At 65.0% G+C, this 57,671-nt stretch carries 49 protein-coding genes and 4 pseudogenes; 34 read left to right on the top strand and 19 right to left on the bottom strand.

Translation table 11 applies throughout. From position 1 onward, the window contains the following. Positions 1–686: 686 nt before the first annotated feature. The 3 genes and pseudogenes from DB708_RS04450 to DB708_RS04440 all read right to left on the bottom strand — a co-directional run. Positions 687–1,338, bottom strand: a pseudogene (locus tag DB708_RS04450) (Hsp70 family protein); the annotation flags it as partial. A 39-nt stretch (positions 1,339–1,377) separates the two neighbouring features. After that, positions 1,378–3,645, bottom strand: coding sequence for a carbon starvation CstA family protein (locus DB708_RS04445; protein ID WP_108920746.1), 2,268 nt, complete (start codon positions 3,643–3,645; stop codon positions 1,378–1,380). Between the two features lie 36 nt (positions 3,646–3,681). Next, positions 3,682–5,211: an ATP-dependent DNA ligase gene (locus tag DB708_RS04440; protein WP_108920745.1), complete on the bottom strand. Its 1,530-nt coding sequence runs from the start codon at positions 5,209–5,211 to the stop codon at positions 3,682–3,684. Positions 5,212–5,323: 112 nt separating this feature from the next. On the opposite strand from DB708_RS04440, the gene DB708_RS04435 reads away from it, so the two are divergent. Together DB708_RS04435 and DB708_RS04430 are read left to right on the top strand one after the other, a co-directional pair. Further along, entirely contained in the window at positions 5,324–6,082 is a 759-nt protein-coding gene (locus DB708_RS04435) for an SDR family NAD(P)-dependent oxidoreductase (protein ID WP_108920744.1), read from the top strand. A 126-nt stretch (positions 6,083–6,208) separates the two neighbouring features. Next, positions 6,209–8,374: an acyl-CoA dehydrogenase gene (locus DB708_RS04430; RefSeq protein WP_108920743.1), complete on the top strand. Its 2,166-nt coding sequence runs from the start codon at positions 6,209–6,211 to the stop codon at positions 8,372–8,374. Positions 8,375–8,376: 2 nt separating this feature from the next. On the opposite strand, the gene DB708_RS04425 is transcribed toward DB708_RS04430, so the two are convergent. Further along, entirely contained in the window at positions 8,377–8,721 is a 345-nt protein-coding gene (locus DB708_RS04425) for a Zn-ribbon domain-containing OB-fold protein (RefSeq protein ID WP_108920742.1), read from the bottom strand. A gap of 66 nt (positions 8,722–8,787) precedes the next feature. Here DB708_RS04425 and DB708_RS04420 point away from each other — a divergent pair, with 66 nt between their 5' ends. The 4 genes from DB708_RS04420 (at position 8,788) to DB708_RS04400 (ending at position 14,491) form a co-directional block, all read left to right on the top strand. Continuing rightward, the gene (locus DB708_RS04420; RefSeq protein WP_108920741.1) at positions 8,788–9,981 is read left to right on the top strand and encodes a thiolase family protein; all 1,194 of its coding nucleotides are present in this window, start codon (positions 8,788–8,790) and stop codon (positions 9,979–9,981) included. Between the two features lie 27 nt (positions 9,982–10,008). Beyond that, complete coding sequence (locus DB708_RS04415; protein WP_108920984.1) at positions 10,009–11,481, top strand: FadR/GntR family transcriptional regulator; 1,473 nt, start codon at positions 10,009–10,011, stop codon at positions 11,479–11,481. A gap of 135 nt (positions 11,482–11,616) precedes the next feature. Then, positions 11,617–12,606, top strand: coding sequence for a sensor histidine kinase (locus DB708_RS04410; protein ID WP_108920740.1), 990 nt, complete (start codon positions 11,617–11,619; stop codon positions 12,604–12,606). A gap of 1,405 nt (positions 12,607–14,011) precedes the next feature. Continuing rightward, positions 14,012–14,491, top strand: coding sequence for a 2-isopropylmalate synthase (locus DB708_RS04400; RefSeq protein ID WP_409347554.1), 480 nt, complete (start codon positions 14,012–14,014; stop codon positions 14,489–14,491). Positions 14,492–14,509: 18 nt separating this feature from the next. Here DB708_RS04400 and DB708_RS04395 read toward each other — a convergent pair whose 3' ends face one another. Then, entirely contained in the window at positions 14,510–15,991 is a 1,482-nt protein-coding gene (locus tag DB708_RS04395) for a cytochrome P450 (RefSeq protein WP_108920738.1), read from the bottom strand. Between the two features lie 115 nt (positions 15,992–16,106). Here DB708_RS04395 and DB708_RS04390 point away from each other — a divergent pair, with 115 nt between their 5' ends. Then, complete coding sequence (locus DB708_RS04390; protein WP_108920737.1) at positions 16,107–16,748, top strand: TetR/AcrR family transcriptional regulator; 642 nt, start codon at positions 16,107–16,109, stop codon at positions 16,746–16,748. Between the two features lie 36 nt (positions 16,749–16,784). Continuing rightward, the gene (locus DB708_RS04385) at positions 16,785–17,690 is read left to right on the top strand and encodes an SDR family oxidoreductase (RefSeq protein WP_108920736.1); all 906 of its coding nucleotides are present in this window, start codon (positions 16,785–16,787) and stop codon (positions 17,688–17,690) included. Here DB708_RS04385 and DB708_RS04380 read toward each other — a convergent pair. After that, positions 17,652–18,704 (bottom strand): DNA polymerase IV, encoded by a 1,053-nt coding sequence (locus DB708_RS04380; RefSeq protein ID WP_108920735.1) that lies wholly within the window; start codon positions 18,702–18,704, stop codon positions 17,652–17,654. The genes DB708_RS04385 and DB708_RS04380 overlap by 39 nt on opposite strands. Positions 18,705–18,714: 10 nt before the next feature. Continuing rightward, a complete protein-coding gene (locus DB708_RS04375; protein ID WP_108920734.1) occupies positions 18,715–19,329 on the bottom strand; it encodes a TetR/AcrR family transcriptional regulator in 615 nt (204 codons plus the stop codon). A 91-nt stretch (positions 19,330–19,420) separates the two neighbouring features. Here DB708_RS04375 and DB708_RS04370 point away from each other — a divergent pair, with 91 nt between their 5' ends. The 11 genes and pseudogenes from DB708_RS04370 to DB708_RS04320 all read left to right on the top strand — a co-directional run bounded on the left by DB708_RS04370 (position 19,421) and on the right by DB708_RS04320 (position 32,089). After that, positions 19,421–19,978, top strand: a complete 558-nt coding sequence (locus DB708_RS04370) for an NAD(P)H-dependent oxidoreductase (protein ID WP_201263417.1) — start codon at positions 19,421–19,423, stop codon at positions 19,976–19,978. Positions 19,979–20,499: 521 nt separating this feature from the next. Beyond that, positions 20,500–20,739: a redoxin NrdH gene (locus tag DB708_RS04365; protein WP_108920733.1), complete on the top strand. Its 240-nt coding sequence runs from the start codon at positions 20,500–20,502 to the stop codon at positions 20,737–20,739. 35 nt (positions 20,740–20,774) lie between these two features. Then, a complete protein-coding gene (nrdI, locus tag DB708_RS04360; protein ID WP_108920732.1) occupies positions 20,775–21,227 on the top strand; it encodes a class Ib ribonucleoside-diphosphate reductase assembly flavoprotein NrdI in 453 nt (150 codons plus the stop codon). Further along, positions 21,197–23,362 (top strand): class 1b ribonucleoside-diphosphate reductase subunit alpha, encoded by a 2,166-nt coding sequence (gene nrdE, locus DB708_RS04355; RefSeq protein WP_108920731.1) that lies wholly within the window; start codon positions 21,197–21,199, stop codon positions 23,360–23,362. Before nrdI ends, nrdE begins: the two co-directional genes overlap by 31 nt. A 209-nt stretch (positions 23,363–23,571) precedes the next feature. Further along, positions 23,572–24,474 (top strand): SAM-dependent methyltransferase, encoded by a 903-nt coding sequence (locus DB708_RS04350; RefSeq protein ID WP_108920730.1) that lies wholly within the window; start codon positions 23,572–23,574, stop codon positions 24,472–24,474. Positions 24,475–24,583: 109 nt separating this feature from the next. Further along, positions 24,584–25,027 (top strand): MmpS family transport accessory protein, encoded by a 444-nt coding sequence (locus tag DB708_RS04345; RefSeq protein WP_108920729.1) that lies wholly within the window; start codon positions 24,584–24,586, stop codon positions 25,025–25,027. After that, positions 25,024–27,875 (top strand): annotated as a pseudogene (locus DB708_RS04340) (MMPL/RND family transporter). The gene DB708_RS04345 and the pseudogene DB708_RS04340 overlap by 4 nt, the downstream one beginning before the upstream one ends. A 180-nt stretch (positions 27,876–28,055) precedes the next feature. Beyond that, positions 28,056–29,033 carry an AraC family transcriptional regulator gene (locus tag DB708_RS04335; protein WP_108920728.1) on the top strand — a complete coding sequence of 326 codons (978 nt, stop codon included), beginning with the start codon at positions 28,056–28,058 and terminating at the stop codon, positions 29,031–29,033. 123 nt (positions 29,034–29,156) lie between these two features. Then, positions 29,157–29,894, top strand: a complete 738-nt coding sequence (locus DB708_RS04330; protein WP_108920981.1) for a TetR/AcrR family transcriptional regulator — start codon at positions 29,157–29,159, stop codon at positions 29,892–29,894. 169 nt (positions 29,895–30,063) lie between these two features. Continuing rightward, entirely contained in the window at positions 30,064–31,635 is a 1,572-nt protein-coding gene (locus DB708_RS04325) for a flavin-containing monooxygenase (RefSeq protein WP_235616641.1), read from the top strand. Then, positions 31,632–32,089 (top strand): annotated as a pseudogene (locus tag DB708_RS04320) (universal stress protein). The gene DB708_RS04325 and the pseudogene DB708_RS04320 overlap by 4 nt, the downstream one beginning before the upstream one ends. A 24-nt stretch (positions 32,090–32,113) precedes the next feature. On the opposite strand, the gene DB708_RS04315 reads toward DB708_RS04320, so the two are convergent. Genes DB708_RS04315 through DB708_RS04300 form a run of 4 tightly spaced genes read right to left on the bottom strand, consistent with a single transcriptional unit; the run spans position 32,114 to position 34,724 of the window. Then, complete coding sequence (locus tag DB708_RS04315) at positions 32,114–32,680, bottom strand: TetR/AcrR family transcriptional regulator (protein WP_108920726.1); 567 nt, start codon at positions 32,678–32,680, stop codon at positions 32,114–32,116. Next, on the bottom strand, positions 32,664–33,110 hold the full coding sequence (locus DB708_RS04310; protein ID WP_108920725.1) for an SRPBCC family protein: 447 nt from the start codon (positions 33,108–33,110) through the stop codon (positions 32,664–32,666). Before DB708_RS04310 ends, DB708_RS04315 begins: the two co-directional genes overlap by 17 nt. Positions 33,111–33,143: 33 nt before the next feature. Next, positions 33,144–33,575, bottom strand: a complete 432-nt coding sequence (locus DB708_RS04305) for a phytoene desaturase family protein (RefSeq protein ID WP_108920724.1) — start codon at positions 33,573–33,575, stop codon at positions 33,144–33,146. 39 nt (positions 33,576–33,614) lie between these two features. Further along, positions 33,615–34,724: a phytoene desaturase family protein gene (locus tag DB708_RS04300; RefSeq protein ID WP_108920723.1), complete on the bottom strand. Its 1,110-nt coding sequence runs from the start codon at positions 34,722–34,724 to the stop codon at positions 33,615–33,617. A 93-nt stretch (positions 34,725–34,817) separates the two neighbouring features. Between DB708_RS04300 and DB708_RS04295 the strand changes: the two genes are divergently transcribed. The 4 genes from DB708_RS04295 (at position 34,818) to DB708_RS04275 (ending at position 37,920) form a co-directional block, all read left to right on the top strand. Next, positions 34,818–35,420: a TetR/AcrR family transcriptional regulator gene (locus DB708_RS04295; RefSeq protein WP_133250975.1), complete on the top strand. Its 603-nt coding sequence runs from the start codon at positions 34,818–34,820 to the stop codon at positions 35,418–35,420. 186 nt (positions 35,421–35,606) lie between these two features. Further along, positions 35,607–36,581 carry a class 1b ribonucleoside-diphosphate reductase subunit beta gene (gene nrdF, locus DB708_RS04290; RefSeq protein WP_201263416.1) on the top strand — a complete coding sequence of 325 codons (975 nt, stop codon included), beginning with the start codon at positions 35,607–35,609 and terminating at the stop codon, positions 36,579–36,581. An 81-nt stretch (positions 36,582–36,662) separates the two neighbouring features. Next, on the top strand, positions 36,663–37,151 hold the full coding sequence (locus DB708_RS04285) for a hypothetical protein (RefSeq protein ID WP_133250974.1): 489 nt from the start codon (positions 36,663–36,665) through the stop codon (positions 37,149–37,151). Positions 37,152–37,500: 349 nt separating this feature from the next. After that, positions 37,501–37,920, top strand: a complete 420-nt coding sequence (locus DB708_RS04275; protein WP_108920718.1) for a DUF3349 domain-containing protein — start codon at positions 37,501–37,503, stop codon at positions 37,918–37,920. Here DB708_RS04275 and DB708_RS04270 read toward each other — a convergent pair. Further along, the gene (locus tag DB708_RS04270; RefSeq protein WP_108920717.1) at positions 37,909–38,949 is read right to left on the bottom strand and encodes an NAD(P)-dependent alcohol dehydrogenase; all 1,041 of its coding nucleotides are present in this window, start codon (positions 38,947–38,949) and stop codon (positions 37,909–37,911) included. The two genes, DB708_RS04275 and DB708_RS04270, sit on opposite strands and share 12 nt — an antisense overlap. A 121-nt stretch (positions 38,950–39,070) precedes the next feature. Then, complete coding sequence (locus DB708_RS04265) at positions 39,071–40,159, bottom strand: iron-siderophore ABC transporter substrate-binding protein (RefSeq protein ID WP_201263425.1); 1,089 nt, start codon at positions 40,157–40,159, stop codon at positions 39,071–39,073. 212 nt (positions 40,160–40,371) lie between these two features. Between DB708_RS04265 and ctaD the strand changes: the two genes are divergently transcribed. From ctaD to DB708_RS04220, 8 genes and pseudogenes are all read left to right on the top strand, one after another. Then, positions 40,372–42,117: an aa3-type cytochrome oxidase subunit I gene (ctaD, locus tag DB708_RS04255; protein WP_108920979.1), complete on the top strand. Its 1,746-nt coding sequence runs from the start codon at positions 40,372–40,374 to the stop codon at positions 42,115–42,117. Between the two features lie 25 nt (positions 42,118–42,142). Continuing rightward, complete coding sequence (gene serB, locus DB708_RS04250; protein WP_108920716.1) at positions 42,143–43,378, top strand: phosphoserine phosphatase SerB; 1,236 nt, start codon at positions 42,143–42,145, stop codon at positions 43,376–43,378. A 58-nt stretch (positions 43,379–43,436) separates the two neighbouring features. Beyond that, entirely contained in the window at positions 43,437–44,306 is an 870-nt protein-coding gene (locus DB708_RS04245) for an ABC transporter ATP-binding protein (RefSeq protein WP_409347553.1), read from the top strand. Next, positions 44,303–45,121, top strand: a complete 819-nt coding sequence (locus DB708_RS04240; protein ID WP_108920715.1) for an NUDIX hydrolase — start codon at positions 44,303–44,305, stop codon at positions 45,119–45,121. The genes DB708_RS04245 and DB708_RS04240 overlap by 4 nt, the downstream gene beginning before the upstream one ends. Next, positions 45,118–45,780: pseudogene (locus tag DB708_RS04235) on the top strand (enoyl-CoA hydratase); the annotation flags it as partial. The gene DB708_RS04240 and the pseudogene DB708_RS04235, both read left to right, overlap by 4 nt. 31 nt (positions 45,781–45,811) lie before the next feature. Then, complete coding sequence (locus tag DB708_RS04230; RefSeq protein WP_108920714.1) at positions 45,812–46,774, top strand: class I SAM-dependent methyltransferase; 963 nt, start codon at positions 45,812–45,814, stop codon at positions 46,772–46,774. Next, positions 46,768–47,955, top strand: a complete 1,188-nt coding sequence (locus DB708_RS04225; protein WP_108920713.1) for a THUMP-like domain-containing protein — start codon at positions 46,768–46,770, stop codon at positions 47,953–47,955. The genes DB708_RS04230 and DB708_RS04225 overlap by 7 nt, the downstream gene beginning before the upstream one ends. A gap of 72 nt (positions 47,956–48,027) precedes the next feature. Further along, positions 48,028–48,711, top strand: coding sequence for an esterase (locus DB708_RS04220; protein WP_108920712.1), 684 nt, complete (start codon positions 48,028–48,030; stop codon positions 48,709–48,711). A gap of 5 nt (positions 48,712–48,716) precedes the next feature. Here the strand turns inward: DB708_RS04220 and DB708_RS04215 are convergent, their stop codons facing one another. Next, the gene (locus DB708_RS04215; RefSeq protein WP_108920711.1) at positions 48,717–49,994 is read right to left on the bottom strand and encodes an outer membrane protein assembly factor BamB family protein; all 1,278 of its coding nucleotides are present in this window, start codon (positions 49,992–49,994) and stop codon (positions 48,717–48,719) included. Between the two features lie 181 nt (positions 49,995–50,175). Here DB708_RS04215 and DB708_RS04210 point away from each other — a divergent pair, with 181 nt between their 5' ends. Further along, positions 50,176–50,913, top strand: a complete 738-nt coding sequence (locus DB708_RS04210) for an acyltransferase (protein WP_108920710.1) — start codon at positions 50,176–50,178, stop codon at positions 50,911–50,913. 44 nt (positions 50,914–50,957) lie between these two features. Continuing rightward, complete coding sequence (locus DB708_RS04205; protein ID WP_108920709.1) at positions 50,958–51,266, top strand: hypothetical protein; 309 nt, start codon at positions 50,958–50,960, stop codon at positions 51,264–51,266. A 16-nt stretch (positions 51,267–51,282) separates the two neighbouring features. On the opposite strand, the gene DB708_RS04200 is transcribed toward DB708_RS04205, so the two are convergent. From DB708_RS04200 to DB708_RS04185, 4 genes are all read right to left on the bottom strand, one after another. Then, on the bottom strand, positions 51,283–51,834 hold the full coding sequence (locus tag DB708_RS04200) for an anti-apoptotic protein (RefSeq protein WP_108920708.1): 552 nt from the start codon (positions 51,832–51,834) through the stop codon (positions 51,283–51,285). A 130-nt stretch (positions 51,835–51,964) separates the two neighbouring features. Next, on the bottom strand, positions 51,965–53,296 hold the full coding sequence (locus DB708_RS04195; protein WP_108920707.1) for a cryptochrome/photolyase family protein: 1,332 nt from the start codon (positions 53,294–53,296) through the stop codon (positions 51,965–51,967). Then, entirely contained in the window at positions 53,296–53,784 is a 489-nt protein-coding gene (locus tag DB708_RS04190) for a TspO/MBR family protein (protein ID WP_108920706.1), read from the bottom strand. The genes DB708_RS04195 and DB708_RS04190 overlap by 1 nt, the downstream gene beginning before the upstream one ends. Then, a complete protein-coding gene (locus DB708_RS04185; RefSeq protein ID WP_108920705.1) occupies positions 53,781–55,886 on the bottom strand; it encodes an MMPL family transporter in 2,106 nt (701 codons plus the stop codon). The genes DB708_RS04190 and DB708_RS04185 overlap by 4 nt, the downstream gene beginning before the upstream one ends. 72 nt (positions 55,887–55,958) lie before the next feature. Here DB708_RS04185 and DB708_RS04180 point away from each other — a divergent pair, with 72 nt between their 5' ends. Next, positions 55,959–56,468 carry a MarR family winged helix-turn-helix transcriptional regulator gene (locus DB708_RS04180; protein ID WP_108920704.1) on the top strand — a complete coding sequence of 170 codons (510 nt, stop codon included), beginning with the start codon at positions 55,959–55,961 and terminating at the stop codon, positions 56,466–56,468. A 24-nt stretch (positions 56,469–56,492) separates the two neighbouring features. On the opposite strand, the gene DB708_RS04175 is transcribed toward DB708_RS04180, so the two are convergent. Then, the coding region (locus DB708_RS04175) for a TIGR01777 family oxidoreductase (RefSeq protein ID WP_108920703.1) at positions 56,493–57,671 on the bottom strand (1,179 nt) is incomplete at its 5' end.

Genomic DNA, 57,671 nt, shown 5'->3' with positions numbered 1-57,671 from the left:
GCGCCCCCGGTAGCCGCCATCATGACTACCAGGGACTAGCAACGCGGCGGCTCCGGATTCGCCCCGCCACCTAGCACCATGCTCTACCCATCAGCACACCCGTCAAACGCAGGAGCTCGCAGCTCACGAATTGCCTTGAGACCCTTAACTGTTGGTGGGCCCAGGATCAGGTTCGCAGGGACCGGCCACAAATTTCACACCCTGGTACGTCCTCCACGGATCGGTCACGCTTTCGCCGACACCCGTCACGCGCTCACTGAGCAGTAACACCAACCGCTCACCTGTCTTGGCGAGTTCCGCATCGACCGCTTTAGCCACACTCGCCAGGAGCGCAGCACCGCGGACGCCCTGCTCGTACAAGACACGGACGTCCATCCTCCCCTCGCGTAGCACCATCCCCCGCAGCGTACACACGCCACGAGCATCATCTGGTGGCGCTCAGCCGAACTCCGGTGGATTTCGCGATCGACTCGGCGACGTTCTGCTGCCCCGCAGACCGGGCACCGATACGACTGCGAAACGAACGTGGGACGCGCTGGCGATGATGAGTTACCGAATATTCGCCGACAATGAATAGGAATCGATGGAAATGCTTGAGTTCCCGATGGAGCCGACTGCCAGCGAATCATATTGTGGCACAGGAATATATCGTAAACATCTGGTTCGGTCGCGAAGTCGGTTTTGCGAATCGCGTCGTCGAAATCATCACCACCCAGGCGCTGGATGCCCTCGCTGATCACCACCTCGTTCGAGTGTCCGGCCATCTTGAGCAGCGACGCGTCGAGGGTGCCGCCGCCGAGGTCGTAAATGAGGACGTACTCACGTTTGGCGGTGATAGTGGGGCGGTACCGATGGGCGTATTCGAGGCTGGCGGCGGACCGCTCGTTTGAGCAGCGCGACGACGTGAAAACCGGCCGCCACGAAGGCATCCAGTGTCAGCAGGCGCTGCGCGCTGGAGGCGTTGGCGGGCACGCTGATGGCTGCCTCGATGGTTTCGCCCGGCGTCAGACAACCATTCGAGCGCAGCAGAAGATCGTTTTTCAGCTGCGCCAGAAAGCCGGCGAGAAGTTCGCTCAACCGATAGCTGCGGCCGGCCAGGGTTACCTCGGTTTGCGGTCCGGCGTCGTTGAGCAGACGTTTGATCGATCGCAGCACCGACCAGTGGCGATCGTGGCGGACGGCGGCGGCGTCCACTCCGAACCGCAGCTCCCCGGCCGCATTGGCGGCGATCAGCGACGGCCAGGCATCGACGCCGTCGAACGATACGACCGGGTAGTTACCCCGGTCGACGAGTGCGACGACAGTGTGGGTGGTGCCGAAGTCGATACCGACTCTCATTCCGCACAATCTTAGGGCGGTGCAGCCAAATTCGGGACTCTAGACTTGTCCGGCGTGGTGCTCGCCGGACAGTGCCGCCTGCGGCTCGTCCCATTGCCGTTGCACTTCGCGCTCCGCGGCGGTGGCCAGCAGGCCAGAGGGCGCGAACATCTTCGACGGTATCGGGTCATCCTCGGTCAGTGGCCTCCCGCCACCACGAATTGCCTTGAATGCGACCGCAATTCCGGCAGCCAACACGATGATCACCACGAGCGCGAAAAGAATCGACAGGGCGCCCTGAATGAAAGTGTTCCGGATGACCTCATCGAGCTGGTGTGCATTCTTGGCCGAGCCGAAGGTGGTCTTGCCCGCCTGTTTAGCGGCCGAATACTGGAAATGTTGTGACCAGTAGCCGATGGCCGGATCCGCCGAGAAGATTTTCTGCCACGACGCGGTCAGCGTGACCGTCAGATCCCATAGCAGCGGGACGCCCGGAATCCACACCCACCTCAGCAGCCCCTTCTTGACGACGATCACGGTGATCACGGTCAGCGCGATCGCCGCGAGCAGCTGGTTGGCGATACCGAACAGCGGGAACAGCGTGTTGATGCCGCCGAGCGGATCGGTCACGCCCATCAGCAGGATGCCGCCCCACGCCGCGACCACGGCAAGGCTGCAGCCCCAGACGCCTGGACGCCAGCTCGGATTTTGCAGCTTGGCCAGCGGACCGCCCAGGTTGCCCAGGGCGTCGGAGAGCATGAAGCGCGCGACCCGGGTGCCCGCGTCGACGGCGGTCAAGATGAACAGCGCCTCGAACATGATCGCGAAGTGGTACCAGAACGCCTTGAGGCCCGCGCCGCCGAAGGCCCGGTTCAACACCTCGGACATGCCTACCGCGAGCGTCGGGGCTCCGCCGGTGCGCGACACGATCGACTTCTCGCCGACGCTCGCGGCGGCCTGGTTGAGCTGGTCGGTCGTCGTCGGCGCACCCGACAACCCGAGCCCGTTGACGTAGTGCGCGGCGGTGGCCGCGGTGCCGCCGGTCTGTGCGGCCGGCGCGTTGAGCGCGAAATACACGTGCTGGTCGAGGATCGCCGCGCTGATCAATGCCATCACGGCGACGAACGACTCGGTGAGCATGCCGCCGTAGCCGATGAAGCGCATCTGGCTTTCCTTCTCCAGCAACTTCGGGGTCGTCCCCGACGAGATCAACGCATGGAATCCGGACAGCGCACCGCACGCGATCGTGATGAACAGAAAGGGGAACAGCGAGCCGGGGAACACCGGGCCGTCGCCGTTGTGGGCGAACTGTGACACGGCGGGCGCCTGGATGAATGGGCGCGCGATGAAGATGCCGAGCGCCAGCAACGCGATGGCGCCGACCTTCATGAACGTCGACAGGTAATCGCGTGGTGCCAGCAACAACCACACCGGCAGCACCGAGGCCACGAAGCCATAGATGATGATCAACCACGAGACCGTGACCGCGGACAGATTCAACCAGGATGTGCCCCAAGAGGTTTCGCTGACCCAATTGCCGGACGCCACGGCGAGCATCAGCAACGCGAAACCGATCAGTGAAACTTCTCCTACCCGCCCGGGACGCAGGAACCGCAAATAGCAGCCCATGAAGATGGCAATCGGGATGGTCATCGCGATCGAGAACACACCCCACGGACTCTGGGCCAGGCCCCGGACCACCACCAGTGCCAGCACCGCGATGATGATCACCATGATCACGAGGACGCCGACAATCGCGGCGGCGCCGCCGGCGGCACCGAGCTCGTCGCGGGTCATCTGGCCCAGCGAACGGCCGCGGCGCCGGGTAGAGATCCACAGCACCAGGTAGTCCTGGACGGCGCCGGCGAATACCGCGCCGAAGATGATCCAGATGCTGCAGGGCAGATAGCCCATCTGGGTGGCCAGCACCGGACCGACCAGCGGCCCGGCGCCGGCGATCGCGGCGAAATGATGGCCGAACAGCACCCGCCGGTCGGTCGGCACGTAATCGGCGCCGTCGTCCAGAATTTCGGCCGGGGTGGCGTGGTCGTCGCGCGGTCGGACGACCTTCATCTCGATCAGCCGGGCATAGAAACGAAACCCGATGATGTACGTGCAGATCGCGGCGACCACCAACCAGACGGCGTTCACCGTCTCGCCGCGCACGAACGCGATGATCGCCCAGGAAATCGCACCGAGCACCGCGATGATCCCGAAGACGATCTTGTGCCGGACGCTGATCGGGGAGCGGTCGATGATCGCGACGGGCGGCAAGTCCTCGTCAGTGCGGATGTAGCTGACAGCGTTGTCATGCACAGTCACGGACAAACCCTACGACGACGAGGGGTTTAGTGCTCGGGTGAATTAGTACAGCGAACGGACGTTGTCGATGGTGTCCGCTTCGGCCGGACTCTTGTCATCGCGATAGCGCACCACCCTGGCAAACCGCAGGGCCAGGCCGCCGGGGTAGCGCGTCGACTTCTGCACACCGTCGAGCGCGATTTCGACGACCTGTTCGGGGCGCAACTGCACGACATAGCCGTCCGTCGATTCGACGGCCAGTTCGCTGAAGCGCGCGGTCTGCCATTCCAGCATGGCATCGGTCATGCCCTTGAAAGTCTTTCCCACCATGATGAATTCGCCGGTGACCGGATCGCGTGCGCCCAGGTGAATGTTGGACAGTTTGCCGCGCCGGCGTCCCGACCCCCATTCGACGGCCAGCACCACGAGGTCGAGCGTGTGGACCGGCTTGACCTTGAGCCAGCCCGCCCCGCGGCGCCCGGCCTGGTAGGGGGAGCCTGGCGCCTTTGCCATCACTCCCTCGTGGCCGGCGGCCAGCGTCGCCTTCAGGAAGGCCGCGGCGGCGCCGGGGTCGGACGTGGTCAACCGATCGACCCGGTGCCGCGGTCCCACCAGCACGTCCAGGGCGGTCAACCGCTCGGTGGTCGGCGCGTCCAGCAGGTCGACGCCGCAGCAGTGCAAGATGTCGAAGAAGAACACCGAAAGCGGTTGCGCCGCTTGGGCTGCAGTCACGTCGGCCGATCGGCCGAAGCGGGAGGCGGTGACCTGAAAGCGGTGCGGCCGGTTGTCGGGCCGTAACGCGATCGCCTCGCCGTCCGCGATGAGGTCGTTGACGGGCAGCGCCAGCGTTGCCTCCACCACCTCGGGCAGCCGGGCCGTAACGTCGTCCAGGCTTCGCGTGTAGACCTTTACTGTGTCCCCGGCGCGGTGGATCTGCACTCGCGCGCCGTCCAGCTTTGCCTCGAAGATCGTTGTGCCGCCATGACGTTCGAGCGCTTCGGCCACGCTGGTCGCGGTTTGTGCCAGCATCGGGCCGACGGGCTGGCCCACCCGCAGCATGAATGCCTGCACCGCCACCGCTCCACCGGACAGGGCGGCCGCGGCGACCGCGGGCAGGTCGCCGCCCAGCATCGCCGCGCGCTGCACCGCGGTGGTGGGGATGTCGGCGGCCTTGGCCACCGCGTCGGCCATGATCCCGGCCAGCGCGCCCTGGCGCAGCTCGCCGCCGAGCAGCCGCACCAGGAACGTCTGCTCGGCTTCGGTTGCGGCGGCGAACAGCGTCGCGAGCAGTGCGGCGCGGCGCGCCTGCGACCCCTTGCCCGCGAGCCCGCCGATCTCGGTGAAGCTGGCGTGCACACCGGTCACCGTGAGCTCTGGCTCCGAAGCCGCCGGCGGTCGCGACCGCAACGACGCCCAGCCCACGCCGATCTGGCGCTGCGGCAGCTCACCGGAGAGCCACGACACGACGATCGCGACCAATTCCGGGTCTGGTGCGGCCTTCGTGAGAAGGTCGGCAATGCGCGCGACCTTGGTCAGCCGTGACGACGTGGCACCGACGTCAACCGACGTGGCTACCACCTCGAGAAGGAGCACGGTCGCCAGCTTGGCATGGCTCGGTGACAACCGTGCAGAACGGACACGCTAGCGTTCCTACGTAACGTTACAGATTGCACAGGATCTGACAACCCAAAAAGGAGACGTCCGGATGGAGATCAACGGGAAGAAGGCCGTCATCATCGGCGGCGCATCGGGGATGGGTCGCGCCACCGCCGAGCTGCTGCACGAACGCGGAGCGGATGTCGCCATCTTCGACCGCGAGGGCTCCGACGGCAAAGCTGTTGCCGAAGGCATCGGCGGCACGTTCTACCCGGTCGACGTCACCGACTTCACCGGCACCGAGCAGACCTTGCAGACTGCGGTCGACAAGCTCGGCGGGCTGCACGTCATCGTCACCACCGCCGGCGGCGGAATCGCCAAGCGCACGCTGACCAAGTCGGGCCCCCACGATCTCGAATCCTTCCAATCCGTGATCGATCTCAACCTCATCGCGACTTTCAACATCAGCCGGCTGGCGGCCGCGCACATGGCCAAGAACGAGTCCGAAGACGACGAGCGCGGCGTCATCATCAACACCGCTTCGATTGCCGCCTTCGAGGGCCAGATCGGCCAGGTCGCCTACACCGCTGCCAAGGCGGCGATCGCGGGTATGTGCCTGACGATGGCTCGTGACTTGGGGTCGATGGGCATCCGCGTGCTGGCAATCGCCCCGAGCCTGTTCCTCACCGGCCTGACATCGATGGTTCCCGATGAGATGGCGGCGACGCTGACCCGCGACGCGGCTTTCCCCAAGCGGATGGGCCGGCCGGAGGAGTACGCCAAGCTGGCGGCGGCCATCGTCGACAACCCGATGCTCAACGGCCAGTGCCTGCGACTGGACGCCGGGCAGCGCTTCGCGCCCAAGTAGAGACCCCCGGTAGGGGCCTGTCCGCAATAAGTACACTCTTTAGGCAGCCACCCCGCTCCCCCTCGGAGCGGGGTGGCCAACCACCCGACGACGGTGCGGGGAGGGTACTGGCGCGAGGAGGTCTCCATGGGTATCGCACTTACCGACGACCATCGCGAGCTTGCCGAGGTCGCTCGGTCTTTCCTGACTTCGCAGAAGGCGCGCTTGGCGGCGCGTGCGCTGCTCGACAGCCCCGAAGAGGGTCGGCCGACATTCTGGTCCGACATCGCCGAGCTCGGCTGGCTCGGACTGCACGTCGACGAGGAACACGGCGGCTCCGGCTACGGGTTGCCCGAACTCGTGGTGGTGATCGAAGAGCTTGGCCGTGCGGTCGCTCCGGGTCCGTTCGTCCCGACCGTGATCACCTCCGCGGTAATCGCCAAAGACGGTACAGCCGAACAGAAGTCGCGATTGCTACCCGGTCTGATCGACGGCACTGTCACCGCGGGTATCGGCTTGGACAGCAGCGTGCAGGTCAAAGACGGCGTTGCGAACGGCGAGGCCGGAGTCGTATTGGGGGCCGGGCTCGCCGAGCTGCTGCTGATCGCGGCCGGCGACGACGTTCTGCTGCTGGACCGCGGCCGCGCCGGTGTGTCGGTCGACGTGCCCGAGAACCTCGATCCAACTCGGCGTTCCGGACGGGTTCGCCTGGATAACGTCAGCGTCGATTCCGACGACATCGTTACCGGGGCGCGGGAAACGGCGCTGGCCCGGGCGCGAACGTTGCTGGCCGCCGAGGCGGTGGGCGGATCGTCGGACTGCGTCGATGCCGCCGTCGACTACGCGAAGGTGCGCCAGCAATTCGGCCGGACCATCGCCACATTCCAAGCGGTGAAACACCATTGCGCGAACATGCTTGTCGCCGTCGAGTCGGCGACGGCCGCGGTATGGGACGCCTCGCGTGCAGCGGGAGAGGATGAGGAACAGTTCCGTCTCGTCGCCGCAGTCGCTGCGGCGCTGGCACTTCCGGCGTATGCCCGCAATGCCGAACTCAACATTCAGGTACACGGCGGTATCGGCTTCACCTGGGAGCACGACGCGCATCTGCACTTGCGACGGGCGTTGGTGACCTCGGCACTGTTCGGAGGTGACACGCCGGCGCGCGATGTCTTCGATCGCACCGCGGCGGGCGCTGTCCGGGAAAACAGCCTGGACTTGCCGCCCGAGGCCGAGGAACTGCGCACGCGCATCCAGGCCGATGCCGCCGAGCTGGCCGGTCTGGACAAGCAGGCGCAACGCGACAAGCTGATCGCGACCGGCTACGTGATGCCGCACTGGCCCAAGCCCTGGGGGCTGGCCGCCGATGCGGTGGAGCAGCTGGTGATCGAGGAGGAGTTCAAGGCGGCCGGCATCAAGCGCCCGGACTACGGCATCACCGGCTGGGTGATCCTGACCCTGATCCAGCACGGAACCGAGTGGCAGATCGAAAGATTCGTCGAGAAGGCGTTGCGCAAAGACGAGATCTGGTGCCAGCTGTTCTCCGAACCCGAGGCGGGGTCGGATGCGGCATCCATCAAGACCAAGGCCACTCGGGTCGACGGCGGCTGGAAGATCAACGGCCAAAAGGTGTGGACCAGTGGAGCCCACTACTGTGCGCGTGGCCTGGCCACCGTGCGCACCGATCCCGACGCGCCCAAGCATGCCGGCATCACCACGGTGATCGTCGATATGAAGGCGCCCGAAGTCGAGGTGCGTCCGCTGCGGCAGATCACCGGCGGCTCGGACTTCAACGAGGTGTTCTTCAACGATCTGTTCGTTCCCGACGAGGATGTCGTCGGGACGCCGAACTCGGGATGGACGGTCGCGCGGGCGACGCTGGGCAACGAGCGGGTCAGCATCGGTGGTAGCGGATCTTTCTATGAGGGATTGGCGACCGCGCTGGTAGAACTGGCCCGACAGCACGCAGATCGATTGGCGGGCGCGGATATTCGGGTCGGCTCCTACCTTGCCAACGAAACCGCGCTGCGGCTGCTCAACCTGCGGCGGGTCGCCCGCAGCGTCGAAGGCGCGGGCCCGGGGCCCGAAGGCAACGTCACCAAACTGAAGCTGGCCGACCACATGGTGGAGGGCGCCGCCATCATGGCCGCCCTGACCGGGCCCGAGGTGGCGCTGGTCGACGGCGCTGGTGCCGCGCCGGGCCGGCTGATCATGGGTGCGCGCGGCATGGCCATTGCCGGTGGTACCTCGGAAGTCACCCGCAACCAGATTGCCGAGCGCATCCTCGGCATGCCGCGTGACCCGCTGATCAATTAGCTCTAGGCCGGTGCGAACAATGGCGCACCGCCGGCGCCCTGCTCGGGCCGGATGCTGACCGGCATCCCGCACGTCACCGAATCCGGTTCGCAGTCAACGATATTGGCTGCCACTCGCAGGCCGCTTTGTTCGGCGAGCTCGACGATGGCGATCACATAAGGGACGGGGATCTCCGGGTTATACGGATGGTGGTTGACCGTGAAGGTGAACACCGTGCCCTGTCCCGAAATCGGGCGCGCCACCAGTGCGGCGCCGCACTCCCGGCATTCGCCGGTTGCGGGATGCACCCAGCGTGAGCAATCGTCGCAATGCTCGATGAGCAGCGGTGATGTCGACTCGGCTGACACGGGCAATACAGTACACTCTATTGATTCCAGTGGTTGCGACGGGTTCTCCTCTGACTGGCGGTGCAGATGACGTATTTCGAAAAAGACGCGATTGTGTCCGGTATCGGCATTTCCCGGATCGGCCGCCGGACCGGAATCCCGGGGCGGGAGCTGACGATGGAAGCGGTGCGCGGCGCGATCGCCGACGCCGGCTTGGTGCCCGCCGACATCGACGGCATCGCGACGTTGGGTGATACCCCCGCCGAAGAGGTCAATGCCGAACTGCAGATCGAGGCGGCCGACTGCGGCAGCGGCTTCGGTACCGGCGGGCTGCTGAGCCCGGTGATGTCGGCATGTCGTGCGGTGTCCGAGAGACGCGCCCGGCATGTGGTGGTGTACCGGACCATCCAAATGCTCGGCGGCACAGTGCCCGTCAAGCAGGAGGAGAACGCGCCCGCCCCGCCGCTGGCGCGGATGTTCGAAACACCCGAGGGCGCAAAGCGGCCCGCGGTCGGCCCGATGGATGACGTCAACGATCTGGTTGCGGCCCAAGCATATTCCGCCGCGAACTGGTTGGCACTGAACTGCCGTCGTCATATGGAACTGTACGGGACCACCAAGGAGCAGCTGGGTTGGCTGGCACTCAATGGCCGGCGTAATGCCGCGCTGAATCCGCTTGCCGTGTACCGCGAGCCGATGACGATGGCCGACTACCTGGGGGCGCGGCTGGTTTCGACGCCGTTCGGGCTGCTGGACTGCGACGTGCCCATCGACGGCTCGATCGCCGTGGTGGTGTCGAACGCGGAGTACGGCCCCGATTGCCCGCACCGGCCGGTGCGGTTGGAGGCGATCGGCGGGTCGGACGGCGCTGGTGGCTGGTTCCACCGCGACGACTACCCGAGGATGGCGATGTCGGATGCGACCGCGCAGATGTGGTCGCGCACCGACTTGAAACCCGCCGACCTCGCGCTTGCCGAGCTGTACGACGGCTTCACCTATCTCACCATCGCCTGGCTGGAGGCCCTGGGGATTTGTGGCGACGGCGAAGCCGGCCCGTTCGTCGAGGGCGGCGCTCGGATCGCCCGCGACGGGCAACTGCCGTTGAACACCTACGGCGGCCAGCTGTCGGCGGGGCGCATGCACGGCTACTGGGCACTGCACGAAGGGTGTCTGCAGTTGCGCGGGGAAGCGGGGGAGCGACAGGTGTCGCGGCGTCCCGAGGTCGGCGTGGTTTCCGTGGGCGGGGGTCCGGTCGCGGGTTGCATGCTGCTTAGCTGTTGAGACAGCTTGTGGGAGTGCAGTATTGAGATTCAGCTAAGCCCCGCGCCGGCCGCGGGAGGGACAAAGAAACTGGCTGCGACGATTGCCCGTCAGATCGAGGCGGACATCGTTCGCCGTGGCTGGCCCGTCGGAGAGTCGCTGGGTTCAGAACACGCTCTACAAGAACGCTTCGGCGTGAGTCGTTCGGTGCTGCGGGAGGCCGTTCGCCTCGTCGAGCACCATCAGGTGGCCCGGATGCGCCGCGGGCCGGGCGGCGGGTTGCTGATCAGTCAGCCCGATGCGGGACCCGCGACTCGCGCGGTCGTCATCTATCTCGAATACCTGGGCACCACGCTCGCTGATCTGCTCAACGCACGGCTGGTGCTCGAGCCGCTGGCGGCCTCGCTTGCGGCGGAGCGGATCGACGAAGCGGGCATCGAGCGGTTACGCGAGGTGTTGCGCGCACAGGAACAGTGGCGGCCGGGACTGCCGGCGCCCCGGGACGAATTCCACATCGCGTTGGCCGAACAGTCGAAAAACCCGGTCCTGCAACTCTTTATCGATGTGTTGATGAGGCTTACCACTCGATACGCCCTGCGGTCGCGAACCGACTCGGCAAGTGAGGCCATCGAGGCGCTCGACTATATGCACAGCGACCACGCCGAAATCGTTGCCGCGGTCACCGCCGGCGATCCCGGCCGGGCCAAGTCGCTGTCCGAGCGACACGTCGCGACGGTGACCGGCTGGTTGCAAGAGCATCACCAGGGCGACCCGGGGCGCCGCAGAGCGCGGAAGGGACGCAAACGCGAGACGCCCGAGACGGAAGTTCCGCGCGGCAAGTTGGCGGAGGTGCTCGCGGCCACCATCGGCGACGAGATCGGTTCTGGCGGCTGGCGGATCGGGTCGGTCTTCGGCACCGAGAGTGCCTTGTTGGAACGCTATCGAGTGAGCCGTGCGGTGTTGCGCGAAGCGGTGCGACTACTCGAATATCACTCCGTCGCGCAGATGCGACGCGGACCCGGCGGCGGGCTGGTGGTCACACAACCCCATGCGCAAGCCAGCATCGACACGATCGCCCTGTATCTACAATTCCGGAAGCCGCGGCGCGAAGACCTGCGTTGTGTGCGGGACGCCATCGAGATCGACAACGTCGCTAAGGTCGTCAAGCGACGGGCCGACCCCGAGGTGGCGGCTTTCCTGCAGGCCCACCGGTCCGCACTCGAGCACACCCTGCACACCGCCGATGACGTGCGCCAGGCGACCTTCGAGGAATCACGGTTCCATATCGGACTGGCGCAGCTGGCCGGCAACGCGCTGCTGGACCTGTTCCTGCGGATCATCGTCGAGCTGTTCCGTCGGCATTGGTCCAGCACCGGACAGGAGCCGCCGGCCCGGGATGACGCCGTCGCCGTCGAGCACGCGCATTTGCGGATTCTCGACGCGATCACGGCCGGCGACGACAGCTTGGCGCGCTATCGCGTCCGTCGTCATCTCGACGCCGCGGCCTCTTGGTGGCTGTGACGAACGTCCTTCTACCCGAGGCGGGTTTGTGATCAGTTTCCTGCATAGGGAACGCGCGTGCGGGGTATTGGGAGGGGTAATGGGGCGCGGGGATAGGTACAGGAGAGCCGGTCCGGCTGGGGGTTGGCATTGGTGATGATGGAAAGCGGGAGTGCCGAAATGATCAGGGGCACGGAGAGCGGGCATCAAGGCTTCGTTCATTCCGCGCTCCTCTACCACTCGCAGCGGGAGTACCTGGACGCAGTGGTGCCCTTCGTGCTCGAAGGTTTGGCGATGGACGAGCCGGTGCTCGTCGCGGTTCCCGGCGAATATTTGGCCTCGCTCCGTGACGCGCTCGGCGGTGAGGGCACGACATCCGGACTGCAGCTGGTCGACATCGCCGAGGCTGCCCGCAACCCGAGCCGGCTTCTGGCGCTAGAAGGCTCCTTTGTCGAGGAGAACGCCAACCGGCGGGCCCGGATTGTCAGCCAAGTTTTCTGGCCGGAGCGCAGCGCGGACGAGTCTTTGGCCTGCATGCAGCATGAGGCGCTGGTCAATAGCGCGTTTGAAGGTCGTCGGGTGACCGCGCTGTGTCTCTACGACGCGAAGCGGCTGGACAACGACGTGCTGGCAAGCGCCGGCATGACGCATCCGCTGTTGTGGAAATCCGGTTCGCTGCAACACAGCGACGAGTACGCGCCGGATGAGGTGCTGGCGCAGTGCAATCGGCCACTGCCCGTCAATCCGGGCGCGGTGACGTACATGGTTCGCAAATCCGCGGACCTGCGGCCGGCTCGATCGTTCGCCGTCAACTACGCCGGGTGGGTTGGGCTGTCACAGGACGGAATCGAAGATCTGCAACTGGTCGCCACTGAGCTGGCCACCAACAGCTTGATGTACACCGACGGCGCTTGCCGGCTGGCGTTCTGGCGCGACGATGACCATTTGGTGTGCGAGGCGCGTGACAGCGGACGACTCGATGATCCGTTGGTAGGACGGCTGGACCCCGGCCCGACCGGACCGGCCAGCCGGGGACTTTTTCTGGTCAACGCCATCTCGGATCTGGTGCGTACTCACACTGCCAGCACCGGAACGACGATTCAGGCATATCTGCGGCTGGATTCTCCGGCCGGCCCGATCAGTTGAACAGGAAGGCGGCCCACCAGGAACCGAAGTTCCCGGCAGGCCGTCTTCTCCTGCGGCGGTCAGATGCAGAGGGGCCCGACGCAGATTGGCGGGACGGCGACGCCGCCCACTACGGGTGCCCCGGTGCCACCCGCGGCTGTTGAGCAGCCCGGCAAGAGCAACACCGCGGCCACGCCCGCAGCAGCTGCAGCAGCTTTAACAGCTTTCTTCGTGTTGTTTGCCTTCATGATCGTCTTCTTTCTAAACGATTAAACACATGTTGAATAACAAAAAACGGCGTGTGCCACCGACCGGATTCCGGTGAGTTGAGCGTGCGAAGAGGTGACACGGAGTCGAGAGGACCTGGGGCCATCCCGCAGCGAGCGGGCGCTTATCCCGTTTGGCTAGAGGCAAATGGTGGAGCAGCCCGTGCCGCCGGCGGCTGTGGAGCATCCCGTCGGGACTAGCAACACCGCGACGACACCCGTCGCTGCTGCCACTGCTCTTAGGGTTTTCCTGGTGCGTTTCGACTTCATTGTCGTGCCTTTCCGAGTGAGGGGACAATCTAGCCGTTGATGGCCAATGCGACGGGGCGCATACCCTCTGTTAAACACGTGTAAACCAGATTTTTTGAGGTTTTTCATGGCGCCTGCTAAAAGCCGTGTTTTGTCACATCGGTACTGGCGCAACGCAATAAAGTTTTGTCATATCTGCACTGGCACAACACATAAAGATTTGTCATATCTGCACTGGCATAACGCGGTAAAGAATGAGTTCTGTCACGTCTGTACTGGCGCCGCGCAGTAGGGATCAGCCTTTATCAAATCCTCACTGGCACAATGCAATTGAGTATGATCATACCGGGACTGGCGCAATGCACTCGGGCAATTGCGCCGCAGGACGGGCGGTCTGAATCGATGAAGTTAATGCACGAACTTGGCGATCAGTTCTCTGCTGCTGCTATTCGCTCCCACGCGGATGACAATCTCGTCGGCACCAACAGAATTTCGATCAGGCCTATCGCAACTGTCGCCGCTTCACGCGCCTTCTCGAGGGTTGTCGACTTCATTGCCGTTGCCTTTCATCTGAGGGGGCGGGTAGCCGCTTGAGGCTAAGGCGACGACGGGATAACCACTATTTAACCAAGGTAAACCTAATTTGGTGAATTTGTTTCAAACGTCGTCTAGCGGTCGCGAAAATGAAGTTGCACTCTCGACGGACGGCGCCTACTGTCGCGTTCGTGCGTCTTCTCCAGAGTGCCGTAGTAGCCAGCACCCGCAGCGGGGTCTGATCCAGACCGACCCCCCGCTGTGGGTCGGAAGCTACTACCGTCGGTCGCTCCTGTTGACCAGAGAAGACCGACGCAATGCCTCTTACGCAGCCCCTTTCCAGACCTCAGTCCCTTCGCGAGCTGGACTCAGCCAGTGTGGTGGCGCACCCGTGCGACGCCAATGCGTGGTTCGGCGATCGCTTCGGGGTCGCCTTGCCGCGCGGCCTGCGGGAACAAGCCGGCGCGATGCCCTGGGAGAGTTTCCTGGCCAGCTATGGCCAGGCCGCCGGCCCACTACGGATAGGGCACTGGAAGTGCGCGGACATCGAGCGACCCACTGGGCGGCTCGGTGCGCAAGCCCGCAACTTCCGGGCGATGATCGCCATCGGCGATTGCATCAGCACCTCGACCGCTGCCGCCAGCGGGCCGATCGCCGCACTCACCGCAATGTTGCACGAGCGCGGAATCGCGATCGAAACACTGAATTTCCATCAGATGGCTTCTGACGGATGCACCGCAACGTTCATCTGCGGCAGCGACGGCATCCGCGCCGAGTGGGCAATGGGTCTGTCCGAAGATCCGATTCAGTCGGCGCTGCGCGCGCTGATCACGTGCGCCAATCGGCTGATGGCCTGAGCTCGCGGGTACTCGAGTTCAGATCGGGCGCAACATAATCGGCATGCCGTCTTTCTGCACCGGCATCCCGCCGTAGTCCCACTCGCACTTGTAGCCCGGGCGGGGTTGCTCCAACCGGTAGCGGCGCAGCAGGCGGTGCAGGATCGTCTTGATCTCCAACTGCCCGAACGTCATGCCGATGCACTTGTGGGCGCCCCCGCCGAACGGTGTGAACGCATAGCGGTGCCGTTTGTGCTCGTTGCGTGGCTCGGTGAACCGCTCCGGGTCGAATTTCAGTGGGTCCGTCCATAATTCGGGGAGCCGGTGATTCATGCCCGGGTAGGCGATGACGTTGGTGCCCTTGGGAATGTAGTAGCCCAGCAGTTCGGTGTCGCGCACCGTCTGCCGCATGGCCCACTGCACCGGGGTCACCAGCCGGATCGACTCGTTCATTACCAGGTCGAGTGACTCCAACTTCTCCAGCGACTCGATGTCGACGGGCCCGTCGCCGAGCCGGTCGGATTCTTCGCGGCAGCGCTGCTGCCATTCCGGGTGGGCGGCAAGGTTATAGGCCATCGTCGTCACCGTCGATGTCGACGTGTCGTGTGCGGCCATCATCAGGAAGATCATGTGGTTGACGATGTCCTCGTCGGAGAACTTGTTGCCGTCCTCGTCCTCGGTGCGGCACAACACCGACAGCAGGTCGTCGCCTTGGGTGGCCCGCTGTTCCTTGACTCGGTCGCGGAAGTAGTTCTCCAGCAATTCGCGGGCCTTGAGTCCACGCCACCAGGTGAACGGCGGCACGGGAGTGCGGATGATCGCGTTGCCCGCGCGCGTGGTGATCGCAAACGCGTTGTTGACCTTGGTCACCAGTTCGTGGTCGGTGCCCGGCTCGTGGCCCATGAACACCATCGACGCGATGTCGAGCGTCAGTTCCTTCATTGCCGGGTAGAGCAGGAAGCGCGCGTCATTGGCCACCCAGTCGCTGGCGATCGTCTGCGAGACCACCTTGTCCATCTGCTCGACGTAGCTGACCAGCCGGGAGCGGACGAAGGCCTCCTGCATGATCCGCCGGTGGAACATGTGCTCTTCGAAGTCGAGCAGCATCAGGCCGCGGTGGAAGAAGGGACCGATCACCGGAACCCAGCCCTGCTGCGAGAAGTCCTTGTTGCGGTTGGAGTAGACGACCTGCGCGGCATCTGGGCCCAGGGCGGCGATGCCCGGCAGCACGGGTGAATCTCCGAAGACCACGGGCCCCTTGGTTTGGTAGAGGTGCATCAGATAGTCGGGTCCGCCCCGCAGCATCTCGATGATGTGCCCGATGACCGGAAGTCCCGCGTCGCCGACGGCCGCCTTGAGGCCGCTGCCCGGCGGTGGGTCGGCGAGTTTGCGCTCCTCGAACTGAGTATTCAGCAGCTTGCGCTCGACCATCCCCATACCGGGAAAGTTGTTGATCGACGGGGTGAACCGGCGCCGTGCCTGGTCAAGCAGGTAATGCGGCGTGCTGATGGTGGCGGGCATGGACGCTCCTTTGCGGACCCGGGGCTGGTGACATCCGTCACTTGCCACTATCCTTCGATACAAAGTTGACGGCTGTCAAGTTTGTATTTGGAGTGGTGTGGTGCAAGGTCAGGGGATGAGCAGCCACGCGGAGCCGGGTGAGTCGGCCACTCGACGACGTGGCGACAAGCACCGGCAGGCGATCATGGCCGCGGTACGTGAACTGCTCCAGGAGCGGCCCTTCGCGGAGCTGTCGGTCAGCACCATCAGCCTTCGCGCCGGGGTGGGCCGGTCCGGCTTCTACTTCTACTTCGACTCCAAGTACGCGGTGCTCGCGCAGATCGTGGCCGAAGCCACCCAGGAGCTCGAAGAACTCACGCAGTTTTTCGCTCCCCGCCGTCCCGACGAGTCACCGGAGCAGTTCGCCAAGCGGATGGTGGGTAGCGCCGCCGCCGTCTACGCGCACAACGACCCGGTGATGGCGGCCTGTAATGCGGCCCGCTACACCGATATCGAGATCCGGGGCATTCTCGATCAGCAGTTCGACGAGGTCGTGCGCGAGATCGTTGCCATCGTCGACGCCGAGATGAAGGCCGGGACCGCGAGTCCGATCAGCGACGACATCACGACCCTGGTGCGCACCCTGACCGGTACCACCGCGCTGATGCTCAGCGGTGACCCGGCGTTTATCGGCGGAGCGGACGACGACATCGACCGTCGCATTCGCCTGCTCGAGCAGTTGTGGCTCAACTCCTTGTGGGGTGGCGGCCGGGGATAACGCGGCCCAGCCGGTACCGGCGGTATCGTCACCCTCATGGCGCAACGGGGATCCGCGCGGTACTTCGCAGGGAAGCGCTGTCTTGTCACCGGCGCGGCCAGCGGCATCGGCCGGGCTACCGCGTTGCGGCTGGCGGCGCACGGGGCCGAGCTGTTTCTGACGGATCGCGACGCGGACGGGCTGGCGCAGACCGTGGCCGATGCCCGTGCGCTGGGGTCTCAGGTGCCGGCGCACCGGGTGCTGGATATCGCCGACTATCACGAGGTCGCGGCGTTCGCCGCCGACGTCCACGCCACGCACCCGAGCATGGACGTCGTGATGAACATCGCCGGCGTATCGGCCTGGGGCACCGTCGATCGGCTGAGCCACGAGCAGTGGACCAAGATGGTCGAGATCAATCTGATGGGCCCGATCCACGTCATCGAATCGTTTGTTCCCCCAATGGTCGTGGCGCGCCGCGGTGGGCATGTTGTCAATGTGTCGTCGGCGGCCGGGCTGGTCGCGCTGCCGTGGCATGCGGCCTACAGCGCCAGCAAGTTCGGACTCCGTGGCCTGTCCGAGGTGCTGCGCTTCGACCTGGCCCGGCACCGCATCGGGGTCTCTGTCGTGGTACCCGGGGCGGTAAGGACGCCGCTGGTCAATACCGTCGAAATCGCCGGCGTCGACCGTGAGGACCCCAAGGTCAGCCGGTGGATCGACCGCTTTAGCGGTCATGCGGTGTCACCGGAAAAGGCTGCCGACAAGATCATGGCGGGCGTCGCGAAGAACAGATACCTGATCTACACGTCTCAGGACATTCGGGCGCTCTACGCATTCAAGCGGCTGGCGTGGTGGCCTTACAGCGTGGCGATGCGGCAGGTTAACGTCATCTTCACGCGGGCGCTTCGGCCCAGCCCGGCCCAGCTAGGCCGGCAGCACCAATTCGAGCCGGACCCCGAGTAGCCGGACCGGACGGTCGAGTTCGAACAGATCCAGGACGCCCAGCGCCGCTGCGACGATGACGTCAGGATCGGTAGTTGGCGCCGGCAGCTTGCGAATCTTGGTGCGGGTGTAGAACGTCGCTGTACGCACGGTGACCGCGACCCGGGTAACAGTGCGGGCCGATGCCACAACTTCATCCAGCGCGCGCCTCGCCAATTGTGTGACAGCCGAGTCCATTTCGGAGCGGTCGGTGAGGTCGCGCGGGAAGGTGACGACATGGCTGCGAGAGCGCGGGACCCACGGTTTGGCGCTGACCTCCGCGTCGCCGCCGCCCTTGGCGAGCAGCAGCAGCCACAGGCCGGTGCGTGGTCCGAAGGTGGACGTCAGGACCTCGGCGTCACTGTTGGCCAACTCTCGTACCGTGGTGATATCCAGGGCCGCAAGCCTTTTCGCCGCCTTAGGGCCGACGCCCCACAGCGCGTCGACCGGCTGATCGGCCATTACGTCCATCCAGTTCGCGTCGGCGAGCACAAATACTCCGCCCGGCTTCCCAAAGCCGGTGGCCACCTTCGCGCGCTGTTTGTTGTCGCTGATGCCGACCGAACAAGACAGTCCGGTTTCTGAAAAGACAACGGCGCGAATCTCTTCCGCGACTTCAGTGGGATCGGCATGCGTCACCGACAGGTAGGCTTCGTCCCAGCCCCATACCTCGACCGGGTGCCCTAGGTCGCGTAGCAGCCCCATCACCTGGTCGGACGCCTCGTCGTAGGTGGCCGGATCCGACGGCAAGAAGGTGGCGCCTGAGTTTGGCGGGCAGCGCCGAGCGGCGGTGCGCAACGGCATGCCCGCGTGTACCCCGAACTCACGAGCCTCGTACGACGCGCAGGTGACGACCTTTCGCGGCTCGGTGGGATCACCGCTGCCGCCCACGATGACGGGTAGCCCAGCCAGTTCGGGATGACGGCGCAGTTCGACCGAGGCCAGAAATTGATCGAGATCAACGTGCAGGACCCAACTGGATGGCGGTGCGACCATGTCGGTCAGGTCACTGTCCGCATAGCTTGCGCGCCAGACTCTCCCAGGCATCGCCCAGCGTCTCAAGAGTGTGGCCGCCGTAATTCAGTTGGTGCTCAACGTAATCCACGTCTAGCAAGGCCAGCAACGCGTCGGTCTGCACATCGAGATCGCCGCTGGTGTTGGCCGCTTGCAGCAGCACCCGCACATGCGTGCGCTGCACCGCTGCGGCCCCGACGTGGCGGGTGAGCGGCTCGCCTTTGGCCGCCGACAGCAGTGCGTGATGGGTGTGGACAAAGCGCAGGCGATCGCGGCCGAATGCCTCCAGTCGATCCATCGGCGGCGCGTCGGGCCCCAGCGGTGGCGGCCCGAACAGGAAGGCCTGCTGACTGCTGCGCTCGTCCTCGTCGAGCAGCACCATCATCAGCCCGGCCCGACTGCCGAACCGGCGGAACAGCGTGCCCTTGCCGACGCCGGCAGCCGCGGCGACGTCGTCCATCGTGACCGCTTCGGCGCCGCGTTTGGCGACCAAACGGCGGGCCGCCTGCAGCAGCAGCTCCCGGTTGCGCGCGGCGTCGCCCCGTTCCTGGGGTAGCTCGCGCGGAGCCGACACACGCAACTCGCCCAATCGCTCGACACCGCTCACCCCTGCACTTTAACGCGGCTGGAATAAAACGGACTATAGTCCGCTTAACCCGTGCGAAGATGTAGACCAACAACCGGAGGGAAACGAAACAGTGGCAGAGATCAAGGTCCTGGCGTTGGTGGGCAGCCTGCGCGCGGCATCGATAAATCGCAAGATCGCCGAACTGGCGGTTGACGTGGCGCCCGACGATGTCATCGTCACCGTGTTCGAAGGTCTGGCCGAGCTTCCGTTCTACAACGAGGAGATCGATGACTCGATGAACCCCGAGGCTGCTGCGCTGGCTCCGGTGGATGCACTACGCGCCGCGGCGGCTGCGGCAGACGCCGCGCTGGTGGTCACCCCCGAGTACAACGGCAGCATTCCGGCCGTCGTCAAGAACGCGATCGACTGGCTGTCTCGCCCATTTGGCAACGGCGCGTTGAAGGACAAGCCGCTGGCGGTCGTCGGCGGGGCCTTCGGCCGATATGGCGGAGTTTGGGCGCACGACGAGACCCGCAAGTCGTTCGGCATCGCCGGCGCCCGGGTCGTCGAGGCGGTCAAACTGTCGGTGCCGTTCGCAACTTTGGAGGGCAAGGCCCCCGCCGAGCACGCCGAGTTAGTGGCCAATGTGCGCGACGCCGTCGGCAAGCTCGCGGCCGAAGTCGGCTGAATTTGGCTGCCTGAAATTGGTAGAAGCCAACAAGGCGTTCGCTGGGTGACCAGCAGCGTTCCGGAAAGTTAATAGTTAAAGCCGCCAGCTAGTGCTGGCGGCTTTGCTAGCTGCGGGCAAGCACGACGGCGGCACCCGGGTTGTCGGTGGCCGCTGCTATACCAGTACGCATGAGCGTTCTGGGCCGGGTTTGTGATCTGCGACACGCCGGGGCGTGGCTGCGCGACAGCGCTTACGACCAGGGAATTTCAGAATTGTTATTCAGAACATGTTGTATCTCGACATCTTGTCAGCCACTAGGTGTAGTGTTTCGGGAGCCGGCAGATCCCAGGTTCACGAAGCTCGCAAGGCCCACTGAACCTCCCGAAATCGGCTTAGCCAGGTCGTTCAGCCTGACAGCCGCAAGACGGGAATCCGGGGGCTTGACGGATCGCTGAACATAGCGGCGATGTAGTGCCCCAAGCAGTTGCCAGTCCGTAATAAAACTCCCGACCTTCCTTCCCCGCAGAGGAGCGGCTTCCATGAGCATCACCGTGTACACCAAGCCGGCATGTGTGCAGTGCAGCGCCACCTACAAGGCTCTCGACAAGCAGGGTCTTGCTTACGAGAAGGTCGACATCAGCCTGGACGCCGAGGCGCGCGACTTCGTGATGGCACTGGGTTATCTGCAGGCCCCCGTCGTGGTGGCAGGAGATGCCCACTGGTCGGGCTTCCGGCCCGATCGCATCAAGGCGCTTGCCGGAGCCGCGCTGAGCGCGTAGTGCAGTAGATGAGCAAGTAAGGAGGTTGCGGTGCCATGGACATCACGCAGCGCAACCTGGTCTATTTTTCCTCGGTGTCGGAGAACACCCACCGTTTCGTGCAGAAGCTGGGTGTCCCCGCCACCCGAATCCCGCTGCGTGGCCGTATCGAGGTCGACGAACCGTACGTATTGATATTGCCCACGTATGGCGGCGGTCGGGCTACGCCGGACATCGACAACGGTGGCTACGTCCCCAAGCAAGTCATCGCCTTTTTGAACAACGAGCACAACAGGTCGTTGATCCGCGGCGTCATCGCCGCGGGCAACAACAACTTCGGTGCAGAATTCGCCTACGCGGGCAACGTGGTTTCCCGCAAATGTGGCGTGCCCTACCTCTACCGCTTTGAACTGATGGGAACCCCGGACGACGTGGAAGCCGTTCGCGTGGGCCTTATTGAATTCTGGAAGGAACAGACGTGCCACCAACCGTCGCTGCAGAGCCTATAACCGCTGGCACGCATGTGTTGCCCGAAGAGACGGACTACCACGCGCTGAACGCCATGCTGAATCTGTACGACAAGGACGGCAAGATTCAGTTCGAGAAAGACGTTCTCGCGGCGCGTCAGTACTTCCTGGAGCACGTCAACCAGAACACGGTCTTCTTCCACAATCAGGACGAGAAGATCGACTACCTGATCCGCGAGAACTATTACGAGCGTGAGGTTCTTGACCAGTACTCGCGCAACTTCGTCAAGACGCTGCTGGACCGTGCCTACGCCAAGAAGTTCCGGTTCCCGACGTTCCTGGGCGCGTTCAAGTACTACACCTCCTACACGCTCAAGACGTTCGACGGAAAGCGCTACCTGGAGCGCTTCGAGGACCGGGTCGTCATGGTGGCGCTGACCCTGGCCGCCGGCGACACGGTGCTGGCAGAGAAGCTGGTCGACGAGATCATCGAAGGGCGGTTCCAGCCGGCCACCCCGACGTTCTTGAACTCGGGCAAAAAGCAGCGCGGGGAACCGGTGAGCTGCTTCCTGCTGCGCATCGAGGACAACATGGAGTCGATCGGGCGTTCGATCAACTCCGCACTGCAGCTATCCAAGCGCGGTGGGGGAGTTGCGTTGCTGCTGACCAACATTCGTGAGCAAGGCGCGCCGATCAAGAACATCGAGAACCAGTCTTCGGGTGTCATCCCGATCATGAAGCTGCTCGAGGATTCGTTCTCCTACGCCAATCAGCTGGGCGCGCGCCAGGGTGCGGGTGCGGTGTACCTCAACGCGCATCACCCTGACATCTACCGCTTCTTGGACACCAAGCGCGAGAACGCCGACGAGAAGATCCGGATCAAGACCCTGAGCCTGGGGGTGGTGATTCCCGACATCACCTTCGAGCTGGCCAAGAACAACGAGGACATGTATCTGTTCTCGCCCTACGACGTCGAGCGGGTCTACGGCACGGCGTTCGCCGACATCTCGGTGACCGAGAAGTACTACGAGATGGTCGATGACGCGCGCATCCGCAAGACCAAGATCAAGGCGCGGGAGTTCTTCCAGACGCTGGCCGAGCTGCAGTTCGAGTCCGGCTACCCGTACATCATGTACGAGGACACGGTGAACCGGGCCAACCCGATCGAGGGCAAGATCACCCACTCCAACCTGTGCTCGGAGATCCTGCAGGTGTCCACACCGTCGTTGTTCAACGACGACCTGTCCTATGCCAAGGTGGGCAAGGACATTTCGTGCAACCTCGGGTCGCTGAACATCGCCAAGACGATGGACTCGCCGGACTTCGCGCAGACAATCGAGGTGTCCATCCGTGCGCTGACTGCGGTGAGCGACCAGACTCACATCACCTCGGTACCGTCAATCGAACAGGGCAACAACGACTCTCACGCGATCGGGCTCGGGCAGATGAACCTGCACGGCTACCTGGCTCGCGAGGGCATCTTCTACGGTTCCGAAGAAGGCGTTGATTTCACCAACATGTACTTCTACTCCGTGCTGTATCACGCGCTGCGGGCATCGAATCGCATTGCGATCGAACGAGGTAGGGCATTCGGTGGTTTCGAGCAGTCGAAGTACAAGTCGGGAGAGTTCTTCGACAAATACACCGAACAGGTGTGGGAGCCCGCGACCGACAAGGTCCGTCAGCTGTTCGCCGATGCCGAGATTCGCATCCCGACGCAGGACGACTGGAAGCGGTTGAAGGAGTCGGTGCAAACGCACGGCATCTACAACCAGAACCTGCAGGCAGTCCCGCCGACGGGGTCGATCTCCTACATCAACCACTCGACGAGCTCGATTCACCCGGTCGCGTCGAGGGTCGAGATCCGCAAGGAAGGCAAGATTGGGCGGGTTTACTACCCGGCGCCGTACATGACCAACGAGAACCTGGAGTACTACCAGGACGCGTATGAGATCGGCTACGAGAAGATCATCGACACCTACGCCGCGGCCACCCAGCACGTCGATCAGGGGCTGAGCCTAACGCTGTTCTTCAAGGACACCGCCACCACCCGCGACGTCAACAAGGCGCAGATTTACGCCTGGCGCAAGGGAATCAAGACGCTCTACTACATCCGACTGCGGCAGATGGCCTTGGAAGGAACCGAGGTCGAGGGCTGCGTGTCCTGCATGCTGTAAGTCACAGCGCTGGTTCGACGGCGCGTCGCGTTGGGCAGTTCACACTCGGTCACTGCGAGTTGGCGCCCCGTGGCGCGCCGAGCGCGTTTTTCGGCCATCACCGCGCGATTCGGGTAGACCCGCGGCGGCCATAGCCCTACCTTTGCGGCAGAAAGCGGCCTGAACGATCGAGACTCGTTCAGCCGCCAGATGATCCAAAGGGGCTAGCAATGACACGGACCCGTGACGATAGTTGGGACCTCAAGACCGGCGTAGGCACGACGGCCACGATGGTGGCCGCGGCGCGGGCCGTCGCCAGCAGGCAAACCGATCCGCTGATCTGTGATCCGTTCGCCGAGATCTTGGTGCGAGCGGTCGGATTGAAACTGTTCACCCAGTTAGTGGACGGCACAATCGGATTCGAGGACCTCGAGGTCGACTGGATGCCAGCGTACTTCGGCATGCGCACCAGGAGTCTCGATGGCTTCGTCCTCGATGCATGCCGGTCCGGCATTCGGCAAGCGGTGATCCTGGCCTCTGGATTGGATTGCCGTGCCCATCGTTTGGTTTGGCCAGCGGCGATGTCCATCTACGAAGTGGACCAATCGCAGGTAATTGAGTGGAAGCGCAGTGTCCTGACTCACCTGGGCTGGCCCCCGGCGCAGGGGCACCACCACGTGGGTATCGATCTGCGCCAAGACTGGCCAACGGCGTTGCGGCAAGCGGGTTTCGATGACACTCAGCCGACCGTATGGATCATCGAGGGGCTGCTCATCGGGTTTCTGCCACCCGAGGCACACAACGAGATATTCGATGCGATTACCACATTGAGTGCTTCTGGCAGTCAACTCGAAGCCGATTACGTGGACAGCCCCAGAGCCGACGCGCTCGGAGAAAGCCTTAGCAAGCATCATGCGACATGGAACGCCCGGGACCCCGAAATAGATCTGCGCAGCCTGACTTTCGCCGGCCAGTACGCAGATCCTGTCGCGTATCTGTCCGAGCGTGGCTGGCGGACGCGTAGTGCGGACCTCGCCGGTGTCTTCCGCGCGGCCGGACGGAGCGCTCCCACCGCGGATGGCTTCGTCGAGCTGGCAAGTTTTACGCGGATGCTGAACGGGTTGCGCACCTAACGCGCTGTGACGGCCGGCTTTCTCAGTATCCCTATACCAATCACTCGCGCGGTTCCGGGCTGGCGCGAGTTGGATTTTCATTGAAAATGCCCGGAGGAGGGGCATTCTCATGACCGATTCCATACGTCGGCGACTGGTCAGCAGGCTGTGGCTGCCCGCGCTTGTGGTCGTCGTTGCCGTCCTGGCGGGAATTGTCATCGACTCCGCTCACGGGATCTTCGGCTCCCAGGACCGCACCCGAAGCCCGGGCGGCAAATTCTCGATAGCTCAGTTCAATCCCAAACGCATCGAATACGACCTCTTCGGTGATTTAGCGGGGTGGGGCAGGGTCAGCTACTGGGACGTGAACTCTCGCGCGATCGCGGTCGACCTCGCGGTGTTGCCCTGGACGCATACGGAAATAACTGTATTGACTACGGCTACAGCCGATATCACCGCGCAGGTGGCGGGAGGAAACATTGGCTGCCGCATCACCGTTGACGGGCAGGTGCGCTCCGAACACACGGCAACGGGCGAGCATGCCGGCGTCTGGTGCCAGGTGCTGTCCGCATGAACCACGACAGCGCCACCGATGTGCACAAACCGTTCGTCGCGCGGACCATCCGCAAGTTCGCCGTGCCCGTGGTCCTCGCGTGGATCGCGCTCATGGTTGTACTCAACGTGGCCGTTCCGCAGCTAGAGCCCGTCACCGAGGCAGGCCGGGGTCCTCTGGTCCCGATCGACGCCCCGTCATCCCAGGCACTCATCCACATCGGGGAAGTGTTCAAGGAGTCGGACAGCAACAGCCTGGTGATGGTCGTCTTAGAGGGTGCGCACAAGCTGGACGACGCCGACCACTTGTTCTACAACGACTTGGTCGCAAAACTGCAGCAGGACAAGCACGTTCAATATGTCATGAACCTGTGGGGCCAAGGAACGACCGCCGCGGGAGTGCAGAGCAACGACGGAAAAGCGTCCTACACGCTGGTACGGACCGCCGGCAATCTCGGCTCCGCGGTATCGGACGAATCGATCAAGGCCGTGCGAGATTTGGTCTCGCAGAACAAAACTCCGCCCGGGCTGAAGGTTTACGTCTCGGGTTCGGCACCGCTGTCGGCGGACATGCTCCAAGCCGGCAACGAGAGCCTGATCATGATCATGTTCGTCACCATCGTTCTCATTACCGTGATGCTGCTGGTCGTTTATCGCTCGATCAAAACCGCGCTGCTCGTCCTGTTCATGGTGATGCTGGAATTGAACTGCGGGCGGGGCATCGTCTCCTTCCTGGTCTTTCACAAGTTCATTGGGATCTCCGAGTTCGCGTCGAACCTTCTGGTGTCCCTGATCCTCGGCGCGGGTACCGATTACGCGATCTTTTTGATCGGCCGCTACCACGAAGCGCGCCACGCGGGCGAAGACCGGGAAACCGCGTACTACTCGGCCGTCAACGGCGTCTCCCACGTCATCCTCGGATCTGGTCTCGCCGTTGCCGGCGCAACCTTCTGCCTCAAGTTCACCCGGCTCAACTACTTCAATACCTGTGGGATTCCCTGCGCCGTGGCTGTGCTCACCGCAGTTGCGGCTGCCCTGACCTTCGGTCCCGCTGTGTTGGCGCTGGGCAGCCGCTTCGGGATCTTCGAGCCGAAACATAAAGCCGGAACCGCAATTTGGCGCAAAGTCGGCACGGTAACGGTCCGGTGGCCCGGCCGGGTCCTGCTGGCAAGTTGCTTGGTGGTGCTGGTGGGATCGCTGACGCTTCCCACCTATCGCCCCAATTACGACGACCGCATCTACATCGCCGATGACAGCCCGTCGAAGCTCGGATATGCCGCGAGCGACCGGCATTTCCCGGTCAGCAGGCTGAACGGCGACATGCTCATGGTCGAATCCGATCACGACATGCGCAACAGCACGGACATGATCGCGCTGGACCGGGTGGCACGCACTCACCGGGTGTGGGATTGATTCAGAGTGTCACCAGGCCGCTAGGAACGCCGCTAGAGCATTCGTCGTTCACTTACACGATGGGCTCGATGGGCACGAAGATCAAAGAGATCCTGCCGTTCCTCACCGACCTCAACACCCGGCTCACCGACATGGCCGACATCACGGACCGCATGACGAGTCTGATGCGTCATCAGCAGGAGTTGACGTCGCAACAGGCCGGCGCGGCTCACATCGCCGCCGAAGCCGCTCAAGGCATGAAAGACGTCACTGATTCGATGCGGGACAACATCGCCGACTTTGACGATGTCTGGCGCCCGATCCGAAGTTACTTCTACTGGGAGAAACACTGTTTCGACATCCCGCTTTGCTGGTCACTGCGTTCTCTGTTCGACGCGACCGACAAGATCGATCAGTTGGACGAGCAGATGGACAAGAATCTGAAAGCTGCACTGATTCAGGACTCGGTGATGCCGCAACTGGTCGAACTTCTCGGCCACAACGTTGACCAGCTCAACCAATTCCACCAGGTGGTCCTGGCCGAGCACAGCACGATAGAACCCCAGTTGGCTCAACTGGACGAGCTGAGCCGTCAGATGATTGATCTGGGCTATGCGTTCGACAGTTCGAAGAACGACGAGTTCTTCTATTTGCCACCAGATGCGTTCGCAAATCCCTCTTTTCGTATCGACCTGAAATTTTTCATGTCCCCGGACGGCAAAGCTGCCCGATACATGATCTACCACGACGGTGAAGCGCTCACGGCCCAAGGTATCCATCACGACCAGACCTATCTGCCGGCCGCCGAGGAGGCGTTGAAAGGGACCACGCTCGGCGGAGCACGCGTATATCTCGGCGGCGCCGCGACGACGTACTGGGATATTCAGGACGCGGCCAAAACAGACCTGATCATTGCGGCCACAGCAGCATTCACGTTGATCTTCCTGGTGATGCTGCTCATCACCAGGAGCATGATCGCGGCGTTGGTCATCATTGGAACGGTGGCGTTCTCCTATTCGGGAGCGTTTGGCCTGTCGGTCCTGATCTGGCAGCACCTGCTCGGCATCCCCATGAGCTGGCTGGGCCTGCCGCTCACCTTCATCATCCTGGTGGCAGTCGGTTCGGACTACAACCTGCTGCTCATTGCCCGCTACCTCGAAGAAAGCAAAGCAGGTTTGAACACCGGTCTGATCAGAGCGATCGCTAACTCCGGCAAAGTGGTCACCACCGCCGGTCTGGTCTTCGCCGTCACCATGATGGCAATGGTCTCAGGCGAATTGGTGTCGGTCGGCGAAATGGGATCCACGATCGGCATTGGCCTGCTGCTCGATACACTCATCGTGCGTTCGTTCATCACACCCGCCATTGCCCGTCTGCTCGGACCATTCTTCTGGTGGCCCAGACTGATTCGCTCCAGGCCAGTGCGCACGAGCAGCCGACGACGGGTGGTGCCGGTCGAATACGCGGATATCCCTTGACGCCAACGATGTTGCCAATGCCGGTGGCCGCGAGAATGCTTCTGCTCGGCAGCACGAGCCAGCTCGAACGGCGCACCGTGTCGCATTTTGTGGACAGAACGGCCTAATACCCATAGGTGAATTGCGCAGCACCCGCGCAGACTCGATTGAAGTTGTCCCCGCCATCAGTGGGAGGGCCTCATGCTCGATGGTCTGCGTCTCCGGATCGATACCTCAGATCCGGAAGACGCGCGAGCCCAAATCGCGTCTGTCTACTGTCCGCACAGCCTCACCGTCAAAGGCAGCTTGTCGGCGTTCCGTGCGCGGCACGCCGAGGGAGGCAACAGGGGGTTAGGCGTTTACTCCCTGTCGTATGGGTCGGGTACGACGTTGATGGATTCGTCTACGTTCGACGACTTCGTCCTGGTGTCGCAGCAGATTAGCGGCCAGTTCGCGGTCCGTGCCGAGACTGGGGAACGGCTCGTGTTGCCCGGTGAACACGTGGTGGTGGACGCGCACACGGCCTATCGGCTGCGCTGGGAAGAAAACTGCAATCTTTTCCACGCGCGAATTCGCCGTACCGAGTTCGAGAACGCTGTTGCCGAGTTCACCGGCGCGAGTGAGCCCGCCGCGGTCCGATTTCCGTTGAGCTGGCGCCCGAGCAAGCCGCGAACAGCGACCGTCGCGAAGGTGATGCAATTTCTGCTCCGGAATGCCGGACCGAACGGGTTGCTGGCGTCCAGGGCGCTACTGTCCGCCCAGATGCGTCGGATATTGGTCGCGAGCATCGTCGAGGCCTATCCCGGGATTGTGCACGCGGTCGATGCGGGTTCGAGCGGTGGCGTCAGGCCGCCGGCCGTTCGTCGTGCGGTCGCCTATCTGGAGGTCGCCGCGGCCGAGGATGTCCGGATCAGTGACGTCGCGGCCGCGGCACGGTTGAGCACTCGAGCTCTGCAGGACGCCTTTCGCAAGCACCTGGATACGACACCCATGTCGTATCTGAAGTCCATCCGCCTCGCTCGGGCGCACGCCGACCTGCGGCAGGCGTCCGTCGAGGACGGGGTTACGGTGGCGGCCGTCGCCTACCAGTGGGGGTTCGGTAATCTCGGCCGGTTCTCTGCCGACTACCGGCGAGAGTTCGGCCGCTTGCCCAGCGAGGTACTGCGCGCGCCGCGCTGATGCCGCCGAGCAGCGACATTTGGCGAAACTGGGCCGGGTCGTTAGGGCATGCCGAAAAACAGATACGTACATGCATAGCAGTCTGCGCAGGTCAGCGGGCACAACGGGGTAAGGTGCGTGATTGTGGTGAGAATTCCTCGACCCCACCCGAGCGTGAAGCCGGGGGCCAAGGTCGACGCGCGCAGCGAACGTTGGCGTGAACACCGCAAGAAAGTGCGCAGCGAAATCGTCGAGGCGGCGTTTCGCGCTATCGACCGGCTGGGGCCCGAGCTCAGCGTGCGTGAGATCGCCGAAGAGGCCGGCACCGCCAAGCCGAAGATCTACCGCCACTTCCACGACAAGTCCGATCTGTTCCAGGCGATCGGTGAGCAGCTGCGCGACATGCTGTGGGCGGCGATCTTCCCGTCGATCAATTTGGCCACCGACTCGGCCCGCGAAATCGTCCGGCGCAGCGTCGACGAATACGTCACTCTCGTCGACAAGCACCCCAACGTGCTGCGTGTTTTCATCTCGGCGCGTTCCGGAGCGACCACCGAATCGACGGTGCGCACGCTCGACGAGGGTCGTCAGATCATGTTGACCATGGCCGACATGTTCGACAACGAGCTCAGGGACATGAAGCTGGATCACGCGGCCTTCGAGCTGGCCGCACATGCGGCCTTCGGATCGGCCGCGTCGTCCACCGAGTGGTGGTTGGGCGAACTCGACAGCCCGCGCCGGATGCCGCGCGAACAGTTCGTCGCCCATCTGACCACGATCATGATGGGGGTCATCGTCGGCACCGCCGAGGCGCTGGGCATCGTGGTGGACCCCGACCAGCCGATCCACAGCGCCGTGCGAAGCAATCCTGCCGCGAGCTGAGCTGCGGCGACGGCGTTGACATCGCCTCGGGCATCGATAACACTCGTCGTATCCGATACCTTGGGTACTGGGTATTTACGTTAGCTAGGCGGGGGTCTCTAATTAGCTGCGCCAGCCGACGTACGAGCTGACCGGCCGATAGAAAGACCGATCCACTGTGACCGATGCATTGACACAAGCCGAAGCAAACCCGGCTCCGGGGCCCGAGGCCCCGACGCCGGTGCACACCCGCGCGCTGATCATTGGGACCGGATTCTCCGGTCTGGGTATGGCAATCAAGCTGCAACAGCAGGGTGTGGACTTCGTCATTCTGGAGAAAGCCGACGATGTCGGCGGCACCTGGCGCGACAACAGCTACCCCGGGTGCGCCTGCGACATCCCGTCGCACCTGTACTCGTTCTCGTTTGAGCCCAAGCCGGACTGGAAGAACCCCTTCTCGTATCAGCCCGAGATCTGGGACTACCTCAAGGGAGTCACCGAGAAATACGGGCTGCGCCGCTACGTCGAGTTCAATTCACTCGTCGACCGCGGACATTGGGACGACGAAGAAAACCGCTGGCATATTTTCACCGCCGACGGACGTGAATACATCGCCCAATTCCTGATTTCGGGCGCGGGCGCGCTGCATATCCCGTCGATCCCCGAGATCGAGGGTCGCGACGAATTCCGTGGTCCCGCTTTCCATTCCGCGCAGTGGGATCACAGTGTCGACCTCACCGGCAAGCGGGTGGCGATGATCGGCACCGGCGCCAGTGCGATCCAGATCGTGCCGGAAATCGTCGGACAGGTCGGCGAACTGCAGCTCTACCAACGCACTCCGCCGTGGGTGGTCCCCAGGTCGAATCCTGATCTCCCGATAGCGGTGCGCCGGGCCATGGCGAACGTCCCCGGGCTGCGGGCACTGGTGCGGCTGGTGATTTATTGGGGGCAGGAGGCGCTGGCCGTCGGGATGACCAAGCGGCCGAACCTGCTGAAATTCATTGAGGCGTACTGCAAATACAACATTCGCCGCGCCGTGAAGGACCGCGCGCTGCGCCGCAAGCTGATCCCGAACTACCGCATCGGCTGCAAGCGGATCCTGAACTCCTCCACCTACTACCAGGCCGTGGCGGACCCGAAGACCGAACTGATCACCGACGGCATCGGCCGGATCACGCCCGACGGGATCGTCACCGCCGACGGCACCGAGCACCAGGCCGACGTGATCGTCTACGGCACCGGCTTCCACGTCACCGACTCCTACACCTATGTCCAGATCAAGGGACGCCACGGTGAGGACCTGGTCGACCGCTGGAATCGGGAGGGCATCGGTGCGCACCGCGGCATCACCGTGGCCGAGATGCCCAACCTGTTCTTCCTGCTCGGCCCCAACACTGGGCTGGGGCACAACTCGGTGGTGTTCATGATCGAGTCCCAGATCCGTTACGTCGCCGATGCGATCAAGACCTGCGACAAATACGGTGCCCAGGGTCTGGCACCGAGCCGCGTTGCGCAGGACAAATTCAACGACGAGCTTCAGGAGATGCTGAAGGACTCGGTGTGGAGCCGCGGCGGATGCAGCAGCTGGTATCTCGATGCGCACGGTAAGAACACCGTGCTGTGGGGTGGCTACACCTGGCAGTACTGGCGGGGGACCCGGTCGATCAAACCCGACGAGTACCAATTCTTTGGGGTTCGCACCGATTCACACGGAAAGGGTTCGGCGGTGGCTGCTGTGAGCTCTACACTAGGGGACTTATGAGCGCCTATCAGACCGTCGTGGTCGGCACCGATGGCTCGGACTCGTCGCTGCGTGCGGTAGACCGCGCGGCCGCTATCGCGGCGGATCACGGCGCGAAATTGGTCGTTGCGACGGCACATCCGCAGTCCCCGAGGAACGCGGACGCTACGCCATCCCGCCGGGGAGCGACCACGGTCAGGATTACCGGACGGTGGGCGAGGCCCCTTACTACGCGATCCTGCACAACGCCAGGGAGCGGGCGCACCAAGCCGGGGCCAAGAACGTGGAGGAGAAGGCGATCGTCGGTGCCCCCATCACCGCGCTGGTGCAACTCGCAGAGGAGCTCGACGCCGACCTGATGGTCGTCGGCAACGTCGGGCTCGCCAGCGTCGCCGGACGGCTGCTGGGATCGGTCCCCTCCGAAGTCTCCCGCAGGGCCAAGATGGACGTCCTGATCGTCCACACCGCCGGCTGAAGCATCGTTAAGAATTGTTCGGCCTCATCGAGGTCGATACGTGTCACCGCCCTTGCCGCGCAGCAGAGAAACGAAAGCCTCTGCGGCAGCGTCCACACCGGCATCGTCGTTGGTGGCGACCAGGTCCAGCAGCAGCCCGCGGGTGACGGCCAGCCCGAGCCTCGTCATCGCGGGGTCGGTCGAGCCGGGCGCTGCCGCCTCGACCGCGCTGAGCCAGCCGTTGACCGCGTCCGGAGTCATTCGGGCGAAGGGCTTTTCGCCCTGGGCGGCGCGTGCGTAACACTCGAAGAACAGGCTTTCGAGCCGGCGTAGCTCGGGCCGACGCAGGTCGGCCCACATGGCTGCGAAACCAATCGCTGGGTTCGTGGGCAGCTCACCGAGTAGGCCCATCTGCCGGCGCTCGACCTCCTCGACGACGGCCAGCAATAGATCCTCACGAGAGCCGAAGTGGTGCAGCAACATTCGATGGCTGGTGCCGACGGCGCCGGCCACTTCGCGCAGTGAGCGGTCGCCGATGCCGCCGTCGGCGAACTCGTCGATCAGCGCATCGAGAAGCTGTCGGCGCCGCTGCAGGTCAGGAGTGCGGACCATTGGCCCGGCGCAGCTGCTCCGAGCGGGCCTTGAGGCCCTGGGCCTCCAGCTCGAGAAAGCGCTTGGTCTTCTGGGCCATCAGCCGCCCGACGAGAGCTCCCAGGACACCGCGTTGGTCAAGTTGCTGGCGTACCAAGGTGCGGCCGCCGGGCCCGGCGGTGACATCGTGGCGCGCGGTCACGAGTACGCCGGGGGAGCGTTGCACCCAGGTCCAGGACGAGCCGGGATGGAGCTCGGTGACCTGCCAGACCAGCTTCTGCATGCCGGGCTGTTTGATCGCAAACCGTTTGCCTACAGCGAGTTCGGGTCCATCGAGCCCGACTAGTGAGGTCACCGAGGCGGTCCAGTCGGGCCAGTGCTCGACGTCGGTGAAGACATCCCATACCAGTTCCGGTGCGGCGTCGATCTCGATGCCGTCTTCGCTAAACATGTACCAAATGGTACATGAACGATGGCGCTTTGCCTACGCCGGGGCTACGCGCACGTCGAGATGCTTGAGCGCGGCTTCGGCGCCGTTCCATCCGGGGATGCCGGTGACTCCCGGGCCGGGGTGGGTGCACTGGCCGCACAGGTAGAGGCCGTCGACCGGGGTGGCGAACTTGTCGGCCCCTTCGACGACGCGGCCGGTCCACAGTTGATTGGGCTGCAGCAGGCCGTGCGAGTAGTCACCGGCGTGCGCGCTGAAGGTGCTGCCGAAGTAGCGGTTGGAGAACACGACGCGGTTGGTGACGGAGTCGGCGAATCCGGGCGCGTACGTGTCGAAGATTTGTACGCAGGTGTCGGCGTATTGCTCTTTCCAGCTGCGATTTTCGTCGGCGTCGAGACCGGTGGGGAAGTAGGGCGTGAAGATCGTTGCGCTGTGCTTGCCTTCGGGCGCCAGCGACGAGTCGACCATGCTGGGGATGTAGAGATAGGTGGGCGGTGCGTCGGGCAGCTAGCCCTTGCGGTATTGCTCCCAGGCATCGCTGATGTATTCCGCTGACGGCGCATAGGCGACGGTCGGACACCACTGCCCGTTGTCCTGCATGTAGGGCTGTAGGCGCTCGATCCATTGCGGCGCTTGGTCGATGGTGAGATGCGCCTGGATGTATCCCAGGTTGAAGTTGATCTCCTTGATCTTGCGGATGTAGTCGGGTGGAAAGTTCTGCGCGCCGGCCAGATTCACGAAAGTGGTGAACGGGTCAAGCGACGAGACCACGACGTCGGCGGAAATTGTTGTGCCGTCCCGCAACTGGACACCGGTGGCACGTCCGCCCTCGACCAGGATTTCCTTGACGTGCTGCTTCATCTGTACTTCGGCACCCAGCGATTCCGCGCGCCGGCACAGCGCGGTGCTCAGCGAGCCGATGCCCCCGCGCGGCATGATGTATTCCACGTTGCCGCCGCCGATCAGGTAGTGATACAGCGTCAAGGCGTTCGAGCCCGGCGTCCACGGACCGCCGTCGAACGCGTCGATGGACATCGCGGCCAGCGAGCCCTGGATGCAGCGGCCCTGATCCGGCGCCAGGAAACGGCGAACGGTGTCCATCGTGCTGCCGTACCACATTTGGGCGAAGTCATGGCGAGCCTCGGGCGTGGGCTGTGACGCGATCACCTCGATGATGTCCAGCGGCGGCCCGAACGCCGAGTCGACGAAATACGGTGCGAACCGGCCGATGTGGGCGAATAGGCCGCCCAGGCTAGCCGCCACGTCGGCTCCGTGATCCTCGAACAGATGACGACCCATCCGCTCCAGGTCGTTGTACATCACGAACGGGGTATCGGCGGCGTCGCCGAACGTGCACGTCGAGGTCCACTGATCCATCAACTCGAAGCCCCACTTGGTGAGCTCCAGGCGTTCGGTCATCTCCTGGCGCCAGATCAACACGGCCCAGGCGCCGACGCTGTGCTTGTAGCCGTCGAAGAGTTCGCGGGTCGCGGCCATGCCGCCGAGGAAGTGCGCGCGCTCGAGCACAAGCACTTTCGCGCCGCCCTTGGCCAGCACATTCGCCGCTACCAGACCGTTGTGACCTGCTCCGATGACGATCGCGTCATAGTCCGCCATGCTGACTCCTCCGGTGATAATCCCTCGACAGAAGGCACAATGTCACATCTGACATATTTGCGTCAATGGTGACATTTGGTGTCTGCTAATGGCGTGGAATCTCGTAGTCAGCGCACTCGGCAGGCCCTGTTGCAGGCGGCAATGAAACGCTTCGTCGCCGACGGCGTGCACCAAACCAGCGTGTCCGACATCGTGACCGATGTCGGGGTCACCGAGCGGACCTTCTATCGGCACTTCCCGTCCAAGCACGCGGTGATCTTCGCCGACTACGACATCGGCTTCGAATGGTTCGCTCGCGCGCTGGCACTGCGACCGCACGGCGAACCCATCACCGCGTCGGTGCGAAAAGCCGTAGACGCCTTCCCTTTTGATTTCGCGATGGTTCGCGAAGCCGCCACCATCCGGTCGCGCGACCTGGACCAGGACATCATCAACACGCACATTCGACGGATGACCGATCAGGTCGCTGCCGAGATCAGCCGCTTCATCCACGAACGGTCCAAGCCCACTGCCGACGGAGCCATGATCGCCGACATTGCCGCGCACAGCCTGGCGACCGCGGTGTTCGTCTCGCTGGAAGCGTGGATGAGCAAGGGCGGCGAGGACATCGACGAACTGAGCCGGCTCACCGACATCGCGCTGAGCGCGCTCGAAGACGGCCTCACGCGCACATTGCGCGACGCCGGATTGGATTGACGGCCAAACAACCAACCCGAGCAGCAGGCACAATTGATCTTGGAGGCGATGTGAGTGCTTTTGGCTCGGCCCGGCTCGCGACACGCAAACACAAGTTCTTGTGTTGCCACGGGTTGTCGTACCCCAGGGGTAGTGTTTGCAGCCTGACGTCCCTCGGGCAAAAATCGTGTGTGAAGTGGGGTTCTGGTGACTGAAAACATGAAGCTGATCGATCGCGCCTCGGCGATCAACTGGAACCGGGTGCAAGACGAGAAGGACGCCGAGGTCTGGGACCGGCTGACCGGAAACTTCTGGTTACCCGAGAAGGTGCCAGTCTCCAATGACCTCCCGTCCTGGGGAACGCTGACCGCCAACGAGAAGCAGCTCACGATGCGCGTCTTCACCGGTCTGACGTTGCTGGACACCATCCAGGGCACCGTCGGTGCGGTCAGCCTGATTCCCGATTCGCTGACGCCGCACGAGCAGGCCGTCTACACCAACATCGCGTTCATGGAGTCGGTGCACGCCAAGAGCTACAGCTCGATCTTCTCCACGCTGTGCTCGACGGCCGAGATCGACGACGCGTTCCGCTGGTCGGAGGAGAACCCCAACCTGCAGCGCAAGGCCGAGATCGTCATGCAGTACTACCGGGGCGACGAGCCGCTCAAGCGCAAGGTCGCCTCCACGCTGCTGGAAAGCTTCCTGTTCTACTCCGGCTTCTACCTGCCCATGTACTGGTCGAGCCGGGCCAAGCTGACCAACACCGCAGATATGATCCGGCTGATCATCCGCGACGAGGCCGTGCACGGTTACTACATCGGCTACAAGTTCCAGCGTGGCCTGGCGATGGTCGATGAGGCCAAGCGCGCCGAGCTCAAGGACTACACCTACGAGCTGCTGTTCGAGCTCTACGACAACGAGGTGGAGTACACCCAGGACCTCTACGACGAGGTTGGGCTGACCGAGGACGTCAAGAAGTTCTTGCGCTACAACGCAAACAAGGCGCTGATGAACCTCGGGTACGAGGCGTTGTTCCCGCGTGACGAGACCGATGTGAACCCGGCGATCCTGTCGGCCCTGTCGCCCAACGCCGACGAGAACCACGACTTCTTCTCCGGCTCGGGCTCGTCGTACGTGATCGGCAAGGCCGTCGTCACCGAAGACGAGGACTGGGACTTCTAACGCCGTAGCGAACGGCCTGGAATCTGGTTTCCTGCAGGCGGATTGGCGCTGCCCGTGCGCTGCTCGGGCAGGATGGGCGAGATGAGCAGTGAGAACCCCGTGGGCGCGGCGGACTTTCGTCGCGCACTGGCGCTAATTCAGCACGGTGAACGCGGTGACGAAGCGGGCATGCGCGTCATCGTCGACGACGAAGTGATTCCCGCTGAGCGGTTGCCACAGCTAATCCGCGCCACCGTGTCGATCTTCTGGCAATTGGTCGCTCAGCTCTGCGAACCGAACGAGATCGCCGAGATCGGCGAGACGCTGACCATGGCAGCCGCCGCTGACGACGTCGAACTCGACCGCGACAACCGGCTGGTGGCCCGCATCGCGATGGCACAGCATTCTCAAGATCTCAACGCCGAGTACGAGGTGGTCCGCGACGCGGACACGGCGCCCGACGGACTGGTGTGCCTCGCGCTCACCGCCGCCGGTGTCGTCTCCGCGATGCTGCCCCAGCTACGCACCGAGGTGGGACGCCAGCTGCTCAACAACTTGGCGATGCAAGCCCTACGCGACGAGAACGGCTGACGGGAGGCGTCAGCTGATGCCGCACACGCCCATGCCGTCCGGGCAGTCGATTGTGCATCCCGAGGTGGCGGCGGCGGCGAAGGCGAGAACCAGGGCGACGATGAGTTTGCTCGTGAGACCAGACATGACCACTCCGTTCTTCCGGGCTGAGCCCGGGCCCCCTTATCGGCTCGCTCATCGTAATTCGCGTCCGCGGCAAGCAGAGCGGATTTCTAGAGGATGACCCGCTGCACCCTTCGATCGATGCGGCGCAGCGATTCCAAGCAGCAGATGTTCGGGTCGTGAACGGCATGTGAATTGTCGCCGTGGTGTGCCGCCATGGCAGCGTCCCTACCGTGAGACTGGGTGGGTGTCTGAAACTCACAAGCACGCGAAATTTCTCAAATCGGTGATCCGCTGGCTGGACGTCGGCTACCCCCAAGGCGTCCCGGGCCCGGACCAGGTGGCGTTATTTGCCCTGCTGCGGAGCACACCGCTGACCCCCGAGCAGCTCGAAGAGGTGGCTCACAAGATCGCGGTGAAAGAATCGCAGCCAGGAGCCGACGGCGTAGTCAGCCGCGAGGAGATTGCCGACTTCATCACCCAGACCACCAACCGCGACGCCGGGCGGGAGAACATTCAGCGCGTGGCCGCGACACTGGCCGCCGCCGGCTGGCCGCTGGCCGGCATCGACGTCAGCGAGGTGATTCCCGGTGACGAGCACGGCGAGGCGGCCGAAGAGATCGCCTGGCGCCGTGACGATCTCGCCGAGGGCGTCTCACAGGGTTGAGATGTCGATGACGAAGCGGTAGCGCACGTCGCTGGCGAGCACCCGCTCGTAGGCCTCGTTGACGTAATCCGCTTCGATGACTTCGATTTCGGGGGTCACGTCGTGTTCGGCGCAGAAGTCGAGCATCTCCTGGGTTTCCGCAATGCCGCCGATGTTCGACCCGGACAGGCTGCGGCGCGCCAGCGCCAGCGGGAACGCTCCCACCTCCATCGGGTGCTCGGGGATGCCCAATTCGACGAGCGTGCCGTCCACGTCGAGCAGGTTCACGTAGTCGTTGAGGGGCAGGTTCGCCGAGACGGTGTTCAGGATCAGGTCGAAGCTGCTGCGCAGCGTGCGGAAGGTCTCGCGGTCGGAGGTCGCGTAGTAGTTGCTGGCTCCCAGCCGCAGCCCGTCCTCCATCTTCTTCAGTGACTGCGACAGCACGCTGACCTCGGCGCCCAACGCCTTGCCCAGCTTGACGCCCATGTGGCCCAGTCCACCCAGGCCGATGATGGCCAGGCGGGTGTCCTTGCCGGCTTTCCAGTGGCGCAGCGGCGAGTAGAGCGTGACGCCCGCACACAGCAGCGGTGCCGCTTTGTCCAGCGGCAGCGAGTCGGGGATGCGCAGGACGAAGTTCTCGTTGACGACGATGGCCTGGCTGTAGCCGCCCAGGGTCGGGGTGCCGTCCTTGTCGACGGAGTTGTAGGTGAAGGTCGCGCCCTGCTTGCAGTACTGCTCGACCCCGGCCTTACAGCTGCTGCACTGACCGCAGGAGTTCACCATGCAGCCGACGCCGACGTGCTGGCCCACCTTGTGTCTGGTCACCTCGGCGCCGACGGCGCTCACCACGCCGGCGATCTCGTGGCCGACGACGACGGGGTAGTTCGGCACGCCCCATTCGGATTTGGCGGTGTGGATATCGGAGTGGCAGATGCCCGCGAACTTGATGTCGATCGCCACGTCGTGCGGGCCAGGCTCCCGGCGGGTGATCGTCGTCTTGGTCAACGGTTCCGTCGCCGAAGTGGCGGCGTACGCGAAAACAGTGCTCATGGCAATTCCTCTTCGGTTCGAGTGCGTCCTGGAAAAGCTTAGCTAAGGTAAAGGTTTCAAGCCAATCGTGCCCGAATCCGAATATCAGCCTATGACGATTGTGCGTACCGGACCTGCGGCGCTAATTGATCGCGGCGTTGACCAGGCGCAGGTCATCGACGATGCCGCGGGCGGCGATCACACCCTCACCGGTCTGCCATACCTCGTCGTTGACGATGTAAACGCGATTGTCCCGGTTGGCGGAGAGCTTGCGCCATCCGGCGCTGTCCAGGATCACCGCAGCGCGGTCGGCGTCGGCACGGGTGGCGCACGACATGTAGATGACGTCGGCCTCGGCCGCCGAGAAATCCGGTGTCTTCGCCAGATCGGCGTCGGTGGTGCCGATCTCGATGTACGGCTTGTCGGTGAACCGCTGGGAAGCTGGCCGGTCCACCCCGACCGCACTGAGCACAGCGGCGGGGAAGTTGTTGGCGCCGTAGATCCGCAGGCTGTTGGTGGTCAGCTGGACAACCGACGCCTGGAAGTGGGCGGCGTCGTGGCTGGCCCCGATCTGGTTGGCCCGTTGGGTGAAGCTACCGATCAACCCGTCGGCGGCGCCGTTGCGCGCTGTCGCGGCGCCGACGATCCGCAGGTTGTCCTCCCACGCGGCGCCGGGTGCGCCGGTGAACACCGTCGGGGCGATCGCCGCCAGCTTCGGATACATCCGCGGCGTCAGCGCGACCGAGCCTAGGATCAGATCCGGGTGCAATGCGGCAATCCCGTGCAAGTCGGGATTGTTCCGGGGACCGACGCCCGGCAGCGCGTGCACGGCGTCGCCCAGATAGGACGGCTGACTTGACGAGTCGTCCGGCAGTGCCGCGGCGACCACTCGCGATTGCAGGCCAAGCGCGCACAGCGCGTCGAGCTGATCACCGGAAAGCACCACGATGCGTTGCGCCTCCGCGGGCACCTGGACCGAGTCCGGCGTGAGTCCCACGGCGTTGTGGGCCTGGTGGGTCGACCCCGAATCGGCCGGCGCCGCGTCGCGCGCGCACGACTCGTCGGGCTTGCGGTCGTTGCCCAGCACCCCGGCGCCCGCGATTTGCGTGGTGGGCGTCACCAGGGGCCGAGTCGAGGGCGCCTTGGAACCGGAATGCCCGGACCCGCAACCGCTGCATGTCAGCACGGCGGCTGCCGCGATCGCGGCGACGGCCACCAGTCGTCGGCTGATGGGTCCTTCGATGGGGCTCAGGGTGGGTCGCCTATCGCCGGATTGCACGCGTTCGACGCTAACATCTGGCCAGCTTGGAACCGGTCTACCGACCCGGCCGCCCGCCTGTGATGAACCAAATACGACAGTTTGTAGGACCAGCACTGCCCGCGGCTAGATCGGGGGCTAAGATTTGGGGGAACCCTGTCTGGGATGGATGTTTGGAGGAGCTGTTGAAAGCCGAAGCGCCCCCGTTGGGAGAACTCGAGGCCGTTCGGCCGTACCCGGCCCGCACCGGTCCCAAAGGGAACCTGATCTACAAACTGATCACGACTACCGATCACAAGCTGATCGGCATCATGTACTGCGTCACCTGCTTCATCTTCTTCTTCATCGGTGGGCTGCTGGCGCTGTTGATGCGCACCGAGCTGGCCGCGCCAGGTCTGCAGTTCTTGTCGAATGAACAGTTCAACCAGCTGTTCACCATGCACGGCACGATCATGCTGCTGTTCTATGCCACCCCGATCGTGTTCGGTTTCGCGAACCTGGTGCTGCCGCTGCAGATTGGCGCGCCCGATGTGGCCTTCCCGCGGCTGAACGCCTTCTCGTTCTGGCTGTTTCTGTTCGGCGCCACGATGGGTATGGCCGGTTTCATCACGCCGGGCGGCGCGGCCGACTTCGGCTGGACCGCCTACACGCCGCTGACCGACGCGATCCACTCACCCGGCGCCGGCGGCGACCTGTGGATCATGGGACTGATCGTCGCGGGTCTGGGCACCATCCTGGGTGCAGTCAACATGATCACCACCGTGGTCTGCATGCGCGCACCCGGGATGACGATGTTCCGGATGCCGATCTTCACCTGGAACATCCTGGTGACCTCGATCCTGGTGCTGATCGCCTTCCCGTTGCTGACCGCAGCGCTGTTCGGCTTGGCCGCCGACCGCCACCTGGGCGCCCACATCTATGACTCGGCCAACGGCGGAGTTCTGTTGTGGCAGCACCTGTTCTGGTTCTTCGGCCACCCCGAGGTGTACATCATCGCGCTGCCGTTCTTCGGCATCGTCTCGGAGATCTTCCCGGTCTTCTCCCGCAAGCCGATCTTCGGTTACACCACGCTGGTGTACGCGACGCTGTCGATCGCCGCGCTGTCGGTCGCGGTGTGGGCGCACCACATGTTCGCCACCGGAGCCGTTCTGCTGCCGTTCTTTTCGTTCATGACGTATCTGATCGCGGTGCCGACCGGGATCAAGTTCTTCAACTGGGTCGGCACAATGTGGAAGGGGCAGTTGACCTTTGAGACGCCGATGCTGTTCTCGATCGGCTTCGTGGTCACCTTCTTGCTCGGTGGACTGACCGGTGTGCTGCTGGCCAGCCCGCCGCTGGACTTCCACGTCACCGACAGCTACTTCGTGGTCGCGCACTTCCACTACGTGCTGTTCGGCACCATCGTGTTCTCCACCTTCGCCGGGATCTACTTCTGGTTCCCGAAGATGACCGGCCGGCTGCTCGACGAGCGACTGGGCAAGCTGCACTTCTGGCTGACCTTCATCGGTTTCCACACCACGTTCCTGGTGCAGCACTGGCTGGGCGACGAGGGTATGCCGCGCCGCTACGCCGACTACCTGCCTACCGACGGCTTCCAGGGCCTCAACATCGTGTCGACGGTCGGGGCCTTCATCCTGGGCGCCTCGATGTTCCCGTTCGTCTGGAACGTGTTCAAGAGCTGGCGCTACGGCGAAGTGGTCACCGTCGACGACCCCTGGGGTTACAGCAACTCGCTGGAGTGGGCAACCAGTTGTCCGCCGCCGCGGCACAACTTCACCGAGCTGCCCCGAATCCGTTCGGAGCGACCGGCTTTCGAGCTGCACTACCCGCACATGGTCGAGCGTATGCGCGCGGAGTCGCACGTCGGCCGTAGCCATGGCAAAGAGGGCAACGACGTGACGCGGCTCGACGACGTCGACGTCCGCAGCTAATGGCCTTTTCCGGCCGCAGTCGCGAGTGAACGCACCACCCAAGGTGTCGGTGCTGATCACCGTCACCGGCGTGGATCAACCGGGTGTGACGTCGGCGCTTTTTGACGCGCTGTCCGGGCACGGAATCGACCTGCTCAACGTCGAGCAGGTGGTCATCCGAGGCCGGCTGACGCTGGGCGTGCTGCTGTGCTGTCCACCGGAGGTCGCCGACTCCATCGTGCTGGGCGACGATGTCGCCGACGCCATCCATGCCGTCGGCCTCGAGGTCACGATCGAGCGCAGCGAGGCCGTGCCGATCATCCGCGACCCCTCTACCCACACCATCTTCGTGCTGGGCCGGCCGATCACCGCCGGGGCATTCGGCGCGGTGGCCCGGGAAGTGGCGGCGCTTCGCGTCAACATCGATTTGATCTGCGGTGTCTCCGACTATCCGGTGACCGGCCTGGAGTTGCGGGTTTCGGTGCCGCCGGGAGCCGACGGGGAGCTGCGGACCGCGCTGAACAAGGTGTCCTCCAACGAGGGTGTCGACGTGGCGGTCGAGGACTACAGCCTGGAAAGGCGAGCCAAGCGGCTCATCGTGTTCGACGTCGACTCGACGCTGGTTCAGGGCGAGGTCATCGAGATGCTGGCGGCCAAGGCCGGTGCCGAGGGCAAGGTCGCCGCGATCACCGAGGCCGCGATGCGCGGCGAGCTGGATTTCGCGGAGTCGCTCGAGCAGCGGGTGGCGACGCTGGCGGGCCTGCCCGCCACAGTGATCGACGAGGTCGCCAGCCAGCTGGAGTTGATGGCCGGCGCTAGGACCACGCTGCGGACACTGCGCCGCCTGGGCTACCACTGCGGCGTGGTCTCCGGCGGATTCCGGCGGATCATCGAACCGTTGGCCGAGGAGCTGATGCTGGACTTCGTCGCCGCCAACGAGCTCGAGGTTGTCGACGGCAAACTCACCGGCCGGGTGGTCGGCCCGATTATCGACCGGCCGGGTAAAGCCAAGGCGCTGCGCGACTTCGCGCAGCAGGCCGGCGTACCGATGGCGCAGACCGTCGCCGTCGGAGACGGCGCCAACGACATCGACATGCTGGCCGCGGCCGGGCTGGGAGTGGCGTTCAACGCCAAACCGGCGCTGCGTGCGGTCGCCGACGCGTCGCTGAGCAGCCCCTACCTGGACACGGTGTTGTTTCTGCTCGGCGTGACCCGCGGCGAGATCGAGGCCGCCGATGCCGTCGACGGCGAAGTGCGCCGCGTCGAGATTCCGCCCGCGTAGATGAGCTCTGAGCCGACCCGGCAGCCGTCGCACTCTCGCGGTACGGCACGATAATCGGGTGCTGCAAACCGGTCCCGAAACTGGCTCCGAAACCGGCACTGCCGCAGCCGACCCCGATCTGCTGATTGACTTCAGAAACGTCTCGCTGCGACGCGGCGAGCGGGTCTTGGTCGGGCCGCTGGATTGGGCAGTCGAACTCGACGAGCGCTGGGTGATCATCGGACCCAACGGGGCCGGCAAGACGTCACTGCTGCGCATCGCCGCGGCCACCGAGCACCCGTCGTCCGGCGTCGCGTTCGTGCTCGGCGAGCAGCTGGGCCGGGTCGACGTGTCGGAATTGCGGGCCCGTATCGGGCTCAGCTCATCGGCTTTGGCGCAGCGGATCCCCACCGATGAAATCGTGCGCGACTTGGTCATCTCGGCCGGCTATTCGGTGCTGGGCCGCTGGCGGGAGCGCTACGAGGACATCGACCACCAACGCGCCGTCGACATGCTGGAGAGCCTGGGCGCCGAGCACCTCGCCGACCGCAGCTACGGCACGCTGTCGGAAGGGGAACGCAAGCGGGTGCTGATCGCCCGGGCGATGATGACCGACCCCGAGCTGCTGCTGCTCGACGAACCCGCCGCCGGCCTGGATCTGGGCGGCCGCGAGGAATTGGTGTCCCGGCTGACCGACCTGGCCGCCGACCCCGACGCGCCCGCTCTGGTGCTGGTCACCCACCACGTCGAGGAGGTTCCGCCCGGCTTCAGCCACTGCCTGCTGCTGTCGGAGGCACGGGTGGTGGCGGCGGGATTGCTGCCGGACGTGCTGACCGCCGAGAACCTCTCGGCCGCATTCGGTCAGTCGATCGCCCTCGATGTGATCGACGGGCGGTACTTCGCGCGGCGCATCCGTACTCGCGCGGCTCACCGGAGGAGGCAGCAATGAACACCACCCCCGAGCCGCTCCCGACCCGGCCGGCGGCCACCGTGATGCTGGTCCGCGATGTACCCGGTGGCTTGAAGATCTTCCTGATGCGGCGCCATTCGAAGATGGAGTTCGCCCCGGGCACGATGGTTTTTCCCGGCGGTGGGGTCGACGACCGCGACCGCAATGCCGATATCGCGTGGGCCGGTCCGTCGTCGGACTGGTGGGCACAGCGGTTCGGCATCGAGACCGACCTGGCCGTGGCGCTGGTATGCGCGGCGGCCAGGGAGACCTTCGAGGAGTCCGGGGTATTGTTCGCCGGCCCGGCCGATGACCCGGACGGGATCGTCCGTGACGCCTCGGTTTACGCCGAGGCCCGCCGCGCCCTGGACGACCGGACGCTGTCGTTCGCGGACTTCCTGCGCACCGAAAACCTGGTGCTGCGCTCCGACCTGCTGCGGCCGTGGGCCAACTGGGTCACCCCGGAGGCCGAGCGCACCCGCCGTTATGACACCTACTTCTTTGTGGCGGCCCTGCCCGAGGGGCAGCGTGCCGACGGCGAGAACACCGAATCCGACCGGTCCGGCTGGGCGTTGCCGCAGGATGCCGTCGACGACTTCGAGGCTGGTCGCAATATCCTGTTGCCGCCGACCTGGACCCAGCTGGACTCGCTGGCCGGCCGCAGCGTCGCCGACGTGCTGGCCGTCGAACGCCAGATCGTCACCGTGCAGCCCCTGCTCGAGAAGCGCGGCGACAACTGGGTCTTTGAGTTCTTCGACTCCGACCGTTACCACCAGGCGCGCAAAGCGGGCGGCTCCATGGAGTGGCCGCTTTGAGCGAGTTCGTCCACGTCGTGGTCAGCGACGGCACGCAGGACGCCGGCCTGGCCGTGCTGCTGCTGTCGCGGCCGCCCACCAACACGATGACCCGGCAGGTCTATCGGGAGATCGCGGCCGCGGCCGCCGAGGTGGGGCAACGTGACGACGTCGCCGCGGTGATCCTGTTCGGCGGCCACCAGATCTTCTCGGCCGGTGACGATATGCCCGAGCTGCGGACACTGACCGCGGCCGAGGCCGGTATCGCGGACCGGGTGCGCGCCGAGGCCGTTGACGCCGTCGCGGCCATCCCGAAGCCCACCGTCGCCGCGGTGACCGGCTACGCGTTGGGTGCCGGCCTGACGCTGGCGCTGGCCGCCGATTGGCGGATCAGCGGCGACAACGCGAAGTTCGGGGCGACCGAGATCCTGTCCGGCCTGATCCCCGGTGGCGGCGGCATGGCACGCCTGACCCGTGCGGCCGGGGCGAGCAGAGCCAAGGAGCTGGTGTTCAGCGGGCGCTTCGTCGACGCCGAGGAGGCCTTAGAGCTGAGCCTGGTCGACGAGTTGGTGGCTCCCGATGACGTGTATGACGCCGCCGCGAATTGGGCACGGCGCTTCCTGGATGGCCCACATCGCGCGCTGGCCGCCGCCAAAGCCGGGATCAACGCCGTTTTCGATCCGCAGTCGCACGGCAGTTAGGCTGCCCTGCATGACCGACGCAACTCCGGCGGCCCACGTGACGGCCGATCAGGTCGAAGCCGCCCGGCACGACACCAAGCTCGCCCAGGTGCTCTACCACGACTGGGAAGCCGAGACCTATGACGAGAAATGGTCCATCTCGTATGACCAGCGCTGCGTGGAGTACGCCCGGGGCCGGTTCGACGCGATCGTGCCCGACGAGGTCATCGCCGAGCTGCCCTACGACCGTGCACTCGAATTAGGTTGCGGCACAGGATTTTTCCTGCTCAACCTGATCCAGTCCGGCGTCGCGCGGCGGGGGTCGGTCACCGACTTGTCGCCCGGCATGGTCAAGGTCGCCACCCGTAACGGGCAGTCGCTGGGTCTAGACATCGACGGTCGGGTCGCCGATGCCGAGGGCATTCCCTATGACGACAACACCTTCGACCTGGTGGTGGGCCATGCCGTGCTGCATCACATTCCCGACGTCGAGCTGTCGCTGCGCGAGGTCATCCGGGTGCTCAAGCCCGGCGGCCGATTCGTGTTCGCCGGCGAGCCGACCAATGTCGGCGAGGTCTATGCCCGTTCGTTGTCGACGCTGACCTGGCGGGTGGCCACCAATGTCACCAAGTTGCCCGGCTTGGCGAGCTGGCGGCGCCCGCAGGTCGAGCTCGACGAGTCCTCCCGGGTCGCCGCGCTGGAAGCCATCGTCGACCTGCATACCTTCGCGCCAGAGGACTTGGAGCGGATGGCTACCGACGCCAGCGCGGTCGACGTCGAGACCGCCAGCGAGGAGTTCACCGCGGCGATGTTCGGCTGGCCGGTTCGCACCTTTGAGGCGTCGGTGCCACCGGGGCGGCTGGGCTGGGGCTGGGCGAATTTCGCTTTCAACGGCTGGAAGACGCTGAGCTGGGTCGATGCCAACATCTGGCGGCACCTGGCGCCGAAGGGCTGGTTCTACAACGTGATGGTCACCGGGGTCAAACCCTGCTGAGCGCTGGCCTGCGCTTTACCACCGACGACGTCGCCTACCTGCGGTCGGAACCGGGTGTCGCGGCGCTTGCCGCGGTCGCGGAATTCGCGTTGACCGACGCCACCCGGATCGCCGATATCGCCGCGGCGCGTGCCCGCTTCGGGGACCGGTCGCCGGTGCTGGTGGAAACCACGCTGCTGCGCCGGCGCGCCACCGACAAGCTCGGTGACGTGTCGAGCTGGCTCCTTACCGACGAGGCTCTGCAGCAGGCCACCGCGGCCCCGGTGGCGGCGCATCGGGCGCGACGGCTGGCGGCGGGCGGCGCTGTCGTGCACGACGCGACGTGTTCGATCGGCACCGAAGTGGCCGCGCTGCGCGACGCGGGCGCCGCCGTGGTGGGCAGCGACATCGACCCGGTACGGCTGGCGATGGCGGCCCACAATCTGGGCCCCGGCGCCGTGCTGTGCCGCGCCGACGCGCTGCACCCGGTGACCCGCGACACGGTGGTTGTCGTCGACCCGGCACGCCGCCGCGGCGGGCAGCGCCGGTTCAACCCCGCCGACTACCAACCCGGTCTGGGTGAGCTGATCGACTGCTACCGGGGTCGCGATCTGGTCGTAAAGTGTGCTCCCGGAATTGATTTCGATCACGTGCGACGCCTCGGTTTCGGCGGCGAGATCGAGGTGACGTCGTATCACGGCTCGGTGCGCGAAGCGTGCCTATGGTCGGATCGGCTGGCCGAGCCCCGGGTTCGGCGGCGGGCGAGTGTCCTCGACAGCGGCGAACAGCTCACCGACACCGAGCCCGACGACTGCGCAGTGCAGCCGGCCGGTTGCTGGATCGTCGACCCGGACGGCGCCGTGGTGCGGGCCGGCCTGGTGCGTCACTACGGCGCGCGGCACGGTCTGTGGCAACTCGATCCCGACATCGCCTACCTGTCCGGAGACCGGTTGCCGGACGGCGTCCGCGGCTTCGAGGTGCTCGAGCAGTTGGAGTTCGATGAGCGACGGCTCCGCCACGCGTTGTCGGCGCGCGATTGCGGGGCGCTGGAGATTTTGGTGCGCGGGGTGCAGGTCGACCCCGACGCATTGCGGCGACGGCTGCGGCCCCGCGGCAGCCAATCGATGTCCGTGGTCATCACCCGCATCGGCACTCGACCCGCCGCCCGCGCGATGGCCTATGTCTGCCGTCCGTCGCGGTAACGCCCTGTACGCTGTCGGCGGTCACTTTCCGGGGGACCTCGCCATTTGAAACCGACGAGGACAATTCGACTTATGCGTTTTCTGATCGCAGCCGCGGCGCTGATCGCCGCGGCACTGGCGGCCTGGCCGGCTGCTGCCGAGCCACCAACCTGTGCCGGCCTGGGCGGAACCGTCGAGGCCGGGCAGCTGTGCCACGTGCGTGCCACCGGCCCGACGTACACGCTGACCATGACGTTTCCCGCCGACTACCCCGACCCGCAGCCGCTGGACGACTACATCACGCAAAACCGGGACGGGTTCATCGCCGTCGCGCAGACCTCCGGGCCGCGCGATCAGCCCTATCAATTGGAGGCGACGACCGAGCAACACGGCGCCGGTCAGCCGCCGCACAACACCCGCAGTGTGGTGCTCAAGTTCTTCCAGGACGTCGGCGGATCGCACACGTCCACCTGGTACAAGGCGTTCAACTACAACCTTGGGACCAAACAGCCCATCACGTTCGACAACCTGTTCGCCCCGAATACGTCGCCGCTGGACGCGATCTTCCCGCTGGTTCAGCGCGACCTGGCACGGCAGAACGCGCTGGGTGCCGCGATATTGCCGTCGTCGGGCCGCGACCCGTCGCACTATCAGAACTTCGCGATCACCGACGACCAGTTGATCTTCTACTTCGCTCCGGGGGAGATGTTGCCCGCGTTCGCCGGCCCGTGCCAAGCCACCGTGGCGCGCAACGCGATCCCGCCGCTGGCAATCTGACCGTCTTAGGCCGGGGCGAAGCCGTAGACCTGACCGTCACTGGTGGTGGCCACCACCCGACGGTCGCTGCCTATCGCTAGTCCGAGCGGGTAGCCGGTGGCTGCGGGAAGTGGGTAGCTGTTGATCGTGTGGCCGTTGCCCGGGTCGAACACCAGTAGCGACATCCCGGCAGCGTCGTCGCGGGGCGGGCCGCCGGTCACGGCATAGCCGACGCTGCCAGCGGCCAGGCCCGGTGACGACAACGGGGTGACGTCGTCGCGGCGCCAGACCTGATCGGCATGATCGCCGCCGTCCTTGAAGGCCACCAGCCGGGTGTCGGGCCCACCGCCGGACACGATCAGGCCGCCGGGGGTGACCGCGGGCGGCGTCTGGGCCAGGAACCCCAACGGCATGGACCACTTCGGTTTCCCGTCGGCGGCATTGAGCGCCCACAGACGCTGGTCGCGGCCGTTGACGTAGACGGTCGATCCGTTGGCCGACAGCACCGGGCTGGCAATCACACCGGCGCCCACGGCGTCGCTGGTCCACTCCCGGGTCACCAGGGGAGTCTGGCCGCGGTGGTATTTGAGCCCGACCAGCCCGGCCGCCGCAGCGCCCGGCTGCCACACACCGAGCACCGCCATCCCGCTGGCCGCGGAGAAGGCGGGAGCCGCCGCGACCGGGCAGCCTTGGCGCGCCGGGGCGCAATCGGCCAGCCCATGCGTCGCATCCGTCGGGTCGATCCCATCCACCAGGTCCAGCGGACTGCCGACCACCATGCCGCGATGCGCGTCGAAAACCAGCACCTGTCCCAGATGCGTAGTGACCAGCAGTTGACCATCGCCGAGAAACCTTGGCGTGGACGGCATTCCGATCACGGGTTGACGCCAGCGCGTCCACTGTGTCACCGGGAAGGACAGAAAGGCGCCCGGCTGGCCGACGTAGAGATTGTCGAAGCCGTCGAACAGGGGACCGCCGAAGCCGCCGCCCTGGAACAGCCGCACGCACCAGCGTTGCCGGCCGTTGTCGTTGTTCTCCCACTCCATCAGCGAACACCCGGCGGGGGTTTGTGCGTTCAGGGCGAGGTAATTGCTCGAGCTCAGCGCGGGTCCGGCGCCCAGGTTGCCCTTGACCGACCGGGTCCATTGCAGTGACAGCTTGTCGGCGCCGCCGGTCGTCGTGTAGCTGCTGTTGGCCGCGTCGCCATACTGCGCGGACCAGCCGGGTGCGGCCGCGGCCTGCACCCATGCGTCGGTATTTCCGCAACCGCCGAGCCCGGCCGTGAGCCCAGCCGCCAACACCACGGATGAGCAACGCCGAAGGCCACTGACGAGTTGTCGGGCAAGCACCTTGGGTTTCCCAAATCCTTCTTTCAACGCGGGCCGCTCGTGGGCGGGCCGGGCTGTTCGGCAGCGATTGAGTACAGGTGAGGGTAACCCGTGGCGGTTCGCGGGCTGGTGATTGACCGGGCTAGGCTTTCCGGCTGTGACAAGCATGTGGGGTGCCCCGGTCCATCGCCGCTGGCGGGGTCACCGGCTGCGAGACCCACGCCAGGCCAAGTTCTTGACGCTGGCCTCGCTGAAGTGGGTGCTGCGCAATCGTGCCTACACGCCGTGGTACCTGGTGCGCTATTGGCGGCTATTGAAATTCAAGCTGGCCAACCCGCACATCATCACCCGCGGAATGGTGTTCATCGGCAAGGGCGTCGAGATTCACGCGACGCCCGAGCTGGCACAGCTGGAGATCGGCCGTTGGGTGCACATCGGCGACAAGAACACGATCCGCGCGCACGAGGGCTCGCTGCGGTTCGGCGACAAGGTCGTGCTGGGCCGCGACAACGTGATCAACTGCTACCTCGACATCGAGCTCGGCGATTCGATGCTGATGGCCGACTGGTGCTACGTCTGCGATTTCGACCACCGGATGGACGACATCACGCTGCCCATCAAGGATCAGGGCATCGTCAAGTCCCCGGTGCGGATCGGGCCGGACACCTGGGTCGGGGTGAAGGCGACCGTGCTTCGCGGCACGTCGATCGGGCGGGGCTGCGTGCTCGGTTCACACGCGGTGGTTCGCGGTGTTGTTCCCGACTATTCGATCGCGGTCGGCGCGCCGGCCAAGGTGGTCAAGAACCGGCAGCTGTCCTGGGAGAGCTCGGCCGCGCAGCGCGCCGAATTGGCCGCCGCCCTGGCCGATATCGAACGTAAAAAGGCGGCCCACTGACCCCGCCGGTCCCGGGCACCACACCGGCGCGTCCCGGATGGGATGTGGCGCTATCCATCGTGCTGATGGTTGTTGCCGTCGTCGGCTGGGTCGTGGCAGCCGGCATGGAGTTCATGTTCCTGGCCTTCACGGACTACTGTCCCCCCGAGCATTGCAGCGCGGACAATGCCGCCACGTCCGTGTTGGTGTCCGTATCGGTGGCGGCCGCCCTGACCGTCATCGGGTGTGTCGTGACGATCATCCGACTGGTTCGCCGACGGTGGGGCTGGCCGTATGCCGCCGCGACGCTAGGCGCGTCCGCCCTGGCCGAACTGCTTGGCATCGTGGGTTACTTTGCGGCTGTTGGCCATTGATCGTTCGGGTAGGGCGTTAGGACGATGACGGCTGGTCGTCGACGACGAAGTGATAATCGACGGTGCCGGCGTCGACGCCTGTGACGGACACAGTCACCCCGTAGGTTTTGCCGTCAGTGATCAGCTTGCAGCGCAGCGTGGCGCCCTGCACGCCCTTCAGATTGTCGGGGCACGTCACCGATTCCGGTTTGGTCCCCACCTGCTGCGTGATGTTGTCGCTGATCGATGCGGCGACCTGGCTCTTGTCGACCGTTTCCACCATGTCGAACTTGACATTGCTGCCGTCGACGCTGGTCACCGTCACATTGACGTTGTAGGTGGCGCCTTTGACCTTCATCGAACAGTTCAGCTGCGCGCCCACGTTCGCCGGCAGATCACCCGGGCAGTCGACGGAGTCGGGCTTGTTGCCCTGGGCGTCGGTCATCTTCTGGATGATCTGGCTCGCGACATCGCCCTTGGCGACCGCGTGCGACGACGATCCGATCGAACACGAGCAGGCGCCAGCGCTGGCCATCAGCCCCGCGGCGGCACCGGAAACCAGCAACGTCCGAACGATCGAGTGAGCCATATCGCCTCCCTGCGCCTTGACAACTGTGAGTTGGCTGATAATTACATGCCAAACAGCGTCGGCAGGCGATTTCGGCAAAAGATGGTTGCGTGCCCCGCAACGCTGTGTGGGAAGGCGGCGCCGGACCGGGCTACGAGCCTAGGCCCTGATAACGGTTGAGCGCTTCGGCCCGCTCGGTGCCGTGGTCGACGATCGGCGCCGGATAGCCGTGCGGGCGTTCGCCTTTACGCAGATGGACATCGCCGGCGGCACTCAGTTCGGGGACCCAGCGCCGGATGTAATCGCCTGCTGGGTCGAACTTTTCACCCTGAGTGACCGGGTTGAACACCCGGAAATATGGAGCGGCGTCGGTGCCACACCCCGCGCTCCACTGCCAGCCGTGCTGGTTGCTGGCCATATCGCCATCGGTGAGTTGATCCAGGAACCATTCGGCGCCCCACTGCCAGGGTAGGTGAAGGTCCTTGACCAGAAACGATGCGACGATCATCCGCACCCGGTTGTGCATGAAGCCGGTCTCGCGCAGTTGGCGCATGCCCGCGTCGACGATCGGATAACCCGTTTCGCCCGCCTTCCACGCCTCGAAGCGACGTTTGGCCTGCGCGCCGGTGTCGGTCAAGATGGCGTCGAAGTCGCTGTTCCAGTTACGCCAGGCGCTGGCCGGCCAGAAATGCAGCACCCCGGCGTAGAAGTCACGAAAGGCCAACTCTCGCAAGTACGTTTGCGCGCCGGCGCTACGCAGGTCCATCGCCGCGAGCATGGTGCGAGGATGGATGGTGCCGAACTTCAGGTGCGCTGACATCCGGCTGGTGCCCGCGATGTCCGGCCGGTCGCGGGCTTGTGCGTAGCGGTCCAGTCCGCCGTCGACAAACTCTTCCCATTGCGAAAGCGCTGCTGCCTCACCGGCATCGACGCCAAGCTCGATGCCGGGGTCGGGGATCTCGCACTGCTTGACCAGATGGGCCGGGTCGAGCCAGCGTGCGGAATCGGCACTCGATTGCGCGGGCTTGCGCCATCCGACTTCACGCCACTTCCGCAGAAACGGCGTGAACACCTTGTAGGGCTCCCCGTCGTCCTTTCTGACGCGGCCGGGTGTGACCAGATACGGCGAACCGGTCGCCACCAATGGAATCGAGCCCAGTGCTGCGCGCACCTTTTCGTCGCGGCGCTTTCCGTACGGTGCGAAGTCTTCGGAGATGTGCACCGTCGACGCGTTGATCTTCTTGGCAATGCGGGGAATCTGTTCTTCGGCGGCCCCACGGGTCACCAACAACCGGCCATCCAGGTCGTCGCGCAGGTGTCGCAGCGTGTCGCCCAGGAATTGCAGGCGGCGCTGGCCGGACGACTTCTCGAGACGTGGATCGACGACGAAGCAGGCGAGCACATCTTCGCTTTCGGCGGCGGCGAGCAGTGCGGGATGATCGCGCAATCGCAGGTCGCGGCGAAACCACAAGAGCGCAGGCATTATTGGGTGCGACGGTTGAGTCGCCAGATATGGGTGGACAGGACGGTGGCGAAGGCGCACCACAGCGGGTAGGGCGAGAGCGCTTTGCCGGCGCGCGGATCCGCCGCGGCGGCCCGGCGGGCGAGGTCGGCGCTGCTGACCGTCAGTGCGGCCGCGCCCAGCGCGGATGCGCCGAGTTTGTGAAAGCGGAAGAAAAGCCAACTCCACCCGGCGTTGAGGAGCAGATTGACGCTCAGTGCGGCGGCATAGCGGCGCGCCTTAGCGTGCTGTCCGGTCGCGCGAAACTTGTCGATTGTCACTGCGGAAGTGGTGGCGATGTCGCCGTAGAGGGCGGTCCAGACGATCGGGAAGGCGGCACCCGGTGGCTGGTAGGAGGGTTTGGGTAGCCGGGAGTACCAGGCTCCCACGTTACGTGGGCTGGCGATGCTTCCGGTGCCTGCGGCCACCGCGACGGCGAGTGTGGTCGCGACCAGGGTCGAGGGTTTCATAGCCTGCTCCGTTCGTCTTGTAGGGAATCCGTTTGCCGGTCAACGACTTTGGTGTCGGTCGGGTCCGCAGGCCACCAGATGCGATCGCCGATCAGGGCGAACAGCGCGGGGATGACGAGCGTGCGTACCACGAAGGTGTCGAGCAGGATCCCCAGGCCCACGATGATGCCGAGCTGGGTCAGCACGAGCAGCGGCAATACTGCCAGCACGCAGAAGACCGCCGCCAAAACGATTCCCGCGCTGGTGATGACGCCGCCGGTAGCCGACACCGCGCGGACCATGCCTTCGCGCGCTCCGTGGGATGCGGCCTCTTCGCGGGCGCGGGTGACCAGGAAGATGGTGTAGTCCACGCCGAGGGCGGCCAGGAACAGGAACGCGAACAGCGGGGTGCTGTTGTCCAGTGCCGGAAATCCGAAGACGTGCATGCTCGTCCAGCCGCCGAGACCGAGGGCGGCCAGCGCGCCGAGAATCGTGGCGGACAGCAGGTTGGGCGGCGCGAGTGCCGAGCGCAGCAGTACGAACAGGACAATCGCAATGACGGCCAGGATCGCCGGGATCAGCATCAGCCGGTCGTGCACGGCCGCATCTCGGATATCAAGCGCCTGGGCGTCGGGACCGCCGACCAGCGCGCCGGGGGCGGCGGCCTTCGTCGAATTACGCAGTGCGGCAATGGTTGTGAATGCGCGATCCGATGACGGCGGAGAGTCGGTCACCACCGACCATTTTGTCAAGCCGGAAGCCGACTGGCCCGCGTCGGTCGCCGAGACCACGCCCGGGGTAGCGACGATCGCGGCCCGCACCTGCGATGCCTGGGCACTGCGGGCCACGACGAGTGTGGGGTTGGCCAGTCCGGCGGGAAAGTGCGCAGCCACCACGTCGTAGCCGGACACCGAGTCCGCCTGCACCCGGAACTGCTGGGTCTGCGACAAGCCGATTCGGGTTCCCAGCAGGCCGCCGGCCAGGGCCGCCAGCGCCGCGACCGAGACCGCGGCGACGACGGCGGGACGGCGGGCCACCTGTTCGGCAATCCGGTGCCAGGCCCCGGACTCGAGGGTGGCGGTGCCGTCGGGCGCAGGGATCAGCGGCCAGAACAGTCGCCGGCCGCACAACGCGAGCAGCGGCGGCAGCATCACCAACACCGACACCGCGGCGACCACCAGTCCGCAGGCCGCCAGCGCTCCCAAGCTGCGGGTGCTGGGCGTCGACGCGAACAGCAGGGTGAGTAGCGCCAGCACCACGGTGGCATTGCTGGCGACAATGGCCGGCCCGGCCATGCGCACCGCGCGGCGCAACGCGTCACGGTGCTCGGTGTGGCTCCGAAGTTCTTGCCGATAGCGGGAAATCAGCAGCAGTGCGTAATTGGTGCCCGCGCCGAACACCAGCACGCTGGTGATGCCGGAGGTCGCGCCGTCGAAACTCAAGCCGGTCAGCGAAGCCACTGCGGTGCCCACCGCGGCCGCGACCCGGTCGGCGAATCCGACCACCAGCAGCGGCGCCAGCCACAGCACCGGCGAGCGGTAGGTGACGATCAGCAACAGCGCGACCACGGAGGCCGTCACCGCCAGCAAGGTGATGTTGGCGTCGGTGAACGCGTTGGCGATATCGGCGCCGAAGGCCGGGCCCCCGGTGACATGGGCTCGCAGGTCCGCGGGCAAGCCGGCGTCGGCGGCGCCGCGCAGCGCGGTGACTCCCTCGGTGAGGACCAGGCCGGACAAATCGGCGCGGATGGGCACCACGGCGACGGCCGCCATGGCGTCCGACGACACGATCGGCGGCGCCGCGTCGGTGGCGCCAAAGGGAGCCACGACGGCTTGCATCCGGTCGCGGGCCGCCCCGGCCGCGGTCACGTCGGCGGCGGTCAGCGGCGCGCCATCGGCGCGGTTGACGACCAGCAGCAGCGGAACCCGATCGCCACCGGGAAACTGCCGAGCCAACGCGTCGACCTGTGCGGAGTCCGAGTCGGTGGGCACCGATAGCGGCGCCCGGCCGGCCGCCGCATTACCGCCGATCACCACCATCAAGCCGATACCCAGCAGCACCGCGGCTAATCCGGGCCGCCAGCAACGCCGGCCCGTCACGGCCGCGGCCAGAGACTCCCACATCACGACACCAGCGTTTCCATCATTTCATTCAATTAAACATTAAAAGACTGAAATGACCGGCCACTGACGACTATGCTGCCCACGGGTATGAACGCTGACGAGAGTCCGCCGGGCCGCGAGGCCCTGGAGTCGCTGATGTCGGCCGATCTGCGCGAGATGTCGTCAGAATCCGACCAGATCGGCCGACTGTTCGCGGCGTCTCAAGACGTGCGCCCCACCGATTTCCGCGCGCTGCTGCACATCATGGTGGCCGAAACCAGCGGCCGGCCGATGACGTCCGGGGACCTCAGCCAGCGGATGGGTTTGTCGGGCGCGGCGATCACCTACCTGGTGGACCGGCTGATCGAGTCCGGCCATATCTGGCGCGACTCGCATCCCAACGACCGGCGCAAGGTCATCCTGCGTTTTTCCGAGCCCGGCCTCGACACCGCCCGGTCGTTCTTCACCCCACTGGGCGCACACACCCGCGACACACTAGAAGGCCTGCCCGACGCCGATCTCGCGACCGCCCACCGCGTCTTTGGGGCGCTGATTGCGGCGATGCAACGCTTCCGGGCTGAATTGGGCGCTCCCCGCCCCTGATTCGCCGCACCGTAATCGGCCGCTTCACTGCGGGGCGCGCCCGAGCAGGTGACGCAAGGCGCTGTCCAGGTCGGGTTGGCGGAACCGGTGCCCGGCCTGGCCGAGCCGTTGCGGAACGACCTGCTGGCTGGCGCAGGCCAATTCGCGGGCGCCCTGCCCGCCGAGCAACAGCCGGGGCCCCAGCGAGGGAACGGGCAGGACCGCGGGCCGATTTAGCACGCGAGCCAGGGTGCGGGTGTATTCGGTATTGCGAACCGGTTGCGGGGCAACAGCATTCACCGGCCCGGACAGTTCGGTGTCCCAGAGGGCCCGGTGGTACACGTCGACCAGGTCGTCAATCCCTATCCAGGACAACCACTGCCGGCCGTCGCCGAGCCGGCCACCCAGCCCGGCGCTGAACAGCGGACGCATCAGCCTCAGTGTGCCGCCGCGCGGGGATTGCACGATGCCGGTGCGCACCTGCACCACCCGCGCTCCGGCCTGTGTGGCCGGCGCGGTCGCGTCTTCCCAGTCGGCGACGACGTCGGCCAGGAAGCCGTCGCCACGCTCGCTTGCCTCGGTGAGTTCGTCGTCGCCGCGGTTGTATCCGTAATAGCCGATCGCCGAGGCCGAGATCAGAACCGACGGGCCCTCGGCGGTGTGCGCCAGCAGTTCGGCCAGTCGGCGAGTTGGGCCAATCCGGCTGTTGCGCACCGCTTCCCGGTGCTTGTCGGTGAACCGGCCGGCGATCGAGGCGCCGGCCAGATGAATGACGGCGTCGACCCCGGCCAGTAGGTCCGGGGCGGGGTCGTCTGGATTCCACTGGCGTTCGTCGCCGGCGCCCGCGAAGCGGCGAACCAGGTGGACAACGCGGTGCCCGCCGGTACGCAAGAACGCGGACACCGCCGAACCGACCAGTCCCGACGACCCGGTGATCGCGACGGTCAGCGGAGTCAAACCGTGCTCGGCCGCCAACTTGTGGGCGGCCAGATCGTCGGCTAGCTGCCGGTGCCGATAGATGAACATCGGACGCAACGCGGCGCCGGGTACCGGCGTTTGGACCCGGTCGATCACCCGGGTGCGCAAGGCGCCGAGGTCGTCGAATTCGTGGATGTGCCGCCACCGCACGGCGATGCGGGCCGGTAGCGAGGCCAACCCGTCGCTACCGATCGTGTCGACGAAGCGCCGCGGCGGATCGTAACCCTGGGCCTGGTGCTCGGCTAT

The sequence above is a fragment of the Mycobacterium montefiorense genome, assembly GCF_003112775.1.
GTDB lineage: Bacteria > Actinomycetota > Actinomycetes > Mycobacteriales > Mycobacteriaceae > Mycobacterium > Mycobacterium montefiorense.
This window is presented reverse-complemented; position numbering and strand designations above follow the sequence as displayed.

Excerpts from the sequence above, each read along its gene's own strand:
- DB708_RS04300 (WP_108920723.1), bottom strand. The coding sequence starts at position 34,724 with ATGGCGGACTATGACGCGATCGTCATCGGAGCAGGTCACAACGGTCTG.
- DB708_RS04315 (WP_108920726.1), bottom strand. The coding sequence starts at position 32,680 with ATGGTCCGCACTCCTGACCTGCAGCGGCGCCGACAGCTTCTCGATGCG.
- nrdI (WP_108920732.1), top strand. The coding sequence starts at position 20,775 with ATGGACATCACGCAGCGCAACCTGGTCTATTTTTCCTCGGTGTCGGAG.
- DB708_RS04310 (WP_108920725.1), bottom strand. The coding sequence starts at position 33,110 with ATGTTTAGCGAAGACGGCATCGAGATCGACGCCGCACCGGAACTGGTA.
- DB708_RS04350 (WP_108920730.1), top strand. The coding sequence starts at position 23,572 with ATGACACGGACCCGTGACGATAGTTGGGACCTCAAGACCGGCGTAGGC.
- DB708_RS04185 (WP_108920705.1), bottom strand. The coding sequence starts at position 55,886 with ATGTGGGAGTCTCTGGCCGCGGCCGTGACGGGCCGGCGTTGCTGGCGG.
- DB708_RS04305 (WP_108920724.1), bottom strand. The coding sequence starts at position 33,575 with ATGGTCGACTCGTCGCTGGCGCCCGAAGGCAAGCACAGCGCAACGATC.
- DB708_RS04435 (WP_108920744.1), top strand. The coding sequence starts at position 5,324 with ATGGAGATCAACGGGAAGAAGGCCGTCATCATCGGCGGCGCATCGGGG.
- DB708_RS04430 (WP_108920743.1), top strand. The coding sequence starts at position 6,209 with ATGGGTATCGCACTTACCGACGACCATCGCGAGCTTGCCGAGGTCGCT.
- DB708_RS04385 (WP_108920736.1), top strand. The coding sequence starts at position 16,785 with ATGGCGCAACGGGGATCCGCGCGGTACTTCGCAGGGAAGCGCTGTCTT.
- DB708_RS04230 (WP_108920714.1), top strand. The coding sequence starts at position 45,812 with ATGACCGACGCAACTCCGGCGGCCCACGTGACGGCCGATCAGGTCGAA.
- DB708_RS04270 (WP_108920717.1), bottom strand. The coding sequence starts at position 38,949 with ATGAGCACTGTTTTCGCGTACGCCGCCACTTCGGCGACGGAACCGTTG.
- DB708_RS04285 (WP_133250974.1), top strand. The coding sequence starts at position 36,663 with ATGAGCAGTGAGAACCCCGTGGGCGCGGCGGACTTTCGTCGCGCACTG.
- DB708_RS04395 (WP_108920738.1), bottom strand. The coding sequence starts at position 15,991 with ATGCCCGCCACCATCAGCACGCCGCATTACCTGCTTGACCAGGCACGG.
- DB708_RS04195 (WP_108920707.1), bottom strand. The coding sequence starts at position 53,296 with ATGCCTGCGCTCTTGTGGTTTCGCCGCGACCTGCGATTGCGCGATCAT.
- DB708_RS04345 (WP_108920729.1), top strand. The coding sequence starts at position 24,584 with ATGACCGATTCCATACGTCGGCGACTGGTCAGCAGGCTGTGGCTGCCC.
- DB708_RS04240 (WP_108920715.1), top strand. The coding sequence starts at position 44,303 with ATGAACACCACCCCCGAGCCGCTCCCGACCCGGCCGGCGGCCACCGTG.
- DB708_RS04410 (WP_108920740.1), top strand. The coding sequence starts at position 11,617 with ATGATGGAAAGCGGGAGTGCCGAAATGATCAGGGGCACGGAGAGCGGG.
- DB708_RS04200 (WP_108920708.1), bottom strand. The coding sequence starts at position 51,834 with ATGGCTCACTCGATCGTTCGGACGTTGCTGGTTTCCGGTGCCGCCGCG.
- DB708_RS04420 (WP_108920741.1), top strand. The coding sequence starts at position 8,788 with ATGACGTATTTCGAAAAAGACGCGATTGTGTCCGGTATCGGCATTTCC.
- DB708_RS04190 (WP_108920706.1), bottom strand. The coding sequence starts at position 53,784 with ATGAAACCCTCGACCCTGGTCGCGACCACACTCGCCGTCGCGGTGGCC.
- DB708_RS04390 (WP_108920737.1), top strand. The coding sequence starts at position 16,107 with ATGAGCAGCCACGCGGAGCCGGGTGAGTCGGCCACTCGACGACGTGGC.
- DB708_RS04220 (WP_108920712.1), top strand. The coding sequence starts at position 48,028 with ATGCGTTTTCTGATCGCAGCCGCGGCGCTGATCGCCGCGGCACTGGCG.
- DB708_RS04365 (WP_108920733.1), top strand. The coding sequence starts at position 20,500 with ATGAGCATCACCGTGTACACCAAGCCGGCATGTGTGCAGTGCAGCGCC.
- DB708_RS04380 (WP_108920735.1), bottom strand. The coding sequence starts at position 18,704 with ATGGTCGCACCGCCATCCAGTTGGGTCCTGCACGTTGATCTCGATCAA.
- DB708_RS04335 (WP_108920728.1), top strand. The coding sequence starts at position 28,056 with ATGCTCGATGGTCTGCGTCTCCGGATCGATACCTCAGATCCGGAAGAC.
- DB708_RS04180 (WP_108920704.1), top strand. The coding sequence starts at position 55,959 with ATGCTGCCCACGGGTATGAACGCTGACGAGAGTCCGCCGGGCCGCGAG.